We start from the raw sequence: 56053 nt of genomic DNA, 5'->3' as shown, positions 1-56053 counted from the left end.
CAGGCCCGCGCCACGCTGGAGCTGACCCTGGCTCAACTGCGGATAGCCGAACTGGATCTGAAGCGCTACAAGACCTTGATAGGCGAGAACGCGATCCCGCGCCAGACACTCGACCGGCAAGTAGCCTTGGTGGAACAGCTACGCGCGACCGCGCAAGGCAACCGCGCCGCGATCGCCGCCGAGGAAGTGCGGCTGTCTTATACGCGGATACGCTCGCCCATTTCTGGGCGGGTCGGTCTGCGCAATGTCGACGAAGGCAATCTGGTCCGTATGAATGACACCGAGGGGCTGTTTACAGTGACGCAGATCGCACCGATAACGGTGGAGTTCGCCATGCCGCAGTCGGCGCTGCCAGTATTACAGAGCCTGATTCGCGCCGGCACGCCGGCCGCTGTGCAAGCGATATCTCGCGAGGCTGGAACGTCCGTGGCGCAGGGACGACTGCTGGTGATCGACAGCCGCGTGGGTACAAGCAATGGCGCGGTACGTGTCAAGGCGGAGTTCGATAACAGTGCTGGTCAGCTCTGGCCCGGCCAGTTTGTCACTGTGCGTCTACAGACAGGGCTGCTGCACGACGCGCTGGTTTCCACGCCTGCGGTGCTCCGCTATGGCGAGCAGGACAAACCCTATGTGTTCCGCCTGAAGCCGGACAGCACAGTGGAAATCATACCGGTCAACGTCCTCTACCAGGACAGGCAGCAAGTCGTGATCGATGGCGTGACCGCCGGCGACCAGCTGATATCCGACGGACAGTCGCGCCTGCGCCCTGGCGTACGCGTGACCGTTCCGCCTGCCACCACGAAGGCGAGAATCTGACGTGACAGAACGAGCCCCCCTCTATCGCTGGTTCGTCGATCACCCGATCGGCACCGTCCTGCTCGCCATGGCGTTGGTCCTGCTGGGCGTAGTCAGCTACTTCCAGTTGCCCGTCGCACCGCTTCCTGAGGCCGAAGTGCCAACCATCCAGGTCAACGCGCTACTGCCTGGAGCAAGTCCCGACACCATAGCGTCGTCAGTCGCCACACCGCTTGAGGTCCAGTTTAGTGCGATCCCGGGCATTGCGGAGATGACGTCAACCAGCGCATTGGGCTCAGCTAGCATCGTCCTCCAGTTCACGCTGGATACACGGCTCGACAGCGCCGTGCAGGAGGTACAGGCGGCGATCAACCGGGCCAGCAGCAGGTTGCCGCCTGACATGCCGTCCATGCCGACCTGGCGCAAGGTCAACCCAGCCGACAGCCCAGTCGCGATCATTGGCGTGCATTCCGATTCGCTCTCGCTGACCGAGGTCAGCGACTATGCAGAGCGTGTTCTGGTGCGCGAGATCGGCCAATTGCCCGGCGTGGGCCTGATCACTACCACCGGCCTGCGCAGACCGGCCATTCGCGTGCAGGCGTCGCCCGTGGCGCTCGCGGGCGTGGGCCTGACGCTGGCGGACATCCGCACCGCCATTCGCGCCGCCAGCCGCAATGCGCCGAAAGGCGCGCTATATGGCGACACGCGCGTGAGCACGCTCGACACCAACGGCCAGTTGCTCGAGCCAGGCGCCTACGGCGACCTCGTGGTTGCCTGGCGGGGGGGCAGCCCGGTATTCCTGAAGGATGTGGCACAGGTCGCGCTGGGCCCAGAGGATGCCTATGTGAACGCATTTCCTAACGGCCGGCCAGGTGTCGCCCTGTCGATCATGCGCCAGCCCGGCGCCAACATCGTCGGGACATATGACCGCATCGCACGCGCGCTTCCTGCCCTGCGCGAAGCGCTGCCCGCAGCCATTCAGGTAGAGATCACCAACGACCGCACCCGCACGATTCGCGCCTCCCTGCACGAGGTCGAGTTGACGCTAGTGATAACCATCGCGTTGGTGATCGGCGTGATGGCGCTGTTCCTACGCCAGTGGTCTGCCACACTGGTCGTCGCGGCGGTGCTAGTAGTGTCCCTGGCGGCCACCTTCGCGGCCATGTACCTGATGGGTTTCAGCCTGAACAACCTGACGCTCGTCGCTGTGGTGGTGGCGGTTGGCTTCATCGTCGATGACGCCATCGTCGTGATCGAGAACATTCATCGCTATCAGGAAACCGGGCTGAGCATGCGACAAGCTGCGCTGCGCGGCGTGGAAGAGGTCGGTTCGACCGTTTTATCAATCGGCCTGTCGCTGGTGGCCGTGTTCATCCCGCTCCTATTCATGTCTGGCGTGGTCGGCAGGCTGTTCCGCGAGTTCGCGCTGACCTCTGCCGTGGCCATCCTGATCTCGGTGGTCATTTCTCTGACGCTGGCGCCATCGCTCGCTGCCGTGGCCATGCGCCGGGGTGCGCATGGCGTTGATCTCAAGCAATCCCGGCTGTCCGCATGGCTCGTGCAGCAATACGCCGCTGGACTGCGCTGGTGCCTGCGCCGACAGGGCCTTATGCTAAGCGTGTTCGGCATCACTGTATGCCTCAGTGCAGCCGGCTTCATGCTGATGCCAAAGGGCTTCTTTCCTCTGCAGGACACAGCTTTTATCGTAGGCACCTCCCAGGCGGCCGCCGATGTCCCATACACGGCCATGCTCGAGAAGCACCGGGCGCTGACTGACATCATCCGCGCCGATCCTGCCGTGCTCACGATCACCCAGTCAGTTGGTATGACCGGTGGCAGTCAGACACTGGCCAACGGGCGCTTCTGGATAGTGCTCAAGGACCGCTCTGAGCGCGACGTTTCAGCCAGTGCCCTAATCGACCGGCTGCGCCCCAAGCTGGCGGCAATACCCGGCATCCAGCTTTATCTGCGCGCGGCGCAGGACATCAACATCGGCGCGGGCCAGCCGCGCGCCCAATATCAATATGTGCTGAAGGCGAACGACACGGGCAATCTGTACACTTGGTCGCAGCGCCTGGCCGCTGAACTACAAAAGGAGCCGCTCTACCGTGACTTGTCCAGCGATCTGCAGCTCGGCGCCAACGTCATTCGCCTGCAAATTGACCGCGCAGCTGCCGCCCGTCTGGGTCTCACCGCAGGCGATGTAGACGACGCGCTATATAACGCCTTCGGCCAGCGCCAGATCAATGAATTCCAGACCGATACCAACCAGTACAAGGTGGTGCTGGAAGTGGACGGCGACGGTCGAGGCAGTATCGAGACGCTTCAATCGCTCCGGCTGCGCTCGCCGATTTCCGGTGACATGGTGCCGCTCTCGGCCATCGTCACCATCGCTGCGCCAGGTGCCGGGCCGGTTTCGATCCTGCACCACGGCTTGTTGCCCGCCGTCAACATATCGTTCAACCTGGCTGCGCGCGCGCCGCTCGGCGACGCCGTGGCGCGGATCGATGAGATACGCCGACGCATCGGCATGCCCGCCTCCATCCAAGGCACATTCCTCGGCTCGGCCCAGGCATTCCAGGAGGCGCTGGCTGGTCAGCCGAGCCTGATCCTGGCTGCGCTGCTCGCTGTATACATCATCCTCGGTGTGCTGTACGAGAGCCTGGTCCATCCGCTCACCATCCTGTCCACGTTGCCGTCGGCCGCCATTGGCGCTCTCGCCTTCCTGTGGCTCGGCGGCTTTGACTTCTCGATCATGGCGCTGATCGGCGTAATCCTGCTGATCGGCATCGTCAAGAAGAACGGCATCCTATTAATTGATTTCGCGCTCGAGGCGCGGCGCGCGCGCGACATCAGTCCTGGACAGGCCATCTATGAGGCCGCGCTCACGCGCTTCCGTCCTATCATGATGACCACGCTGGCAGCTCTGCTAGGCGCCGTACCGCTGATGCTCGGCTTCGGTACCGGCGCGGAGCTACGGCAGCCCCTCGGCGTGGCCGTGGTCGGCGGCTTGCTGTTGAGCCAGATGCTCACGCTCTTCACCACTCCAGTGGTCTACCTGGGACTTGACAGGCTCTCGCGTTACCGCAGGAGACCCGTGCAATTGCAGCAGCCGGCGGCTGCCGCGGAATAGGGTGACGCCATGCAGACCCGACGACCCCGCCGAACTGCGGCAGCGCCCACCGCACGTCCGAGCCCTGAAATGATCCCGAGACTGGCCGCGCTGCTGGCCGGCTTCCTTATAACCGGCTGCACGCTCGCGCCCCCCTATGAACGCCCTGCATCGCCAGTGGCCCCCACCTACCCTGACGCGCCTGAAGGCTTTGCCAAGCCAGCCCCGGCCACATCGCGCAGCGCCGGCGACATCGGCTGGCGCGAATTCTTCCGCGACCTGCGCTTACAAGGCGTGATTGCCGCCGCGCTGGAGAACAATCGCGATCTCCGCGTGGCCGCGCTCCGGATTGACGAAGCGCGCGCCCTCTATCGCGTGCAGCGCGCCGACTTGCTGCCGCGGCTCGATGCGACGGCGGGTTTCACGCGCCAGCGGACATCCACCGCGCAATCGCTCAATAGTCAAGGCGAGATCCGACAGTCCTACCAAGCCGGTGGTGCTGTCATCGCTTACGAACTGGATTTCTTCGGCCGTGTGCGAAACCTATCCGATGCGGCACTCGCGCAGTACCTTTCCACCGAAGAAGCACGTCGCGCCGCGCAGCTTTCTCTTGTGGCGGAAGTAGCCAAGGCCTATCTCGCGGAGCGCTCGTACGCCGAGCAGTATGCCATCGCACGCTCCACGCTCGACGCGCGCAACCGCGCCTATGCGCTCACCCGGCAGCGATACGACGCCGGCATGGCTGCGGCGCTGGACCTGCAGGATAACGAATCCCTGGTCGCCCAGGCCCGTGTGGCCGTGGCCGAGCTGGGCCGCCTTCGCGCGCAGGCGCAGAATGCGCTGGAAGTGCTGATCGGAACCCCGTTGGCCGCACTGGGAGGGCTACCCGCGCCGCTCGCGCTGTCGGAAAGCAGCGTGATCGCCGACATTCCGGCCGGATTGCCATCGGACCTGCTGGTTCGGCGACCCGACATCCGCCAGGCCGAACAACAGTTGCAGTCCGCCAATGCCGTTATAGGGGCGGCGCGCGCGGCATTTTTCCCGCGCATCACGCTGACCACGACGGCGGGCAGCATCAGCCCTACCCTCGCCAGCCTCTTCGGGTCCGACACCGCTACCTGGTCATTCGCGCCGCAACTCGTGCTGCCGGTCTTCGATTTAGGCCGCAACCGTGCGAATCTCAATCTGGCCGAGGTTCGCCTGCGCATTCAGGCCACCAACTATGAGCGCACCATCCAAGTGGCGTTCCGCGAAGTGGCCGATGCGCTATCGGCGCTCGCCACCTTGCAGGAGACGGTGGCGGGCCAGGTGCAGGTGCGTGACGCCGAGGCTGCGCGGTACCGGCTTGTCAGCCAGCGATGGCGCAATGGCGTGGGCGGTCAAATGGAATCGCTGGATGCGCAGCGCCAGCTCCTTGCCGCGGAGCAGGCGCTAATACAGGCGCGCCAGCTTCGCCTAGCCAATGCCATCGACCTGTATCGCGCCCTAGGAGGAGGGCTCAGGGAGAGTGGTCCGGTGGCAAGTGCGACACTGCCATGACACCGGCTTCCGGGCCGGTACTGCACGATCCTGCCAACGCGCACCCGTTACCGCGCGGACTGGTATGCAGGGAAGGCGACCTCGCCTTGCAGGACAATGCTTGCGACAACTGACAGACAGGGACGCCATCGCGTTCGCATCGCCAAGCTGCATGGGTCGCGTATCTCCACTGCTGCCGCCGCGCGCACATCAGGGCCCGTTTGATAATTCGCCGTAGACCTGTACACAGGTTCGGATATGGAACAGGATAGCCGATCCGTGAAAGCGCCATTGACGAAAGAGTGCGACCCGGAAGCGGGAAAGATGCTGGTCTAGCGCAGGTGGCATATTGCCGCGGGCAGGAATGGCCGGCTGCTAATGGTGAACCTGACTCCTGCGGACATCGCCGACAGGTCGGGGGCGTTGGCGATTCTGAAGGCCCTCGAACATACTGCCTTGAATTCTCATACCGAAGGTGTTTATGCCTTCGCTACTGCTAGCGAAAACGGTGCCACCATGCATGCGTGCTATGGCCTTCACGATCGCCAGGCCGAGGCCGTGGCTGTCCGAGCCTCGCGCGCGTGATGAATCAATGCGATAGAAACGGTCGAACAAACGATTCAGGTGTTCCAATGCAATTTGGGCGCCAACATTTGACACCGCAACTTCAGCGCCTTCGTGGCACACCCGCATTGTTACGCGCACATTCGAACTAGGGGACGAGTACTGTATGGCATTGTGCAGCAAGTTGGTTATCGCTCGCCGGAACAACGCCCGGTCCACAAGTGTTTCTGCGTCTCCCTCTGTTTGGACCGTCAGAGCCCTTTCGTCAATCAATGGCGCCAGGAATTCAACCGTTTTCTTCACTTCGTCGGAGAGCCTGGTCTGCCTCAATGTTTGTGCAGCCTCTCCCTGGTCGGCTCGGGCCAAAAATAGCATGTCATTGACGATGGCTCCGAGACGTTCGAGCTCCTCGAGATTTGACTGCAATACATTGCGCAGATCCGCCGCGCTGCGTTCGCGAGTGAGCATCACCTGCGTGGCTCCAAGCATATTTCCTATCGGCGTTCGCAGTTCATGCGCTACGTCGGCGCTGAAGCCTTCTAGCTGCGCATAGGCAGATTCAAGCCGGTCTAGCGCGCCATTGAACGATGATACCAAAGGGGTCAGCTCACTAACTGCCGGAACAAGGTGCAGACGTTGAGCCCGATTGCTCGGGCTGAGTGACTGCGCGCAAGCGGATAGTTGCGCTACCGGATGCAGTCCAACGCGTGCCACCCAGTAGCCGAGTCCGCTGACGAGTACGATGCCACACAAGCAGATTATGGTCAGTCCGACTGCGAAAGCTCGCATCGTTTCCGCGATCTGCGTTGTGCTTACTCCTACAACAAGATGGATCTCCGGATGGTCCGCCAGAGGTTTTAGCATTTTCCCTAGGGTTCTCAGCGGGTGCTGCGGATCATCGAGCACCAATTGCTTGATGCGGCTGTCCCCTGGCGGATGAAGCGCGGACGGAAAATTCTTTCCGTAATTCAGGGAGGGATCCATACAGGAGATCCAGAAGCGAGTGTTTCCGTCCGTGGTGGTCAACATGGTCAATGCGTCGCGTAACTCACCCCACCGCTCGACCGACGGCACCTTCTCCACGAGGTTCTGGACCACCTCCAGTTTCGCGCGCAGGTCGTTGTCCAATTGCTGATCGAGCGTATGACGGAGTCCTTGATATAGTGCGATGCCTGAAAGCGCGAACACTAAAAGGCCGACCAGCCCGAATAGTAACGAGAGCCGGAATGCAATCGAGCGTATCATTGCGTCACATCATTGATCCGGGACTCTAGAACGTAGCCCATACCACGAATGGTGTGTAGCAGCTTGTTATCATACGGCCCATCGATCTTGTCCCGCAGCCGCTTGATCGCAACTTCGACCACGTTGGTGTTGCTGTCGAAGTTCATATCCCACACGAGTTCCGCCAGCTCCGTCTTTGACAGTATTTTTCCCTTACGCCTCGCCAGCGTGGTCAACAGATTGAACTCCTTGGCGGTCAGCTCCAGCCTCACATTGCCGCGATAAGCCTTGCGTGCCAACATATCCACGTGGAGGTCGGCAATTTGAAGATGCACCATTTCCTGCGGCTTTCCGCGTCGGATCAACACATGCAATCGTGCCTGCAGTTCGAGGAATGAGAAGGGTTTGATTAAGTAGTCATCAGCGCCCGCCTGCAGACCTTTCACGCGGTCTTCGATCCTGTCACGGGCGGTCAGCATGATCACAGGTGTCTGTCGGCTGGCCCTGAGCGCTTCCAGTACGGCAAATCCATCGATACCGGGCAGCATGACATCAAGCACAATCGCGTCGTAGTCGTTCTGTACAGCCAGATGTCTCCCATCGATGCCATTGCTTGCCACATCGACCACACATCCGCTCTCGGTCAAACCTATGCGCAAGTAGTCTGCTGTCTTGGCCTCGTCTTCGACGATCAGAATTTTCATTTGATGTCCCTTGAGCAGGAAACCCAGTTCCGGACGTCATTTTTAACCGAAATCATATGCATGCTGAATGACAATTCCGTAAGGCTGGCGACAGCGTGGCGTTGAGTCCAGTGATCTATGGTTCTCGATACACCGCACCATTTCTGCTCAAGTAGCGATTCCACTGGAGTTCCTCATGTCGAAGATCGCCGCCCTGGCTTTCGCATTTCCCCTTCGGCTATATCTCCTCTTCCCGGTTTGGGCTGATCCACTCAATCCCCCAGGAGGAGCTGCTTCCAGCGAATCGGCTGACCGCTTCGTCCGCCTGGATGCCAACCCTCCCTGTATCATTGTCGCACTCGGCGAAACCGTCACTCTGGTCAGCAGCGAGCAGTCATTCACCTGGCTTTTTGACACCTCCGGGGTAGATGGTTTCCCTCTGTCGCGGATCGCAGGTGCCGGATTCGCTGGAGGGGCCGTCAAAGAACGCCAGCCGGGAGTTGGCCCGGACAGCAGCATGAGCCGAGCATCAATAGCAGGTGCGCGACCGTACGGCAATCGCTCGTTGGAAGACTGCACGGGCTGCCTACACAACGCCGTCATTGCGCCGCGCTTGCGTTGATCGCCAAGTGGGGACGCCTCGCCATCAGCAACAGCATCAGCGCGGAGATCACGGCCGGCACAGCCACAGCGAGGAATAGGTCGGCATTAGACCAGTTCAGCCGGATCAGTTCGCCTCCGACCACCGGCCCCACAATGGAGCCAACTCGTCCCACTCCCAGGCTCCAGCCCACGCCAGTGGAACGCAACGAGGTCGGATAGTAAGTGGCAGCCAGGGCATTTACCGCAGGCTGACCGCCAATGATGCAGATCCCAGTGATGCCGACAACGAGAAACAGCAATGCCGGCGGTAGACCAGACTGACCGATAGTTGCAATTGTGACCGCTGCCAACAGGAAGGCCGGCACGAGTACTTTGAAGAAGCCGATGCGGTCAATCGCCGGCCCCATCGCTAGCGTTCCGACCACCCCACCTATCTGCAGCGTCGTGCCTACCAGCACCGCCGTCGAAGTCGGGAGCCCGGCGCTCTTGACGATCGTGGGTAGCCAGTTGGAGAGAAAGTATAGATTGAGCAGGTTCATGAAATTGACTGCCCAAAGGAGCAAGGTCGTCCTGGCGCGGCCGCCGCGAAACAGCTCCAGCACGGGTACGCCACCCTGGCGAGCGTCGTGCACGACCAAGCGCGTATCCGGCGTGACCGCCAGGGACGGGTCGATGCGGCGCAGGCACGCCGCTACCCGATCGAGCCGCACGCTGCGCACCACCAAGAACTGCATGGACTCAGGCATCTGCAGAAACATCAAGATCGCAAGCACCATCGGCACCATGCCACCCACGATGAAAACGGACTGCCAGCCCCAGGCCGGAATGAGCACGGCCGAGATCAGACCACCCAGCACCGCACCGACAGTGAAACCGCAAGACACCAGCATCATCAGCGTCACGCGCTTGCGCTTGGGGCTGAACTCGCTCGCCAGCGCCATGGCGTTGGGCATGATGGCGCCCAGGCCCACGCCCGTAGCAAACCTCAGCCCCAGCAGTTGCGTAATGGTGGTCGCCTGAGAAGTGGCGAGCATGCACAGCGCAAAGGCAAGCGTAGCCCAGATCAAGACCGGGCGGCGCCCCACCTTGTCGGCAACGACACTGAAGGCCAGCGAACCCAGAAGCATGCCCAGCAAGCCGGCGCCGAATACCGGGCCGAGCGCAGCCTTGTCCACACCCCAGGCCTGGATGATGGCGGGCGCGACGAAGCCCATGGATTGCACGTCGAACCCATCGATGATGACTGTCAGGCCAGTCAGCACCAGGATCCAGATCTGAAAGGTGCTGAGGCGGCTTGTGTCCACGACCGCTGAAACGTCTATAGTGGGCTGCGGTTTAAACATCGCAGGTGCCTCCTGTTGGGGCATTGTTGGATATTGATGGCAACCCGACTCAGATCCTGACCGAAGGTTCGCCACGGACTCTCGACTTTGCCTAGTCGGCAGCCCGGCTGAGGCGTGGGATTGCATCGGTGCATGCGAGCATCAGCAATGCGCCGAACAGGGCGCTATTCTTGAGGAAATGATTCAGCTGGTTACTGTAGTTGGCAGAGTCAGCGAGCCAGAAGCTATGGAAGGTAAGCGTGGCCGGAACCACAAACAGCGCCAGTACCGCAGCGGCCAACCGCGTTTTCCAACCTAGCGCCAATGCCAGCCCTACACCAACTTCGACGATGATGACAAGGACGGTGACGCACTGCACGAATGGCAGCCCTAAGGTTGTGAGCATTGCCGAAACGCTGGCAAAATGTCCGATTTTCAACAAGCCAGATACGACAAACAGCGCGCCCAGCAGTGCGCGCCCTACGATTACGCCCAAGTGCAGTCTCGGTGACGCAGGAAAAAATTGGATTCTGTTCATCCCTAGACTCCATATAGTTACGATCCTGATGACTTCATACTCTACGAGTAGTCCCTACTAACAAGAAGTCATCTGGCGGCATTTCATTTGTGCCACGGCGGCACAAATTCTTGAACATGCAGCATTGCGAGTCGGCCATATCACGTTGGCCAAGCTCCGCGCGGCAAGGGATGATGCCGCGATACTTCCTTTCGGGGACACACGTCATGAAAGATCTGGGCACAAGCAGACTGAATACAGTGGAACTGTTCTGCGCCGCGGCGAAAGCGCAGAGTTTCACCGCGGCGGCGGCCTCCCTGGGGACCACACCGTCCGCGATTAGTAAGGCTGTGCGGCGCTTGGAGAACAGGTTGGGGCTCAAGCTGTTTCAGCGCACAACCCGCGCCATCCGCCTGACGGACGACGGACTTGCTTACTACAAGACCTGCCACCAGGCGCTGGAAAGCATCCAAGAGGTAGAGCAGGCGCTTACCTGCCATAGCAGGCCTCGCGGAGTGCTGCGCATAAGCCTGCCTTACAGTTACGGCATCAAGCGCGTCATCCCACTGATCCCGCGGTACGTCGAGCGCTACATGGGGCAAGTGAGGATCGAAGTCTCTCTTAGCAATTCGTTGGCTAATTTTGTGAAACAGGACTTTGATATGGCTATCCGGCTGGGGCAGATAGCAGACTCACGGCTAGTTGTGCGCCGCTTGCATGAGGCACAGTTTCGTGTCGTTGCCACGCCAGCGTACCTGCGCCAGCATGATGTCCCCCGCAGCCCCGATGATTTGCGCCAGCATAATTGCCTGGGGTTGCTTATGCCCGATAGCGGACGCGTCCTGCCTTGGACTTTTTCTGCAGAGGGGAATTCCAAAAGCGAAGTCGCCATTCGCTCGAGCATGACCTTTGATCACCCGCTGGGCACGCTGGCTGCCGTACTCAGCGATGCCGGTATCGCGCAATTGCTCGATTTCACGGTTGATGATGATCTTCGTAGTGGTCGCCTGGTCGAGGTACTGGCGGACGTACGTCCACCGTCCCAGGCAGTTTCGGCCGTCTATCCCAGCAGCCGAAATCTGTCGGCAAAGGTGCGCACGTTCCTGGATTTCTTGCTTGAGGCAGTTGATGAGCGGAATCGTGGCTAGGGATCTCACCACCCTCGTGAGGGCTGAGGCACGTTGCCTTGAACTGATAGTACATCGCGCCGAGCCGGAAGTCTTCCGGATGGCATCCCCACAATAGGGAAGACGTGTGGCGACAGCAATTGCCGCAAGGTCGCCTAGGGGCCGGGTGATTTGGAGGGTCGTCCTGGACGCTACCGGTTGGAAGTGGCGACTTTGGCCGATGAGCGAACGATCTATTCACCGGGCAGATTAGCACCGCACCAGCGGCTCGCGATCGGTCCTCGTGGTCACTGCGGCTAGCGCCGGCGCGATCGCCAACACGCCCAGGAACCAGCGCCTCAGCCCCTAAACGTGCCGTGGTCGACGCGGCCTTACCACTCTCCCCGACGGTGATTCGATACCCAGCGATACATGCCCATGATGTTCATGGTCCGCATCGTGTCGAAAGCGATCCACCGTTTTACCTCCTCGGTGAAACGGACATTTCGATAGAGTTGATCCCAAATCCGAGGCAACAATGCCCGGCGGCCCTTGCCGCGGAGGCGCATCCAAAGCCGCCAGTTTCCTAGCCGTTCTCCCGCGCTCCGTTGTTCTCCAGCGCAGGGCGCACATCGACATATCCTTGACCTGGGCGCAAGAATCATTTGCCCGCGGCGGGGTTTTTTCGGAACCCGGGTTCTCCCGATAATCGCCACATCTTGCCGGCAACGCGGCCGGAGCAACCCCAAGGGTCTTCATGCTGGCCGGCTCCTCGTGGCGGCTTTCAACCTAACCCTTCCTACGTGCGAGAGAACCATGCTTTTCACTCCCTACCGCCTCGGCAACATCGAGATGCCCAACCGCATCGTCATGCCTCCTATGACCCGCTCGCGGGCTGGCGTCGGCGACATCGCCACCGACCTCATGGCCGAGTACTACAGCCAGCGCGCTAGCGCAGGCTTGATCATTTCCGAAGGCACGCAGATCAGCAGGCAAGGCCAGGGCTATGCCTGGACCCCCGGCATCTACAGCACGGAGCAGGTGCGCGGCTGGCGCAAGGTCACCGACACGGTGCATGCCGCCGGCGGCAGAATGTTCGCGCAGCTCTGGCATGTGGGCCGGGTTTCGCACACGTCACTGCAGCCGGACAATGCCGCGCCGGTTTCGTCATCGGCGCTGGTCGCGGATGGCGTCAAGGTATTCGTCGATCCAGAGGGACGCGGCCCGCAAGCCGGCGTCGGCGAGATGATCCAGCATTCCACGCCGCGTGCGCTTGCCGTCGACGAAATCCGGGGCATCGTCGCGGACTATGCCAGCGCCGCGCGAAACGCGCTGGAGGCTGGCTTCGACGGCGTTGAACTACATGGCGCCAATGGTTACCTGATCAACCAGTTTATCGATTCGCAAGCCAATGCCCGTGATGACGAATATGGCGGTTCGCTGTCCAATCGGCTGCGCTTCCTCAAGGAAGTGGCCCAGGCCGTGACCGACGTGGTTGGAAAGGAACGCATCGGTGTGCGGCTGGCGCCGTTGACCACCCTGCAAGGCGCGGTCGACGACACGCCGGAAGCCACCTACCTTGCCGCTGCGCATGCGCTCGGGCAGATCGGTGTTGGCTATATTCATATCGCCGAGGCGGACTGGGAAGATGCCCCGGTGATGCCGGCGGCGTTCAAGGAAGCGTTGCGCGCCATCTATCCGGGCACGCTGATCTATTCCGGCAACTACACCCTGGCGCGTGCCGAGCAAGCGCTGACCAATGGCTGGGCGGACCTGATCGGCTTCGGCCGCGCGTTTGTTGCCAACCCGGATCTGCCCTACCGCCTGCAGCACAAGCTGCCGCTCAGTGTGGGCGACCGCTCCAAGTATTTCGGGGGTGCTGCTGCCGGCTATACAGACTACCCCCGCTACACCGCCGCCTCGCTCGAAACCAAGGCCGCCGCATAGACCGGCACACAAGGAATCGCCATGCCATCCGCATTGGAAAAACTGACCGCCGGAGGCTTCAGCGTCGGCGTCGAATTGCCGCTGGACAATGACTGGTCGCCTGCCGGCGACATTGCGCGCCGCCAGGCCGGCCGCCTGCCCGGAGAGCCGGACCTGGCCCGGCACGGCGAGTTGGCCAGGTTGGCAGATCAACTCGGTTTTCGCGCGCTGTGGGTGCGGGACGTACCGCTCTATGACCCGCAGTTCGGGGACGCCGCGCAGGTCTTCGAAACCTTCAGCTACCTGGGCTACCTGGCGGGCGTGACCGAGCGCATCCTGCTCGGCACGGCCGCGGTGGTGCTGCCGCTGCGCGAACCGGTGCTGACACTGAAATCCTCCGCCACAGTAAATCATCTCAGCAACGGCAGGCTACTGCTCGGGGTGGCCAGCGGCGATCGCCCCATCGAATACCCGGTCTTCGGCCGCGACTTCGAACACCGCGGCGAGGCCTTCCGCAACCAGGTAGCACTGTTGCGCGACGTGGGCGCGGCCGAGTTGCCCGCTGGCGTCAAGGTATTGCCGCTCCTTCATAAGCCATTGCCCCTGTTGGTAGCAGGACTGGCCCAGCAGACCCCCTCTTGGGTAGGTGAGCATATGGACGGGTGGCTTGCCTATCCCGGCACGCCGGAAGACCACACGCGCCGCAGCGTGCTCTGGCGCAGCGTGGCCGGCGCGAAGCCTTACATCAGCTTTCTCCATCTTGACTTGCTGGACCATGCGAACGCGCCGCTGCAACGCCAGCGCTTTGGCGCGGCAGTTGGCCGCAACGGCCTGATTGCCGAGCTCCATGCCATGCGCGAAGCCGGCGCCGGACATATCGGCCTGCACTTCCGCCGCAGCCACCGGCCGGTGCAGGAAGTCATGGAGGAAATCGCGGCGCACGTACTGCCGCACTTTCACGACGACGCGCGCATCGCCAATGCTCAGCCAGAAACCGCCTGAGGAACCCCAGATGCATCAACCTACCGACGATCGCCAGTCCTCCCCGCGCGAATACCTTGCCTGGACCTGGTCCGAGACAGGCGAGCCCTCGGCCTTGAAGCTGCAGCGCAAGGCGATGCAGTTGCCCGGGGCTGGCGAAGTACTGCTGGCAAACCGCATCATCGCCCTGAATCCGGTGGACTGGAAGATGATCGAATGGGGCCACGCAGCGTGGCGCCCAGGCCACGTACCCGGCGTCGACGGCCTCGGCAGCATCGCAGCGCTGGGAGACGGCGTGCGGCTGCCTGTCGGAGCCCGCTTTGCCTACCACCAGGACCTGGCGCGCGACGGCAGCTTTGCCGAATACACCTGCCTGCGCGCCGAATGCCTGTTGCCGGTGCCCGAAAACGTGAGCGACGAACTCGCCGCTAGCCTGCCCTGTCCTGGGCTGACCGCCTGGCAAGCGCTGCAAAAAGTGCCCGACGCGCCGGCGCGCGACGTGCTGGTGAGCGGCGCGGGCGGCAGCGTTGGCTTGATCCTCGTCCAGTTGGCGCTCGCGCGCGGCTGGCGGGTCTGGGCCGCTGCCTCGACGAGGCATCACGCCCGGCTCATTGCCCTTGGCGTGGCCGGCGCCTTTGACTACCGCGAGCTGGGCTGGCTCGACCGGCTACAGGCCGTGCTCGGCACGCGCAGGCTGTACGCCGCATTCGATACGGTCAGCGGCGACCATGCCCGCTCGCTGGCCGCTCGACTCGGCTACAACGGGCATCTGGTCTGCATCCAGGACCGCCAGGAGCAGGCGCCACTGCCCGCCTTCACTAGTGCGATCTCGCTTCATGAGGTAGCGCTCAACAGCGCCCATGCCTTCGCAGCCGCACAGGACTGGCAAGAGTGGCGGGGCGCCGGCCTCAGGCTGTTCGAGCAGCTTCGCGGCGGCAATCTGCAGTTGCCGGAGACCACCATGTACGATTTCGCTGCGCTGCCCGCGGCACTGGCTGCCCTCAAGGCAGGGGATGCCCAAGGCAAGCAGCTGATCCGGCTCTGACCGCCGCTCCGTAGCGTCGCCGAGGCCGTGCCCACCCCCGAGGTGGGCACGGCTGCGGTGTGTTGGAGTCTCGTTGCCACCAGTAAGCCACTCGGCCTGGAACCGGCAATTGCCTTCCTGGCCAGCCGGCCGTATGGGATAGATTCCGGGATGACGTGTAGATGGGCATTGCGTATGACATATGATGTGTCCTTAAACATCCCCTATCGAGGCAAGACGTCACGAGAGAACTAGCGCGCGTGGAGAAGAGCAATCTGTCTTCACGCGTCTATGACCAGATCCGCTCCGCACTGATGAGTGGCAAGTACGTTCCGGGCGAACGATTGCGCGTGGCGGAACTGGCCCAATCGCTGGGAACGAGCAGCACGCCAGTGCGTGAGGCAATCTTCCGGCTCGTCAGCGAACAAGCCCTGACGATGACAGCGGCAATATCAATCACGGTGCCCGAACTCGATGCGGATACGGTGTCCGAGATCCAGTTGATGCGCACCCTCCTCGAAGGCGCTGCCGCGGAAGCGGCCGCACTTCGGGTGACGCCGCAGGAAATCGCCCGGCTACGCAAGACGCATGAAGCGTTCATCAAGGCGGTGGCAACCAGCCCGCGCGAAGCAGCAAGCCAGAACCGCAAATTCCATTTCGAACTGCTGGCGGCCTCGCATCTGCCGAACCTGTTTTCGGTCGTCGAGAGCATGTGGGTACGCATGGGCCCCCTGCTACACGTCTTTCACACTGAACTGCAAGCCAGCCGGGAAAGCCTGGACGAGCATCCGCACTACCGTGTGCTAGAAGGACTGACGAAGCACGACGCGAAGATGGCATCGGGCGCTATACGCGACGACATTCAGTGGGGCAGGACCGTTTTGCTGAATTGGATGGCCGCACGGGAAGAAGAAGAAACTGCCTGACCGCCGTAAAACGCGACGCCTAACGGGCCTCGCGTCGAGAGCCGGGCGTCACGCGAGTACGCCCGGAATTGCCTCTTCCGCAGATGTCGAGACTCCACGGATTACCGCGTCAAGCTCCGTTTATGACTTTGGTTTCCAGGAAGTCCTCGAATCCAGGCCGGCTTATACCGACGCACCGCCATCTCGGCTGGCAGGGCTTTGACGCGGTCTGGATCGGCGTGGTGGCGCCGCGGGACTTGCCCACGCCCATTGTCAACCGGCTGAACAAGGAACTGGCCGCGGTCATGGAGTCCGCCGACATTCGCAGCAGCTACGAGCAGGTAGGTAAGGAGATCGAGCCTGGCACCCCGGAAGCGATGACTGCGGCGATCCGCCAGGAGGTCCCACGCTGGCGCGAGGTGGTCCGACAGGCCGGGATCGCTTCGAACTGAGACGACGCGGGGTGGCACAAGTGGTACGGCCCTGACTCTTGCCTGACCACGCGCCGCTCTGTGGGTATCGGGTGCGTTTCCCGCGCCGTGTGTTGCCGCAGTCCCGCATGCCGAACGGGCCAGACCACTAGCCGAACGACTAAGGCAGTCGCAATGGCTGCCTGAGCATTCACCGACTCACCCCGATCGCTTCTGGACCTGTTCTACCGCGCCGAGCCGAAAATAAAGAGCCGCAATGGCGGCTGCACTTCGGAAGCGGTCTTCGCGATGAACCAGACCCGAACGACCGGTTGAATCCTCACTCTGATAGCCGCCACTCCTGCTGCCGGAGGCTGGACGGTTCTTCGGGGTCGATTAGAGCCATCTGGCTCGACAGCGACCTAGCCTGCTAAATGTCCACGGGGCCGCTGCAGATCCCACGCAGCATCCCCGGTATTCGGTACCGAGCCAAGTAAGTAAGATCGACTGATGAGCACATCGTCCCCCATCTTTCCAACCGGCGAAATGGACAGGGTTTCGGAGCTATGAGCCACGCCCGATAGGGGATTCGGATGTATCCGTCGTTCCGAACCTCTCCGTATCGAAACCTTGGCCATCGTCCAGCATCACGCCGAGCAGCGACTCTCCGAGCTTTCTGCTGGCCCGTTGCGAGACGATCTGGCAGTGCCGGCAATGACCACGTAACCCGACCGGCGGCGCTCCGCTAAGGCTGGCCAACCCTACCGCGTCAGCGGTTTAGTTCAAGAATAGTTATCGGCATGAATGGGGGCGCAAAAGAACCCTCACCAAGGACGGGTTTCGCTCACTCAACGGAATCTTTGCTCGCTTAACTCTGAACTCCAGCTGCCATGGTGGCCCGTGCCTGGTCAAGTGGCATGGCGCGGTTGCACTTCTTGTTGGCGGCTGTCTGTACCGCAACCGAACCCCGACCTCGCGCGGTGCGGTCCGAGGTGCGTGTTCATGCGGAATGCCGTCGGCTGGCCGTCCAATCGCGTGGTGCAAACACTCGCCCTTCAGTGCACTTGTCGTACGCCGGGTGTCCGCCTTTAGTGGAAATGCTGTGATGCAGCATTTACTAGATCTAGCTACGCGAGATCGCAATTGGGACGAAATCCCATAATCGCACGAACTTTTGTAATGATCTCTACATCATTGAAACCTGTGCGATGTCTCCCTATGCTGCCTTCCATGACCACACCCCAAGACTCCTGGATCCTGCTGATTGTCAGCCTTCCCACATCGGGCGCGACTGCACGCATGCGGATTTGGCGCACCCTCAAGGCGTTAGGCGGAGCCGCCTTGCGCGACGGAGCCTATCTGCTGCCTGCCCGCGCCGAACAGGTGGAACAGTTCCGCGAGCTGGCCGACGAGACGCAGCAGCAGGACGGCCAAGCCTGGCTGTTGACGGTGCATCCCCATCAGGATGACGACGCTGCCGCATATCGCGCACTGTTCGACCGAGCGAGCGAATACGCCGAACTCCTTGCATCTGTCTCGGAAGCCCGCCAGACCCTTTCCGGACTAAGTGAGGCCGAACTCAACCGCTTGTTGCGACGGCTTGGACGCATTTTTGAAGCGATCCGCAAGGTCGACTTCTTTCCCAACGAGGCGTCCTTGCGTGCTGAAGCGCAGTGGCGAGATTTCACGGGCGCCGTTGAAACGATCCTGTCGCCGGGAGAACCGCATCCCGCTTCCGGGGCAATCGCCCGGCGCGACCCCGCGCAGTATCAGGGACGGCTATGGGCCACCCGCCGCCATCTTTGGGTCGACCGGGTGACTTGCGCCTGGCTGATCCAGCGCTTTATTGACCCCCACGCCCGATTCCTGTGGCTCGAAAGCCCCAGCGATTGCCCCGCAGACGCGTTGGGCTTTGACTACGACGGGGCGACCTTCACCCACGTCGGCGAGAAGGTGTCCTTCGAAGTGCTGCTAGCGAGCTTTGGCCTTGACGCGAACCCTGGATTGCAGCGTCTGGCGGGAATGGTCCACGCGTTGGATGTCGGCGGCCCGACCGTCCCCGAAGCGAGCGGGTTCGAGGCGATTCTGGCCGGCGCCCGCGAGCGGCTAGCCGACGACGATGCGCTGCTGGCCGAAATCGGCTTGGTGCTGGATTCCCTGCATGCCCACTTTTTGAATAACCGGAAACGCTAGCCGTCACCGAACCCATCTCAAGGAGGATCAATGAGCAACCTGCAGCAAACCGAAATTCCGCAGGCCCCGGCGGCCGAACGGCCGAGCTATACGCTCTGGCAACTTGTGCTCTATATGTTGCGCCTGGGTACGCTGGGCTTCGGCGGCCCCGTGGCCCTCGCAGGTTACATGCACCGGGACCTGGTGGATACGCGCAAGTGGATCAACGATGCCGACTACAAGGAAGGCCTAGCGCTGGCGCAGTTGGCTCCCGGTCCGCTGGCCGCGCAGCTCGCCATCTATTTCGGCTATGTGCACTATCGCCTCGTCGGAGCGACCTTGGTCGGCATTGCGTTCGTCATCCCGTCGTTCCTGATGGTGGTGGCGCTGGGTTGGGCCTACGTGCGATTTGGCGGGCTAACCTGGATGCAGTCGGTGTTCTATGGGGTCGGTGCCGCGGTCATCGGGATCATTGCCATCAGCGCCTACAAGCTCACGAACAAGAGCGTGGGCAAGGACAAGCTGCTGTGGGTGATCTACCTGGTGTTGGCAACAGTGACCGTGGTGACCGAATCCGAGATCGCCTGGCTGTTCCTGGCGGCCGGCATCGTGGTGTGGTTTTGGCGCGCGCCACCGAAGTGGCTGCGACAAGGCGGCCTCAATGCCTTCGCGGCGACGCAAATGCCCTCGGTGGGCGGGATCGTCAGCACCGTGGACTGGCCGCTGCTGACGCAAATCGGCGTGTTCTTCGCCAAGGCCGGCGCCTTCGTCTTCGGGTCCGGACTTGCCATCGTGCCGTTCCTGTACGGCGGCGTAGTGACCGAGCACCATTGGTTGAACGACAAGCAGTTCGTCGACGCAGTGGCAGTGGCCATGATCACGCCGGGCCCCGTGGTGATCACGGTCGGGTTCATCGGCTATCTGGTTGCCGGCCTGCCAGGGGCGTCCGTGGCCGCGCTGGGCACCTTCCTGCCTTGCTACCTGTTCACCGTGATCCCGGCACCCTACTTCAAGAAGTACGGGAAGCGCCCCGGCATCATCGCCTTCGTCGATGGCGTGACGGCGGCAGCTGTTGGGGCCATCACGGGCGCCGTGATCGTCCTGGCCAAACGCTCAATTATCGATCTGCCCACGGTCTTGCTTGCGCTTGTTACCGTCGCGTTGCTTTGGAAATTCAAGAAGCTGCCTGAACCAGTCATCGTCGTCGGCGCTGCACTAATCGGCCTGGTCGCCTACCCACTCCTCCACGCATGAGCCGCACGAACAAGGAATCCATCATGATTCACCGCAATGGGCAAAGCGCTAGGCGGCGGCTCGGGATGGGTGCTGCTGAACTACTCGCCGCGCGACAAGCGGCTCGTCAACCAGTGGGCGCCAGATCACGCACATACCCTCGCCGGGGCTACCCCGATCCTGGCGCTTGACATGTATGAGCATTCTTACCACAGGGACTTCGGCGCAAAAGCTGCGGCTTATGCGGATGCCTTCGTGCAGAACATCCATTGGGCCCAGGCAGCCGAGCGCTTCGCCGTGGCCCAAAAATAATTCGAATACCAGATCATGCCCACAGCCATTTCTCCCCGCGAACTTGCCGAAGCTATCCAAGGTCCTGCCCCACCTCAGATTGTCGACGTCAGACGCAAGCCGGCCTTTGATGCCAGCGCGCAAATGATCGCAGGCGCCTCCTGGCGCGATCCCGACAACATTGACGGCTGGATCTCCGCGCTCGACACCGGCCGACCGGTGATCGTCTATTGCGTACACGGTCATCAAGTCAGCCAGGACAGTGCCGCCCGGCTAGAAGACACAGGCTTCCAAGCAGCGTATCTCACCGGCGGCATCGAGGAGTGGGCCGCCGGCAATCACCCCACGATCGGCAAACCGTAAGGAGTCAGCCATGAAATGGATTACCCGCGAACGTCCGAAGATTGACCGGATTGCCTGTCCTTGGCTGATCGCCCGCTTTATCGACAAGGGACCAGAATTTTTGTACGCGCCCACCGGCGACGTCGTGAAAGTCGCTGGCGAGACGGGTGCCGTTCCCTACGACATCCCCGGCGTCGAGCTATCGCATGTCGGCGAACTGTGCAGCTTCGACGCGTTCCTGGATAAGTACCATCTGAACGATCCTGCCTTGCAACAACTCGCTGGCATTGTGCGGGGCGCGGACACGTCAAAGCTGGACCTGACCCCGCAATCCGCAGGGCTCTACGCTATCTCGCTGGGTCTCTCGCAAGTATTCGTCGACGATCACGAGATGCTCCGGCACGGCATGGTGATGTATGACGCCTTGTATGCCTGGTGCCAGCATTGCCAGGCGGAAACGCATCAATGGCCGCCGAAGATGCCGGCGTAAATCGTTCCGTTACCGCATCGCCCAGGAGGTGCTCCGTGAAACCGATCCTGCTCATGGTATCGATGCTTCTGACAGCCATGCCGGCAACTGGAGAGACGCTTATGTTCAACCAGGACCAACAAGGTGCATTGCCGGCGGGATGGGTGGCGGGTGTCACCGGCCGCGGCAAGCCCAAATGGACCGTCGAGACAGACCCGACCGCGCAGGACGGCGCCAACGTGCTCAAGCAATCGGGCTCCGGAGATTTCCCCTGGTGCGTGAAGCAAGACGTCTCTATCGCCGATGGCTTCGTGGAGGCGAAGTTCAAGCCCGTTTCAGGCCGCGAAGATCAAGCTGGCGGCGTTGTCTGGCGTTGGAAGGACGGCGATAACTACTATGTCGCGCGGGCAAACGCACTGGAAAACAACGTCTCGCTGTACTACACGACGGGGGGCCGCCGACACACGATCCAGTACCAGGAAGCCCCTGTCGCCGCCCGGGTCTGGCATACGCTGCACGTGGACTTCGTGGGCAACCGCATCCAGGTGGCGCTGGACGGCAAGCGCTATATCGATGTCGCGGACGATCACATCGGCGGCGCCGGCCGGGTCGGCGTATGGACCAAGGCGGATAGCGTGACCTTGTTCGACACCGTCTCATTCGGAAACGCCAGCACGAAGTGACAACAAGGAAGAGCTATTCGGTGAGCGCAGTCACCAGCCCATTGATATTGCGCAAGTACCTGCTCCGGTCAAAGCGGCAATCGAGAAGCAAGCGCAGGGCCGTACGGTCGGCGAGATCGAGAAGCAGACAGCAAACGGCAAGATCCGCTATGAGATTACGCTCGGCACCGGCAGCGAGAATCAAACCGTTCTCATTGGCGAAGACGGCAAACAGTTCGCCGCCCGTGCCGACGATGATAATGACGAAGATAATTGACGCGAGTTGGCCACAGGAGAACGGCTCAAGCTGCCGATCGGGAGACCCTCATGCAATTTATTGCTCGAGAACCCACCTGAATTGACCGGATCCACTTCAGTACGGCCGGCTATGACACATCACACAGACGGCACCTTCGCGATGCATACCCTTAAAGACCCAGTTGCACCCAACAGTCGAGGCTGGCTTGCACGCCAGGTGTTGCCGGCAGGCGTTCACGCAGGCGCGTTGCCGCTTCTCGTCGGCCGCGCGTTACGCGGCTTCTGTGACGGGTTCATCGCCGTCCTGCTGCCAGCATACCTGCTGGGGCTCGGTTTCGCGCAACTGGCGGTGGGGTTGATCAGCAGTGCGACCCTGATCGGCTCAGCACTGGCGACGATACTGGTAGGCGTCCTCGGCCATCGCTACCCACAGCGCCGCCTGCTGGTGTTGGCGGCTGCATTGATGGTCGCAACCGGCATCGGCTTCGCCGGACTGTCCTCCCTATGGCCACTGTTGCTCGTCGCATTCGTCGGCACGCTCAACCCGAGTTCCGGTGACGTTAGTGTTTTCCTGCCGCTGGAGCAGGCTCGTCTCGCCGACTCGTCGACCTCTGATGCTCGCACTGCGCTATTCGCCCGCTATAGCCTGACTGGCGCCTTCTCCGCCGCCATCGGCGCGCTGGCGGCAGCGCTGCCGGGCTGGCTTGCCCCGCAGTTGGGGATATCGTTCCTCAGCGCCATGCGCGTGATGTTCATGATCTATGCATTGACGGGTGTCGCACTCTGGTTCCTCTATGCGCGCATCCCCGAGCCACACCCGCACGCGACATCGGTGCGAGTACCGCTTGGCCCGTCTCGCCGGATCATTACCCGCCTTGCACTGCTCTTTAGCGTCGACGCCTTTGCCGGCGGGCTGGTGGTGAACTCGCTGCTGGCACTGTGGTTGATGCAGCGCTTCGGTCTTTCCCTTGGCGCCGCTGGCCAGTTCTTTTTCTGGGCGGGGATGCTCACGGCCGGCTCCCAACTCGTTGCCGTGCCGCTGTCCCGCAAGTTCGGCTTGCTGAACACGATGGTGTTTACCCATATTCCATCCAGCCTCTGCCTGATCGCGGCCGCCTTCTCCCCCTCCCTGGTGGCGGCCCTGGCCTTGTTGCTCGTGCGCAGCGCGCTGTCCCAGATGGACGTACCGACCCGGACTGCCTATGTGATGGCGGTGGTCACGCCGCCGGAGCGACCGGCGGCCGCAAGCCTGACCGCGGTCCCCAGAAGCCTGGCTTCCGCACTCGGCCCGACCCTAGCAGGCGCGCTGTTGGCCTTGGGCTGGGTCGGTGCACCGCTGGTCGCCTGCGGCCTGCTCAAAATCACCTATGACCTGGCGCTCCTGGGCGCCTTTCGACGTATCAAACCGGTCGATTGACCGTAAGTCGACTTTGATCCGTGCATGGCTTGCGTGTAGCTCTGCCAGACCCGCCTCGGATACGCGCTCTCCGAAGGCACTATTGGCAGACATGGGCCGGATTCACCCGCATGCCTTCCGGCATGCATTCGGCTCACACGGTCTCGCCGCCGGCATGGCCCTCAACGTCATGCAAGGCTACCTGGGACACACCTCCATCGCGACAACAACGCTATATAGCACGGCAGATCGCGACGGGCGCTTACAGGACGTCGAGAAGTTCTTTCGTGGGTCCTGAGGCGGGAACGGGCATCCGCCTCCCGGACGCGGCATAGCTAGCGGACCCACGTTTATGACGGATCTCCGCCAGCTGATACGCGCCTGGAGTCTCACCAGGGAGATGTTGGACTATCTGGCCGTCGCGTTGACCAGTTGAAGCCATAGCCATGAGCGGTTATTGAAGCACCTTCTGTGGCGAAGGCTAGAATACGTATATCCACCGACGAACGAGCGACTGATGAACGCCTCCTCGAAGCTTGATATTGCTGAGATTCTCTACGACTCGGGACGCGTGCGCTATCGCTACGCGCGCGTGATCGCGCCGGATGGAAGCAAATGGCTTCGCAATGGACTTTTTGTTCACTATGGAGAGAATGGCTCGATTCTCTCTGAGGGTACGTATGTCAAAGGGAAAGAAGAAGGGCTCTGGCGAGATTTTCATCCGAACGGTGTACCGGCGGCCGAGGGCTACTTCGTTGGCGGCAACGAGACGGGAACATGGCGATTTTGGTCCGACACTGGCAAGGAAGAGCCTTCCCAGAGTTTCCCTGCTGTGACTGGCTGACAGAGCGAATGGCGCGACATGACCGTCTCGGTCCACAAGTGCTCGTTTGAAGTTACTAGACACCTCATGGAATTCGTCTTAGCCCATGCATCACTGAACCACAGGTTAAACTTCCGAGTGCCGGCAAATGACTGAGACTTGCTATGATTGACCCGCTGCGCGAAGATGAGCTACCGCCCTGGTTTTGTTTTCCAAGTGAATTCCTCCCACTATGAGGGCACCACCCGGGGCAAAGCGTCTTCGCTTATCTCGGTTACGTTACCTCAAGGAAGATCGTCAATCTCTTTGTGGAAACGCCACTCTCATATGCGCCTGGCCTACGCGGCATGTTCCATGAGGTCACTGGTGGTTTTTGAAGTCCTCCTGCCCTAGCGTACGTCCTGTTCGGTTTCTTTCGGGAGTTTGAAAGGATGTTCGGCTGGTTCAAGCGAAAAGGTTTGCCGGCCAGCGGTCCGGACTATCGGCACATTGACTCGCGAGAGAAGGCACGATGCGCTCTACAGGCGTGGCAAGTTGTAGAAGCTGTTCCTGTTACCTGCTGAATTCGGTGGCGAGGATGTTCCCCCAAACATTGTCTACATCCCGCCATTTTCGGCCCAGCTGAAACAACGGCTGGATCACGATACGATCATGCCGATGGCAAGGAACGGGAACGTGCGCCAATACAGCGCGAGTCCCGAGTACGAAGAAAAGAGCGTCATTCCGTCGCGAATATGCATTGCGGCAACGGATCCTGGCCACTTCGAAGGGACCATTGCGATCTGGGGCAAGGCGGCGCGGCAGGCACCCATTCCGGGCGTACATTTGCAGTCCGAGGAAGTTCCCGCTTTTCATCTGGATGCATCTGCGGTTGTAAAAGCTGAACCGACAGAAATGATCCGCGCTTTCATCTCGGATTACGAGACCTGGAATCAGTATGCCACTGCGACGGATGAGCGTGATGCTGCTCTTGGCATGGCCGCAGCGGAATCAGCGAACAAGGTACTGATGAGAAAGTATTGTCCGCCCGGCTGTAATCACCAGCCCATCTCATTTGGGAGCAGGTCCGCGCACAGCAGTACGCAAGAGGAAATCGTCAGCGCCGATTCCGCAGGTGAGGCGTCCTTGGTGAGGACCCGTCACACAAGGGTCACAGGCTCACTAACGATGACGGATGACTACGAGTATCACCTGAAAAGGATTGATGGGCGGTGGTACGTGGTCAGCGTCCTATATGTTGATGCCGAGGGCAAGTACGAATGTCTGTAGCCGCCTTGCAGTGCCACGCACCGGCGTTGGCCTGCCGCAGCAAAGAGAACCTCGACAGTCTGCTTCGCGTCGGTCAGAGACGGCCGCGGCTTGGCGATGGGTAGCCGACCGAGACCGGCTGAGTTTCAGTCAATGGAGATCCCACGCCGGTTTGTATGCATACTCGATACAGGCGCACTACAATGCGCATCTGCTGAAGGCGTCTATAAACAACTATCAAGAAATTCAAATGTTTGGTCTGCCTAGAAAGCGAAAAACACAGGCGACAACGAACACCGGCACGGAGACGTCGGCGGGAGTCTCAGCAGCAGCAGGTGGCCTGGACCTTAGCCTGCTAGTCCCTATCCTCAAGGTGATGGAACCGGCCGACCCTTCTGCCGTAGTCTTGACCCTCGCTCGCGACGAATCGCCTGTCATGCGACCGTTTGCCGCAGACTTGATTGTCATGTACGCAATCGACTTGCCAACTCACTTTCGTTTCGTTACCTATCGAGAACTTAGGGATGCCTCGATTTCAGAGGAAGAGTTGCATTCACTCGCTCTTCGCAATTTGCCTATGCGGTTACCCGAGATTGAGTTTCATGGCGAGGCGCCTCGCTACATGGTTACCGCCGGAGGGAATTTTGAGGCGACCTTGCTGCTCTTGGAATCATTATGGGAGCAGGTCGAGGAACAGATGCCTGGCGAAATTCTCGCTGTAGTCCCCGCGCGCGATTTGTTGTTCGTGTCGGCTTCCGGATGGGAAGGCGCGCTGTCATTCATGCAGGAGATGGCCAGCAGAGACCTTCCTGAGAAAAGGTACGCACTGACGACATGCGTGTTCGCCCGTCGTGACGGAGAGTGGGTCCCTCACGCTCCTTCCGCTTAAGTTGCCGGCGGCGGCGCGATTGAGCGGACTGCTGCTGCCGGCCACGAACCGTCATTCGCTCCCATCAACTATTCGACATCCGGCAGGCAGCCCGGCCTCTGAAAGCAGACGCTCAAGGCGCTGTTGGACGACCGCGTTATATTTGATGCGTGAAGCCTACGCGCCTTGACGCAGCGCTTGAGCAACGACAACGAACGCAGGAGTCGGTTGCCGGCGGCTCGGATAGTACAGGTGAAAGCCGGAAAACGACGGACACCAGTCGGACAGCACGCGCAGCAGCTCCCCGCTCGCGAGTTGCGACTGCACCCGTTGTTCGGGAACGAAGGCGAGGCCGACGCCAGCAAGTGCGGCCTTGACGGCCATCGTCGCCGTATTGAACACGAGTTGCCCTTCGACGCGCACGTTCAGTTCGCGTCCTCCCTTCCTGAACTCCCACGCGTAAATGCCACCGGCCGTTGGCAGCCGGATGTTGATGCAGTTATGTGCCGTCAGGTCCTGCGGCGTCTTCGGCTTCGAGTGCCTCGCGAAATACTCCGGCGTGCCGACCACGGCCATGCTCACATCGGGGCCGATGCGAACGGCGACCATATCCTTGGCGACCTGCTCGCCAAGCCGCACACCTGCATCGAGCCGTTGTTCAACGATGTCCGTGAGTCCGTTGTCGACAACGATTTCGATCGTGATGTCCGGATAGTCAGGCAGAAGCCGTTCGATTACCGGCCACAGCAGCAGTTCTGCCGCGTGTTCTCCAGCGGCGATGCGCACCGTGCCCGCCGGCGTGTCACGCAGAGCGGTAAGCGCACTCAGCTCGGCCTCGATCTCATCCAGGCGGGGGCCGACCGACTGGATCAGCCGTTCGCCGGCTTGCGTCGGCGAAATATTGCGGGTGGTTCTAGTCAGAAGCCGCAGCCCGAGCCGGGCTTCCAGATTGCGCACAGTCTGACTTAGCGCAGACTGCGAAACGCCGAGCTTCGCGGCCGCCTTTGTGAAGCTGCCATCACGTGCGACGGCCAAAAACGCGGTGATATCGGAGAGGTCGGAACGCGCCATTTATAAGCCTGCCTTCTAGCATCATGCGGATTCTAGCTCTTTATCGCGGGAAGACGCGTTGCTAAATTGAAGGTCGAGATACCAAACCAAGGAGCGTCCATGGAAATCACAAGAAGCGGCTCGCAGCCTTCGGCGAAAGGGCCCGCGGAGTACTTCACGGGAACAGTGCGAGTCGATGCACCATTCGCAGGCGAGCAGCCGGCCCGGATTGGCGGCGCGACGGTGACGTTCGAACCGGGCGCGCGGACTGCCTGGCATACACATCCGCTCGGTCAGACGCTGATCGTGACCGCAGGCCTCGGTTTGGTGCAGCACGAGGACGGCGCAGTTCAGGAGATCCGGCCTGGCGACATCGTCTGGATCGCACCCGGCGAAAAGCACTGGCACGGCGCGACTGCTATCACGGCGATGACGCACATCGCTATCGCTGAAAAGCTTAACGGCAGCCCGGTCGACTGGATGGAAAAGGTCACAGACGAGCAGTACCTGGCCGGCGTGACCGTAAGCGATCAAGGAGTTGGGTCATGAAGAAGCGTATTCTCGGAAAGAACGGGCTGGAAGTCTCTGCTATCGGCCTCGGGTGCATGGGCCTGAGCTTCGGACTCGGGCCCGCAACGGAGCGCAGTGAAGCGCTGCAGGTCATCCGCTCGGCCGTAGATCGCGGTGTCACGCTGTTCGACACAGCCGAAGGCTATGGCCCCTTCATCAACGAAGATCTGGTCGGAGAGGCGTTGCAGCCGGTCCGGGACCAGGTACTGGTGTGCACGAAGTTCGGCTTCGCGATCAATGAGAAAGGCGAATTGACCGGACTCGACAGCCGGCCCTCGCATATTCGCGCGGTGGTCGATGCTTCCCTTAAACGCCTGCGCACCGATCATATCGACCTCCTTTATCAGCACCGCGTTGACCCGAACGTGCCGATGGAGGACGTTGCTGGTGCTGTCAAAGATCTCATCGCCGAAGGAAAGGTCCTGCACTTCGGCTTGTCGGAGGCAAGCGCGGCAAACATCCGCCTGGCACACGCGGTGCAGCCGGTGACGGCCATTCAGGACCATTACTCACTCTGGATGCGCGAGCCTGAGCAGACGAAGTTCTCTCTCTGCGAGGAGCTGGGCATTGGCCTCGTTGCATGGGGCCCGCTCGGCCAGGGTTTCCTGACCGGCAAGATCACGCGAGGCATGAAGTTTGACGATGCCAACGACCTGCGCAAGGATTTCCCGCGCTTCACGCCCGAAGCCATGGAGGCCAACTTCAAGGTCGTCGACTTTCTGAAGGACCTGGCCGCCCGCAAAAACAGCACGCCGGCTCAGGTTGCGCTGGCGTGGCTGCTCGCGCAGAAGCCTTGGATGGTGCCGATCCCCGGCGGTACAAGGATCGAGCACCTCGATGACAACCTGCCGGCCGCCGACCTTGTGCTGACGCCGGACGACCTGCGCGAGATCGACAACGCCTTCGAGACGATCGACATCAAGGGCGCGCCGCTGTCGGCTTCCCTGGATGCGGCGATCGACCGCTAAACCATACGGGCACGAAACGATGCACAAACGTATCCTTGGTAAGGACGGATTGGAAGTCTCCGCGCTTGGCCTCGGCTGCATGGGCATGAGCACGAATTGCGGTCCTGCGCCCGACAAGCAGGAGATGATCGAATCCCAAGGCGGGCTTTGATAAATCCGACGTCCGGTCCTGGTTTCCGCGCTTCACCCCTGAGGCGATGCAGGCCAATTGGGCGTTCGTCGACCTGCTAAACGAGATCGCGAGCAAAAAAGAGGTGACTGCCGCACAGATCGCGCTGGCATGGCTCCTTGCAAAAGAGCCCTGGATTGCGCCGATCCCCGGAACCCGAAAGCTGCATCGGCTTGACGAGAACCTGGCTTCGGCGAGCGTCATGCTGACAGCGGACGACATGCGGGAGATTGAAACGGCAGCGGCAAAAATCGAGGTACATGGCGCCCCGGGGAACCGGCCACGAACAGCACGCCTGACCTGTGCCTCACCATCACATGCAAGGAAATAAACATGCAAAAACGAATTCTCGGTAAAAGCGGCCTCGAAGTCTCTGCCCCCGGTCTTGGCTGCATGGGACTCAGCTATGGCTACGGTCCCGCCGCCGACAAGACCGACGCGCTCAAGCTGATCCGCACCGCGTTCGAACGCGGCGTGACATTTTTCGATACGGCCGAAGCCTATGCGCAAGGCGCCAACGAAGAGTTGTTGGGCGAGGCGCTGCAGCCATTTCGGGACCAGGTCGTTATCGCGACGAAGTTCGGTTTCCAAGATGGCGACGCCAGCAAGGGCCAGGATAGCCGACCGGAGCGCATCCGCGAAGTGGCGAACGCTGCGCTGAAGCGGCTGCGGACCGATCGCATCGACCTCTTCTATCAGCACCGCGTCGATGCGAACGTTCCAATGGAAGACGTCGCGGGCACCGTCAAAGAGTTGATCCAGCAAGGCAAGGTCAAGCATTTCGGCATGTCGGAAGCAGGCGTGCAGTCGATCCGTCGCGCTCATGCCGTGCAGCCGGTCGCTGTGTTGCAAAGCGAATATTCTCTGTGGTGGCGCGAGCCCGAGAAGGAGATTCTGCCGCTACTCGAAGAGCTGGGCATTGGTTTTGTGCCGTTCAGCCCGCTTGGCAAGGGCTTCCTGACGGGCGCGATCAATGAGAGCACCAGCTTTGACAAGTCCGACTTCCGCAATGTGGTGCCGCGTTTTTCGGAAGAAAACCGCAAAGCCAACCAGGGCCTGGTTGACGTGTTGAAACAGATCGCGACCGGACTGAATGCGACGCCCGCGCAAATCGCGCTTGCGTGGCTTCTGGCGCAAAGGCCCTGGATCGTGCCGATCCCCGGCACGACGAAGCTGCATCGACTGGAAGAAAACATCGGCGCGGCCGCCGTCGAGTTATCCGCCGACAACCTGCGCGATATCGATTCGGCGCTCTCGACCATTGCTGTCCAGGGCGACCGTTACCCGGCGCATCTGCAAGCGCGCGTCGGAAAGTAGCCCTCTCCATTAATCGCGCGATTTGCGCAGAAAGGACGACCATGTCAGAGAACATCGCAGGCAAGGTTATTGTCATCACCGGCGCAAGCAGCGGCCTTGGTGAAGCAGCCGTTCGCCGCCTGGCGGCAGACGGCGCAAAGCTGGTGCTCGGCGCTCGTCGCGTCGATCGCCTGAAGGCGTTGGCCGCCGAACTCGAGCTCCCCGAAGACGCGGCAGTCGAGACGGATGTCACTGATGCCCAACAGGTCAAGGCGCTCGTCGATTGGGCGGTGAAGACCCACGGCCGCATTGACGTCATCATCAACAATGCCGGTCTGATGCCGCACTCGCCTCTGGAGCGCGGAAAGATCGAGGATTGGGAGAGGATGATCGACGTCAATATCAAGGGCGTGCTGTATGGCATCGCCGCGGCGCTCCCGCATATGACGCGCCAGAAAAGCGGTCACATCATCAACGTGTCGTCGGTCGCGGGCCATAAGGTCGGCAAGAACAACGCTGTTTACTGCGCCACGAAGACAGCGGTTCGGGTGCTCTCCGAAGGCCTGCGTCAGGAGGTGAAGCCCCACAACATCCGCACGACGATCATTTCGCCGGGCGCGGTGCAGTCGGAACTGCCCCAGAGCGTCACCGAAGCCGATGTAGCGGCAGGCATCGCCGACTTTTACGAGAAGTTCGCCATTCCGGCAGACAGCTTTGCAAGGATGGTCGCTTTCGCGATACAACAGCCCGAAGACGTGGACGTGAACGAAATCCTGTTCCGCCCCACGGCTCAGGAACTGTGAAGTCGACTGGGGATTGCCTGAATGACAAGAATTCTGATCCTTGGAGCCAATGGCGGCCTGGCGCGGAATACGACGCGCGTTCTGCTTGAACGCGCGGACGTCTCGCTGACGCTTTTTTTACGCGCGGCTAGGCGGCTTGAAAACCCTGACCCGGTCCGCGTGACCATCATCGAAGGGGATGTTCTCGACACGGCCGCATTGGGCTGCGCAATGCAGGACCAGGATGTCGTCTACGCGAACCTGTCGGGGGACATGGCCCGGCAGGCGCGAAGCATTGTCGACGCGATGCACGCGGTCGGTTTGAAGCGGCTGATCTTCATCAGCTCGATGGGGATTTACAGCGAAGTGCCGGGCGAGAAATATCGCAGCATTCTTGACCCTTACCGGGACTCGGCCGCGCTGATCGAGGCGTCCGATCTCGACTATACGATCCTGCGGCCGGGTTGGTTCACGCACGATCCTGGAGGGCGATACACCATCACGCAGAAGGGCGAACCGTTCCAGGGTCACGATCTCTCTCTCGATAGCCTGTCAGGGCTGATCGCCAAGATTGCGACCACGCCCGGGCTCTACGTTGGCAGCAGCATCGGCGTCAGCGATCGCTGAATCAAATAGAAGGACACAACACCATGCAGAAAGTCATCGTTGTCATCGGGCCTGGATCAATCGGGCAGGCCATCGCGCGCCGGGTCGGCGCCGGCAAGCATCTCCTGCTCGCTGACCTGCGGCAAGAAAATGCCGATGTGGCCGCGAAGACGCTGAGCGAAGCCGGATTCGACGTGACGACAACAACCGTCGATATTTCATCGCGCGCGTCCATCCAAGCCTTGGTCGCAAAAGCTACATCGCTGGGAGAGGTTCACGGTCTCATCCAGGCGGCGGGCGTCTCGCCGTCGCAAGCCTCGCCGGAGACGATCCTGAAAGTCGATCTCTACGGCACGGCGGTCATTCTTGAAGAGTTCGGCAGGGTGATCGCGGAAGGCGGTTCCGGAATTGTCATCGCGTCGCAGTCAGGACACCGGCTGCCGCCGCTAACAATCGACGAAAACAAGGCGCTCGCGTCAACACCTGTCGAGGATTTGCTGAAGCTGCCCTTGCTTCAGCCCAACCAGGTGAAGGATTCCCTGCACGCCTATCAGCTCTCGAAGCGTGGCAATGCGCTGCGTGTGATGTTCGAGGCCGTTCGTTGGGGCAAGCGCGGTGCGCGGGTCAACACGATCAGCCCCGGCATCATCATCACGCCGCTCGCGAAGGACGAATTGTCCGGTCCGCGTGGCGAAGGATACCGCCGCATGATCGCCGGCTGCCCGGCGAAGCGAGCTGGCACGCCCGATGAGGTCGCGAATGTCGCGGCGCTGCTCATGGGGCCTGACGGCGGTTTCCTTACCGGCAGCGACTTCTTGATGGATGGCGGCGTTACCGCTTCCTATTGGTTTGGCCCCTTGGCTCCGCAGTAGTGATTGCCTGGCGTTTTATGCCTCGAAAGCGGCCATTGCCGGCTCGCTACGCTCTATGGCCGAGATGGGTCGGGTACGGCCTGCCGCCCCTCAATCACAGCCGTCGCCTGCCGGCCATGAAGCGTAGTTGGTCCACGCGATCACTCGGCCAATCGAACGTCTGCTCCAGCCAAGCCAACGGACTTTCGCTGGCCAGCGATGCAAGTCGCTCCATCGGCGGAAGCGGAAGGCTCTGGTCATCTCAGAGACTTATCACGAGAACGAATTCTATTTCTAGATAATCCAGATACCAGTTGAGTAGGGTCTGTTCAAGTCCGGTCGGCCCCGGCGCGAATGCCCGCTGCGATGAAGGTCACCAGGTACTCGGACTTGCGCCGCGCGTCGCCGGCCTTGACCTTGCCGCCGGAGATGCGCTCGATACGGCTGTCGAACACGCTCATTACCAGCGCCCCCACGGCAAACAGATAGGCCCAATGCGCATAGCCGGCGCTGTTGCCTGACAGGGCCTTGCGGATCGCCTTGACGAATTCCATGGCAAAGGGGTCGAAGTAGTCCGCAACAATGCCTCGCTCAGCTTCTCTTGGATCCGATGCCTCGCGTGCGACGAGTTTGGCGTAGGCGATGCCGGCCTCCGTGTCCTGGATCCGCATTACTGGCTGCACGAACGCACGCACGATGTGCTCCACCGGATCCTCGCCGGCAATGAGGGGTTCGTGTAGCGCCGCCAGCCGGGCCTCGAACAGCGTCTTACGCCGTTCAAAGAGCGCGCGGTACAGATTTCGTTTGGTCTCGAAGTGGTAAACGATCAGCGGCAAGCCAACGTCCGCGGCCGCCGCGATATCACGCATCGACACGCCGTCAAAGCCGCCTTCGGCAAAAAGCCGCTCCGCTGCATCGAGCACGCGTTCGCGCTTGCTCGCTTCCGGGATCGGCAGCCCCTGCGCTTCTTCCCGCGCCCCGACCACCGACTTCCGCGCTTCCCTGCCTTCCATGCTGCCTCCATATAGACGCGCCATTGTAGCGAACCTCACTTCGCCACATTCGCACCCGCGTTTACCCCAGTGTAGCGTTTGACTGCACGAGTGTACAGTCCGTTCTGCGCGATACTGAACGATCGTACAGTCAGTACAAAACTGGTGCGTCACCTGCTTCGGCCAGGGGCGCCAAATCAGGAGACCCATCATGCCCCCCAATCCTGCCTCGCTGAAGTGGCGCGTGCTTATCGGCTGCTTCCTGAGCTATATGTTCGACGCGGTGGACATCATCATCCTTGCCATCGCCATGCCGGCTATTACCGCATCCCTTCACATCACACAGGCGCAGGCCGGCTTGCTTGTCACAGCCACGCTGCTCGGCATCGGGCTGAGCAGCGTGGTGATGGGGAGGCTGGCGGATACCATGGGCCGCCGCAAGGCGCTGCTACTGTCGCTGGTGACTTTCGGCGCGCTCACGATGGCAATTTCCGGCGCCACCGACTGGCGCCAGATCCTCTTCCTGCGCTTCCTCTCAGGCCTCGGCCTGGGCGGGGTCTGGAGCACGGCCGCGGCTCATGTCAACGAGACCTGGCCGGCGCACCAGCGCGGACGGGCCACTGCCTTCGTGCTCAGTTCCTTCTCTTCGGGCGCAACCGTGGCCGCCCTGGCAGCGGCCTACCTGCTGCCGGCGCATGGCTGGCGCGTGTTGTTCTTTCTCTGCGGCGCGGCCGTGGCCATCGCCATCGGCTACGTCTGGCTGCGCGTGCCGGAATCTGAGGTCTGGCGCGCGCAACGGTCCAGTGGGCAGTCCACCAGAGCAAGCGCCGGCCGTGCCAGCCTTGCTGCGTTGTTCGCGCCCGGCCTGCTGCGCATTACCCTGCTCGGCACCGCGACCTCGGCCTTGGCGCTGTCCGCGTACTGGGGCGCTTCGACCTGGCTACCGACCTTCCTGGTCAAGGAACGGGGGCTCGATGTCACCACCATGGCCAGCTTCGTGGCCGTGCTGAATGTCGGCATGTTCCTTGGCTATAACGCCTTCGGCCTGCTCGCAGACCGCATCGGGAAACAGCGTGCCGTGATCGCGTCGCTGGTCGGCTCCGGACTGACGCTACCGGCCTATGCTTTCGCCACGGACCATGCGACCCTGCTCGTCCTCGGCCCGGTATTCGCCTTCTTCATGGCCTTCGCCGGCCTCGTGGGCTCCTACTTCGCCGAACTGTTCCCGACGCACATCCGCGCAACCGGCGCCGGATTCTGCTTCAACGTCGGCCGTGGCATCTCCGCCTTTGCTCCGCTGGCGCTGGGCTGGGCGGCGACTGGGTTCGGCTTTGCGCCCGGTATCGCGCTGTGCGGCGGCTTGTTCCTGCTATCCGCGATCGTGGTTGCCCTGCTGCCACGTGAAATCGCCGCGCAGGACACCGGCGCCCACGTGCGCAAGGTGCCGGGCGCCGATCCGTCCCTCGATGCCCGTTGAGCTCGCCCCCCATTTCACGTATCTCCACAAAGGACTTGTCACCATGACACGCCGCTTCGTCGATCTCTCGATCTACCTGGAAAACGATGTCGTCTCCGACCCGCCCGGCTATGGCCCCCAGATCGAGTACCTGTCGCATCGTTCCACCGCCGAGCAGGTCACGGCCTTTTTTCCGGGGCTGATGCCGTCAGACCTGCCGGACAGCGAAGGCTGGGCGATCGAGCACGTCCGGCTCAATACGCACAATGGCACTCACCTTGACGCTCCCTATCACTTCCACAGCACCATGAACGAGTCATTGGGGCAGCGCGAGCGCGCCATCACCGTTGACGAGGTGCCACTGGAGTGGTGCTTCCAGCCGGGCGTGAAGCTAGACTTCACCGGCCTGGATGACGGCTATGTGGTCACCGCCGGCGACGTCGAGGCGGAACTCGCCCGTATCGGGCACGCGCTCAAGCCGCTGGAGATCGTGGTGGTCAACACGCGAGCGGGCAGGCGCTACGGCCAGCCTGACTACGTCGCCTGCGGCTGCGGCATGGGACTCGACGCCACCATGTACTTGCTTGAGCGTGGCGTACGCCTGACCGGCACCGACGCGTGGAGCTGGGATGCGCCGTTCGTGCATACGGCCAGAAAGTATGCAGAGACACACGATGCCTCATTGATCTGGGAAGGCCACAAGGCGGGCCGCAACATCGGCTATTGCCACCTGGAGAAGCTGCACAACCTCGAGGCCCTGCCGCCGGATGGCTTCTACATCTCTTGCTTCCCGCACAAGATCCGAGGTGCCTCCGCTGGCTGGACGCGTGCTGTGGCCATCTTCGACGACGCGCTCAACGCCGCGTGACAACGCCATGGAACTGAACCACACACATGATGCCGCTCGCCGCAGTTGGCTGACACAGGCCAATGCGCCCGGTTCCGACTTCCCGTTGCAGAACCTCCCGCTCTGCATATTCCGTCGGCAAGGCAGCGCCGAGGCCTGGCGTGGCGGCGTAGCAATAGGCGACCAGATCGTCGACCTGGCCGCGTTGCATGGCAGGGCCTGCCTGCCAAACCCGGCCGCCGAGGCCATGCAGGCCGCCGTAGCGCCGACGCTAAATGCGCTGCTGGAATTGGGTCCGAGCGCCTGGCGCGCATTGCGCCACGGAATCTTTGCGCTGCTGGAGGCTGGCAGTGCGCATGAGAGCCGAGTACGGGAAACGCTGGTGCCGCAGGCGGCGGCCGAGTTTGCGATACCGGTACGCATCGGCGACTACACGGATTTCTATACTTCGCTCGATCACGCCGTGAACTGCTGTCGCCAGTTCGGGCTGGAGGTGAACCCCAACTTTGACTGGCTGCCGATCGCGTATCACGGCCGGGTGTCTTCCATCGGCGTCAGTGGCCAACAGGTCTACCGGCCGATGGGGCAGTACCGCGCCGATCCGGGCAGCGCACCTGTGTATGGACCTTGCCAGCGTCTGGACTACGAACTGGAAGTGGGCGCGGTGATTGGCATCGGAAATGCACGTGGTACGCCCATCCCTCTGGCAAAGGCGCAGCAGCACATCTTCGGCCTGTGCCTGCTCAACGATTGGTCCGCGCGCGACATTCAGACTTGGGAGATGCAACCGTTAGGGCCTTTTCTGGCCAAGAACTTCGCCACCACGTTGTCGCCCTGGATCGTCACGCTGGAAGCCCTGCTGCCTTACCGCACAGGCTGGACGCGCGCCCCAGGGCGCCCGCAACCGCTCGACTACCTTCGCTCGGCGGACAATGCCGCGGCCGGCGCCTTCGACATCCAACTGGAGGTCTCGATACTCAGCGCGCACCAGCTAACACAGGGCCGGCAACCGCGCACGCTGACCCATACCAGCTTCCGACACCAGTACTGGACGCTGAGCCAGATGATTGCGCACCACACCATGGGCGGTTGCAACCTACAGAGCGGCGACCTGCTGGGCAGCGGCACGATCTCGGGCCCCGCCCCAGGCGAAGCGGGTGCGCTGATCGAACTCACAGTATCCGGGACGCAACCGGTAGATATCGGAGACGGCGAACAACGCGGCTTCCTTGAGGATGGCGATACCGTCGTGTTTCGTGGCTGGTGCGAGCGCGACGACTATGCGCGGATCGGTTTCGGCGTCAACTATGGGACCGTGCTGCCAGCCCCTGCGTCCGCCTGACCGTCTCCAACCCACTACTGCCGCGCGCGCCACTCCCCGCCGATTATGGGCTGCGATGCTGTGGTGAGTGGGGCCTCGCGCTCAGCTCCCTCGGGCGAATATCGGCATTCGCAATGCCGCAGAAAAAGACGACCGCCCCCGTCAGTGAGGCTGTTCATGCGCCAAGACCACGCTGTTCTTTTGAGGTGATCGAAGTCAATAAAACGGAGGAGATCAATTTTGTACAAGGAACGACAAGCAAGCTGTGCCGTCTATGGTAAGGCTGGTAGCGAGCCGGGTGGCTCACGGAGGGCGCAACCGATAGTAAGGTTGTATGCGCTGGCACTCTTTGCGCTGCCTTGCGCGTCCTACGCGACCAACGCACAGCTATATGGACTCGCGGACGCATATGTCGGCGTTACCCATCTCAGTGGACAACGTTCTGCAACTGGCGTGGAAAGTGGAGGTCTGCAGACGTCCTTCTGGGGCATGACAGGAAGCGAAGATTTGGGAGCCGGTCTTAAGGCGAACTACCGCCTCGAGGGATTCTTCCAAATGGACACGGGTGCCAATGGGCGTGCTCCCACGGATGGCCTCTTTTCCCGAAATGCCTACGTTGGCCTGGAGGGCGGTTTTGGCGAAGTGCGTCTCGGGCGACTAGCAAATCCGACGTTTCTGGCGACCGCGCTCTTCGATGCGTTTTCCGGCTCGACGAAGTTTTCGCCGCTCCAGAACGTCCTGTGGACGCCCCAGCAGGGCCGATACATTGCCGGCGATACCGCGTGGAATAACGCGATTGGCTACTACTCACCGGAATTCGCGGGAATTTCGTTCCGGGGCTTGTATAGCCTTGGCGAGCAGCCGGGCACGAGTTCGCAGAACAATGCTGTCGGTATGCTGCTCTATGATCGCGGGCCATTATCGGCGAGTTTTGCCATCCAGAGAACCCGGCTTGGTCCCGGACTTCCTGCGGGAAGCTGGGCGCAGACAGCGATGGCCGGGGGATTGTCCTATGACTTCAAGGTCATCAAGCTGCTGACCGAGTATGTCCACACAAGTACCAGCGGTGCATCAACGACGACCGACGCGCTGCAGGTGGGTGCCCAGATTCCGGTCGGCAGCGGGAAGATCCTGGCCTCTGCAGTGTCTTCACGCGTACGTAGCGATGTCATGGCGGACTATCGGCGTCACGGACTTGCCGGTGGTTATGACTATGCTCTGTCGAAACGCACGGACGTATACGCTGTGACGATGTTCGACAAGGTTACCGAAAAAGGCAGTGGCACCAGCTTTGCGCTGGGCATGCGCCACAAGTTTTAGCCGCTTACAAGATAAACCGATCAGGAGCCAGACATGCAAATCGATTGGGACGTTGAAATCCCCATGGACGATGGTTTGGTGGTTCGGGCCGACGTCTTTCGCCCGAAAGAGGAAGGACGCTACCCCGTGTTGATGTCCTACGGACCATACGCCAAAGGCCTGCCATTCCAGGTGGGATTCCCCGCACAATGGCAATCGCTCACTACTAAGCACCCGGAAATTCTGAAGGGCAGCAGCGGCAAGTACGCGAACTGGGAAACCGCGGATCCGGAAAGATGGGTGCCGTTGGGTTACATCTGCATTCGCGTGGACTCGCGCGGCGCTGGCCGATCGCCGGGCGTCATCGATTGCTTCTCCCCGCGCGAGGCGCAGGACTTCTACGATTGCATTGAATGGGCAGCGAAACAACCGTGGAGCAACGGGAAGATCGGCCTGGCCGGCGTTTCCTACTACGGCGCCACCCAATGGCTGGCGGCGGCGAAACGTCCTCCGCATCTGGCCGCGATCTGCCCGTTCGAAGGGTTCTCCGACTACTATCGCGACGCCTGCCGGCACGGCGGCATCCTCAACACGTTCATGGTGGCCTGGTATCCGAAGCAGGTGGAAAACGTGCAGCACGGCCTGGGGCGGCGCGGGCGTGTGAACCCTAACAACGGGTTGCCGATCTCCGGGCCGGCAGAACTCAGCGACGGAGAACTGCTCGCCAATCGCGTCGACATCAACGCGACGCAGTTGAGCGCCGAGCTTATCACTGATAGCTACTTTGACGGCCGCCGTGCGGACCTGGGTGCGATCGAGGTACCGGTGCTTTCCTGCGGCAACTGGGGTGGCCATGGCCTGCACCTGCGCGGCAATGTCCAAGGCTACTTGGGTGCCGGCTCGAAGCATAAGTGGCTCGAATTGCACGGGCTCGAGCATTGGACGGAGTTCTATACGGACTACGGCGTGGCGCTCCAGAAGCGGTTTTTTGACTGCTTCCTCAAGGGCGAGGACAACGGCTGGGATCGGCAGCCGCCGATCAAGATGCAGGTGCGCCACGTGGATCGTTTTGTGGAGCGCGACGAGCATGAATGGCCCTTGGCGCGCACCGCATGGACGCCCATGTATCTGGACGCCGGCGCACCGAGCCTGCGATCGGAGCCGAGCGTGACAGCTTCGCGCGTCTCGTTTGACGGCATGGCAGGCAAGGTAAGCTTCAGCACTGCACCCTTCGAGCGCGAAACCGAGGTGACCGGCCCGCTGTCTGCCACGCTCTGGATCTCCACGACGGCCCGCGATGCGGATCTGTTCCTGACGCTGCGGGCTTTCGCTCCGGACGGCAAGGAGCACCTGATCTTGGGGGCAGTCGAACCCAATGCCCCCCTCGCGCAAGGCTGGCTTAGAGCGTCGCACCGAAAGCTGGATCCTCAAGCCTCCAGGCCGTATCAGCCCGTGCACACGCACCAGGAGATCCAACTTCTCGAACCGAACGAGATCTACGAGCTGCAGGTCGAGATCTGGCCCATGTGCTTCGTCTTCCCGAAGGGCTACCGGCTGGTGCTGACTGTGGGCAGCTCGGACTTCGAGCACGACCTGCCCGGACCCTATCCGCAGATTTATGGCAAGTCGATGCGCGGCTCGTCGGTGCTGCTGCACGATCACCCCGACGACCGCAGGTCTGACCGCTTCGCCGGTCAGACCACCGTTCACACGGGCGAGAAGTACGCGTCGTTCCTGCTTCTCCCCGTCATTCCCGCAACATGCTGAACGGAGGCGCCATGAGCACGACGGGTCGGAAATTCCTCGCGCGCACCGCTGGTGCATTTGCGGCCGCCGGCCTCCTGCTGCGGCACGCCGCCAACGCACAACAGGCATGGCCGGCCAGAGCGGAGATTCCACCAAGATGACACTGAAAGAGCGGCTTGCCCCGCCGCTGCGTTTCAGGCCTGATATGGCGTCGCTCAACAGGGCTCGATGAACTTCTCGATCCATCCAGAGGCCCGGGCGATGCTTCTTCGGGCGGGAATTTGCAGCAGCTTGCGTTGCATGCCCCCCATTCGGACGGGCGCGTCTCACAGGGAAAGGGACGCGCTGACGATAGCAGCTCTACGCGTTGACCGTAGTTCGGCCCGAAGCGGCCATCTGTCGGCGTGATTGCGAATGGCAGAGAAGGGTCGATTAGAGCCATCTGGCTTGACAGCGATCTCGCCTGCTAAATGCCCACGTGGCCGCTGCAGATCCCACGCAGCATCCCCGGTATTCGGTACCGAGTCAAGTAAGACCGACCGATGAGCACATCGTCCTCCATCTTTCCAACCGGTGGGACAGGGTTTCGGAGCTATGAGCCGCGCCCGATAGGGGATTCCGATCTATCTATCGTTCCGAACCTCTCCGTATCGGAACCTTGGCCATCTTCCCGCATCACGCCGTGCAACGACTCTCCGAACTTTCTGCTGGCCCGTTAAGAGGCGATCAGGCAGTACCGGCAATGACCACGCAACCCGGCTGGCGGCGCTACGCTACGGCTGGCCAACCGAACCTAGCCTTAACGCAAGCCGTTTATTTCGCTGGAATTCGGTCTGACCCGATCCTGAACCGCCCAGTTTTTCTCTCGGATTCCTCATGCTGGTAAGAATGGTTATCGGCATGATGGCGAATGACAAAAAAGCCGCCCGGAGGCGGCTATCCTTACTCGGTTTCTGCATAGACACGCAGCTTCCAGCAGATCTCGCCTTGGTTCGTACTGTGCTGCTTGTGGTTCTGCGTCGTGAACGGGTCGCCCGCATTCAATGCGCGCTCTTGGCCGCATCCCGTGCAGACATGGATGCCCGAATGCGACACTGTCTTTCCGGGCGCGTGCTCCGTTTCAAAAACTTGGTTCGGCTTGGCTTTTTTCACTGCCTTTTCATCAAGGTACAACGCCATCATTTTCTCCTCTAGCCCTCCATGGGCCTGCCGGCGCACTTGAGGGCAGACATATGTGATTCAAGAGGCGTTTTCCCACTCATCCTCGGACGGCCGGATCGCGTCGACCAAGGCTTGAAGCCGCGCCGCGTCGCCGGGGGCCTGGTCGCTATACGTCAGCCGGCCCCACACCACGACGGCGCCGTGCGCGAACTGCTGGAACTGCCCTTTCGCAGTGAAATCGGTCTCTCTGTCGGCCATTTCCTTCCAGAGCCCAATCGACGCCCCGACCACGGCTGTCAAGTCAGCGTAGGAATAGCGCGGCTCGCGCCGGGCCGCGTCGGCGCGCTCGGCGTCGATTTCGCCTGCGCGCGCATGGCGCTGCGCACTTCGCGACGAAAACCACTCATGCGTTCTCCCTTGCCCCCGCGGGCGTTCCCTACCGATGCGGCTCGAACGGATTCAACAGGTCGACCCCAAAGTCCGCGAAATCACTGACATTGCGCGTCACGACGGTTAGATGGTGCTGCTTGGCCGTTGCCGCGATCATGGCATCCTCGTACAGCGTCTCGGAACGCCGGTGCATCAACCGCGCCCACAGGCGGAAGGTGCCTGCATCCATAGGCAGCACGTTGTAGACGGCGGAAACCAGATCCACCCATCGCTCGATTTCGCCAGCCTTGGCGACGTCCTGGTCGCGCGTGAGTTCGATGCCGGCCTGAATCTCCCCCAGGGTCACGGCCGACAGGAAGAGCTTGTCGTCGGTCACCGATTGGAGCCACTCAACGACCGCACCATGAGGGCGAGGCCGCCGGAGTTCAGAGATGACGTTGGTGTCGAGCAGGTACATGCGATGCATTCAGTGAGCTGGGACGACACGTCGGCGACGTGCGGCGCCACGCGGCGGCACGAGACATTCCGTGCGGGCCGTGTCGGAGAGCAAGAGGTCCTTAAGGGACGGCTTGGCTGCCGCATGCAATCGCCGCCATTCTGCCACCGGCACCAGGACGGCCGCTTCGGTACCACGCTTGGTCACCATCTGTGGGCCGCTGGAGAGGCAGGCGTCGAGAAATTCACTGAAACGCGCTTTGGCGTCCTGAACAGGCCATGCTTTCATGATTGCCCCATATAACTAGTTACCTGACTAGTCTATCACTTCCTTTGGCCTCTTGCAGAGGGTTGTCCGCTATTCGCAAATATACGAGAGGATTACGGCCAACCCTTCATCTGCCTTGCTCGCAACTCCAGTGATCGGCAAGGAGACGAGTGACAAAAAAGCCGCCCCGGGGCGGTGCCACTGCGCTCAATCCTCGCTCCATCGGTGACATCTCCAACACCATGCATATCGAAGGCGAGGGAAATCGTCACCCTGGGCAGGGAAGCGATTTCCCCGCTGGGATCAACAGAAAGACGACGCTCAGCAGTCGTCGAGCGTACTCACCAACTTCGCCAGCTTGCGAATGTCATCGGCGGCCAGCTCCACAGTGAACGTGTCGGAGACCGGGTCATCGAGGTCCTGGTGGCGCTCGCACTCCTCCAGCACCTGCCGAGCGAAGGTCAAGAGCGTCAACGATGCGTCATAGCACCGCATCATCGAAACCGATGAATCCGCCTCCGGCAAGTCGTCCACCTCGTGCACGGACATGCCCTGGATGAGTCGTTCCGCCTTGGCAGGCTCGAACCCGTGCTGCAGGATCGGCATGCTTTCGGTGTCTTTCCAGAGCGTGCCGGCGCCTAGCGCGCGACGCACGATGGATGTCGCCCCATCTTCATGTGGCGCGGAGACACCGACCGTTAGACGCTGCACATAGCCAAGCTCCAGCGTCACCAGGAACTTCGGATAGTTCCGGCTCATCCCTTGCCAGAACGGCACGTGACCGTTTTGGGTGGGCGGGCGACGGAAGCCGGCGGATAGATGCGCAAGAATTGCATTTCAAGACTCCTTGAAAATGCGGTTTCCGGCATGACCCCGATCGGGGATGCGGTCCCCGCGGGATGGTTAAAACGATCACACTCCAGATCCCGAAGGATCCACAGCCATTACAGGAGCCAAGCTGTGTTTGATACCTGCTTCACCAGCGGATCCACAGGCGCACCAGGTTGTCCCCGGAGACACTTGTGTTTCCCTTGCGTTTTGCGGCTAGCCGCAGATAGCGCTCCAGCACTTCCAGTTCATGATCGGAAGCTTGCGAGAGCCAGTCGTTCCAGTGCTGCCAGAACGATTTGCGATTTCCCTCCATATCGATTCTCCGAACAGCGGGAATCGATCCCAGGGGACGGATTCCCCAGGCGGCTGGAAACATCACGGCGTCAGCAACACCTCACTGATCGCCCTCTTCCTCGAGTTCGCCGAACAAATCCCACACAAAGCGAGCGGGTCGAAAGCTAATGCCGTCGACCTTGAATCCCTCCCCGTAGTGCGGAAGTTCGCTTCGATGAATGTCGTGACTTCCAACATCGTCTTGAAATATGTCACGTCGCATTTGCTGTGCTTATGAAACTCCACACAGTATTCGGCGTTGACCTAGATCTTCTTACCCTCAGCCGGGACGGCTGCCACTGTCACCAGCAGCGGGTCGCGCCGTCGAAGGCATAACCAAGCTCAATGAGCCGGCCTTGTTGCGCGTAGCGCTGGAACCGTGACAGACCTTCTTCCAGCACAACACACAAGCCAGCTTCGAGGCGTTCGTAAAAAATACTGTGCGGGCGCGCTGTCGATCCGATGCAGTGTGAATGCTGGCTTGCTCATCTTCCGCCCCTGGCTGTTGGCTGCTGCCGCCGGCAACGCGCTGCATTCATTCTATGGAGCGCGTTGCCAATGGTTCAGCGGGCGCTGTCCTACAACGCAGGTTGCACTTGCAGAGTGTCCTCTGGAGTACGCGTCTCTACACCGGCCGTACAATCCGCGCGCGGTGCGCCGCGCATGTTGCGCCCCCGCAGGCACCAACCTCAGGGGCGAACCAGCGGCCCCTCAAAAGGGCCCTCCCCGCAATCCGGCGAACACCCTCTCCTTCATGCAGCAGAACCACGAGCGCAAGAAAGTCGGCGGACACTCCACCGACTTTCACCCTCACTCTCCCCTGTTCACTGCTTCTCGCTCCCCGGGTGTCAGCCCCTCGGGTCGTAATGCTCGGATTCCCAGTACGGCGATATGCCGTAGTACTCATGGATGCTGGTGGCCCACCGCGAGTCCGCCATGCTCGGCCAATGGTCCTTGTCAAAGCCAGGTGCGGCCTTTACGCGGTCTTTCTCGACCCCGAGCACGAAGCACTTGCGCCGAGTGTCCAGCGTGAGAGCGGACCACGGCAGCGCGAACAGCTTTTCGCCGATGCCGAGAAAGCCGCTCACGGCCATCACGGCATAGGCTACGCGCCCGGCTGGCACGTCGATCATGATATGGTCGATGGTGCCGATGTTTTCACCAGCGGGGTCCACCACCTTGTTGCCTTCCAGCGTGTCGGCCGCCATCACGAACGGGCCCGGGCCCGGAGAATTCTGGTCAACGCCGCCAACAATGGAGGCGCCTGGCTCGCGGCCAGGACTGCGTGGTTCGACTGACGTCATGGATAACTCCTTGCTTGTAGAAAGTCCTGGACCAGATGGTTGATATGCAGCGATGCTGCTCACGTGCGTCGACTCCGATCGCGATCTGCCCGCTCCACGTCCTCCGTCCTTTCAGGTTAGCGGTGGCGGTCACTTGCGAGTGGTGCCCTTACGGTGGCCGGCGGGCTTTGCGCCGACAGGCTGGTGTTCGCTACCGCGCTTGAGCTTCCAGTCCACATTGTCGCGCGCGGTCTGCGTCCTCTTCTCAGCATGCATGGCTGCACTAGGCGAGATCGGATCGCTGGCCGGGAAGCTCATTTCCAGCGCGTCGTCGACGGCGGCCTGGTAGGTCTTCGCGCGATTCTCCTCGCCGGCGGCAGGGCGCGTGGCGGGCGTTGCGTGTGACTTGTCGGCCTGCGCCGGCTTGTGAGCCGCCGGCGCGGCCTTGGATGATTTGCGGGCGTCTTGCATGGCGGGGTCCTCCCGGATGGGCTTGCCACAACCTGTGCAATTGGCGGGCCAGTCCGCATGTGTGAGCCGTGCAGCGGTGCGGACCGCACAATCACGGCTGCGCGGGCGCCGCGACGTCCGCAAAGCTTGCCCGCTGCGCCGGGAGCGGCGCGCACTTCGTACGCGAATCGGTAAAAACTACAGGACGGCGTAGCGGAAATGCGGGGGAATGCTGCTGGCGGACACGAACCGGCCGCGACACGCTTATGCCGGGACGGCGTGGCGGGGGAAACCTCACGGAGATGCAGACGATGACTTTGTCGCTCTCGCCGGCAGGGCTTTCGGCGCTGGGGATCGCGCCAAGCAGTTCCAACATGCGGCGCGTCAGCAACAGCGCGGAGCTCTGCCGTGACGTCTGCGAACCCTGCCCCGGCACACGCGCCCGAAGAAATCGGACAAGGTGGTCTGCCGCGTGGCGCTGCGGTCGCGATCGAGCGGCGGGCTCTCGATAATACGCAGCTTGACGTAATCCGGCTCGTTGCCCAGATGCACCCCCACCGAGCCGCCGGACTGCGCACACCGGATGCAGTGCATTAGGAGATGGCACAGCAGGGGCATCAGGCCAAGAATGAAGCCTCTTACTGAGTCACCAACTCAAGCCCAGCTTGCGACTCGTCATCGCCGCGGGCGACCAGCACCTTGATCTTGTTCGGTATTGTTGCACCGATGCCGTCGACCGGGATTGTGGTGATCAGCCAGTCTGCGTTGTTGGCCAGCGTCAGCGTGCCCGAGTCAAAGATCACTGTCTTCGTGCCGGCCGTGGTGATGCGCAGGCGATAGGTGCCGCCATTCACGTCGATCGAATCGCTGCCCGATGCCGGTACCGCCGACTTGTAGGCGATTGCTGCAAACGTAGGCGTTGCTGCTGCCAGGTCAGCTGCCGGGACGGTCAGGTAAATGTCGACATTCTGTGCATTGAACGATGCGTTCAGGCTGCGGATGCGAGCCTTGTCGGAGAACAGGCCCTTCTCAAATGGGTCGTCGATCTGCAGCACGTCCGCCGCGGTAGCGCCGGGTAGGGCTACCACCGTGTATTTGTGGCCAGTGTGCGTGCTCACTGTGGTCCGCCCGAGTTCAGTTGCCGTGTTGGCAACATTGAACGAGAACGTCTGGTTGCCCTCGTCCACGTTGAAGTACTTCGAAACAAACTTGTAGGGCTCATTCAGCAGGTTGGTCTTGGTGCCGTTCTGCAGCACATCCAGGTTAGGGCCACCGGTAAGAGCATGGATCACCCGGACAGTCGGCTCGCTGACGCAGATGCGGGCGCCGATGCTGTCATCCCCGCCGCCGCACGCCGAGAGGACTGCCGTTGCGGCTAGTGCTAGGCCAAGGATAAGACGGGTCTTGGATCTGAACATGTGTCACCTCCATTCGTTGGAACTTGGGCGCGCTGCCGCGCACGGTGCGGCATGCTAAAGGTCAGAGTGCAAATGTGGCGGCGCATGCTTGCAAGTGCGGTAAATGTGTATCGCCCTGAAGCAACGATAGATAGTGACCACGGGCGCAAGCAGGTCCCCGGCTCCGAATTCAATGTCGGACGATTCCGACAGAACTCACGAGTGGGAAGCAGGTCTACGCGCCGCCACCAGCACCGAGTGGGTGAGCGAGGCGTGAGCGCGAGCCGGTAAGAGTCCGCTCAGAGAGATTGGTCGGATCTTGCCGGATCCACATTCGGGCGCAGTCTCGAAAGCGCCATCCGTGTCAAACCTCAGTCTCCTTATTGAATACACGCCATAGTGGAGTCCCAATGGCGTTGGTGTGGGCGCACGTGCTGAGCTTCGTATTCATCGCGCGCCCTTTAGGTCGGCCGCCTCGGGGTGGTCGCGTCGCGAAACGCCCGTGGGGCAGACGAGGCAGTCCATTCGCTCCGGCAATCCAGTCAGTGTATTTACCGTCGTTCCGGGCGCACCACCGCAGCGTAGCGGCGCTTTGAAAAAGCCGAAGGGATTTTGTAGTCTTAACACAAGGTAAGCGTGGCATCCTGAAGCAGGAAGACTATCCGAATGCCCTTTTCTCCGGGCACCGAGGCTCGATGGAGCTAGTGACGAATGGCGGATAACAGCAATCCATCTCCAACAGCAGAGCCGACGGGTACTGCGGCTTGGTGGCCGGCCGCCCTGTTGGTAGGCCTGGCGGCTGCCACTTTGAGCGCTCGCGCGCAGACACCGTCGCCGCTAGCCGAGTGGCAATATTCGGCGGGAGTCCCGTTGATGAAACTATACGAGGCCAAGGTGCCCGACTGGCAGGTCCAGGTTGGGGCCGCTGCCAGCCTGCGACCGTATTACGAAGGTACCCAGCGCTATCACGTGCTCGCGGGCCCCAGCTTCGATATCCGCTACCGCGACCTGTTCTTTGTTTCCACCGGTGAGGGCATCGGCGTGAACCTGCTGCGGGCGGACCATTGGCGCGCGGGGGTGGCGATAGGCTACAACCTGGGCCGGCGGATGGCTGACGATCCTGGCCGTCTCAACGGACTCGGCAACATCAATTTCGCGGTGGAAACCAAGCTTTTTGGCGAGTACGTGGTGTCGGCGTCACTCCCCTTGGTGGTGCGCATCGATGTGCGGCGCAGCCTGGGCGGCACCGACGGCTGGATCGGCGATATCGGCGCCTACCTGCCGCTGCCCGGTAGCTCGGAGCGCTTCTTCTGGTTTGCCGGCCCTACCGTCACCTTCGGTGATGCGCGCTACATGAGCCGTTGGTTCGGCGTCACCTCGGCTCAAGCGGCGCGCTCGGGCTATCCGCAGTACAAGGCCGATGCGGGCCTCAAGTCATACGGCGCAGGCATCTCCGCGATCTGGTTCTTTCGCGAGCATTGGTTTGTCACCGGCGACGTTGCGGTTGGCCAACTCGTGGGCTCGGCGGCGCACAGTCCGATCACGCAAAGGGCGACCAATACGGTCGTCGATCTTTCGCTGCACTACCAATACTGAAGTGCCATGGGCACCCTCGCTGCACCACTACACTACCGCGGCGAGCCGCCAGCCAGCATCGTGAGCCACGCCGGCACCGACGCGAGGGAGCGTCCCCAGGCCATCAACCCGACTTCCGGGGCCGCCAGCGCGTCCCGCTGACCAACAAATTCACGCACTTCGTCAGGCACCTGCGCCAACGGCTTGCGGATCTTGGCCAGCGCCCGGGCATCTTCCACCAGCTCCTCCAGCGTCATCGGCTTGAGCAGGACGCATCGAAGCCTGCCTCCGCGCCCCGCCGGCAGGCTCGCCGGCCTGTGACTGGCCCGTGCAAGCGCGACGTAGCTCGCAGAGTTCTCCGCAATAACAGTGGCTTTATGCCGAGTACCTCGCGAAGTTTAGTGTTTTGCGTGGGCGTTCGTTGAGTCTTCTGGCTATGGCGTTGAGCTTGGCTTGCGAGTAGCCCGAGAGATCGTTGCTCCTGGAAGGTGGGGCGCCCAGCAGCGATCAATCTTGCATTGGCCCGATCCCATGGTCTCGCGCATCTGTCGGGCCAAAATCGGTCTGCCGACGGTACTACGGCAGGCCGCAGCGCTTAGCGGCCTGCTCACACCGTTCCCCCGCGCGCTACTGAGGGGCTGAACGGTATAGGTGAGCGACTCCTCGTCCACGCAGGTCTTTGCCTCTATTGAGGCGCGCGGGGTTGTGGCATGAAGGCCGCGCTAACGCTGCAGCTTCCGATACTCATTGAAATGTCGGATCGCCCGCATCCCATTGCCGAGCGTCTCGTAGATACGAGCCGCGTTGAAGTGCGCGTCGGCAAAGTCCGGCGCTAACTGTATGCAGCGCTCATAGCTGGTGAGTGCCTCCCGGGGGCGTTCCTGATCCTCCAACGCTACGGCCAAGTTGAAGTGGAGCAACGGCTCGCTCGGCAGCTGTGAGATGCCAGAGCGGTACAGTTCGGCCGCGTCGCCAAACCGGCGCGCGTCGCACATCATGCAGCCCAGGTTGAGATACGGATCCAGAAACGTTGGTTCTGCCGCCAAGGCTCGCCGGTATGCGGCCTCGGCTTCGATAGGCTTCTCCGTTTCCAGTTCGGAACCGATGAGAAACCAATCCTGCGCATCGGCAGCTGGTGGCCGCGCGTCGTGTAGTGATTGCACAATCGCGGCGCCCAGGTCGCCGGGCTCAAAATCCATCAGCATCTGGCCAGACACGGCCTGCCATCCTTCTCTGCTCTCATCCCTTGTCGCCACCTCGTTGCCCATCGCACGAATCCGCACACCGGTCAGCGGCTGGCCAGTGCCACGAGAGGCCTTCACCCTCGCCAGCGCGCGGATAATCAGCCGCGTTGGGATCTTGGCGCCATGCAGTGAATTGGCTGTCCGGAGAAGCACCATGTCCTGAAACGTGAACAGAAATTGGCGGCGCGGCCCGCGTGTGGGCGTGATGATTCCCTCGGAGACCAACCTAGTGGCCACCGAGCGCGGGATGCCCAGCATCGTTTCGGCGTCCTTCAGGGTGTACGTCGGCATCGGCCTGTCACTTTTTCGCCGATGAGGCTCGCTTGGCCGGAGTTGGCGCCGGTGCCGCAGTGGCACGCTTCCCAGTCTTTTTGCTCTTGCCCTGCGCTGCAGCTGCTGTGGTCGCGGCCTTCGTTCCGCCCTGTTTCCCCCGGGCCATGCTTGCGCGCAGGGCCTCCATCAGGTCGATCACTTCGGCGCCCTCCCGTGGTTCCCGCCGCTCTTCGCTCACGGTGATCTTTTTGCCCGCGATCTTCTTGTCGATCGCTGCCAAGATGCGGTCTTTCTCCTCATCCTTGTAGGCCGTGGGGTCGTACCCGTCCACCGAGTTTTGTTCGATCAGCTGTTTAGCCAAAGCCAGCTCGGCTGGCTGAATCTCGGCTTTCTCCACGTGCAGATCCAGCATCGATCGGACCTCGTCAGCGTAGAGCAGTTGCTGGAGCACCAAGCCCTCGTCGACCGCCCGCACCTGCACCATGTACTGCTTGCCTTTCCAGACCCACTGCGCGAGCGCGCAGGTCCCCGTCTTTCGCATGGCTTCGGCCAGCAAGTTGTATGGCTTACCACCGCGCTTGTCCGGCCCCAGGTAGTAGGCTTTGTCGAAATAGATGGGGTCCACGGCTCCGGCCGGCATGAACGACACGATATCGATCGTGTGCTTCGCCTCGTCTTCTAGCGCCTTCAGTTCGTCCGGCTCAAACACAGCGTAGTGGTCAGCTTCGAACTCATAGCCTTTGACCATCTCGGACCGCTCAACCACCACATCTTCGCGGATGCACACATACTGCTGCTTGAGCCTGGAACCGCATCCCTTGTGCAGCAGATTGAAGCCGACCCCCGAGTTGCTTTCCGTGGCACTGAAGATCTTCACGGGGATCGACACGAGGCCGAAGCTGAGAGAGAGGGAAGCAATGGAACGGGCAGCCATGGCGATCTCCGTGCAGGTCGGGAGTACATCGATCTAGCTTAGATCGTGCCCGCCGAATCGGCGGTGTTCCACTGTCACTTTGCGGATAGGCGAGCACTTCCTGGAAAAACATGTGCATGTAATTTCTGTCGGACCTGCATGGCGACCAGTGCCATACCACGTGTCGGACAGCGGCCTATTGCCGCTTCCATGGGACGGGGAAATACTGCGATTACAGAAGACGAGGAAACGGAGACGATCATGGCGAACAAGAATGTGCACGTCGTTCCACACGGCGATCAATGGCATGTCCTGCGCGGGGGCGCCCACGAGCCCTCTTCTGCGCATGACGACCTAGAGGACGCCATCGCGGCCGGCACGGCGGAGCCAAAGCAGGACAAGGTGGAGTTGCTGGTCCATGGGCGAGATGGGCAGATCCGCATGCGCAACAGCTACGGGGAGGATCCCCGCGGCGTGAAAGCGTAAAGCCCGCGCCGCCCGGTCTGTGAACTCAGTCCATGGCTAAGTCAGCCTCTACCAACGCGCGCAGCCTGGAGCGGTACCGCCAAAAGCGTGACTTCGTAGCGACGACGGAGCCGAGCGGCCAGGTGTCCGCCGCGGGCGCCGCCAGCGGCGCTCTGAGCTTTGTCGTGCAGAAGCATGCGGCTCGCCGGCTCCACTACGACTTTCGTCTCGAGCTGGAGGGTACCCTCAAGAGTTGGGCGGTCCCCAAGGGACCCAGCCTGGATCCCGCAGAGAAGCGAATGGCCGTGCACGTCGAGGATCACCCGCTGGATTATGCGAGCTTCGAAGGCGTGATCCCGCCCAAGGAATACGGGGCCGGCACTGTCATCGTTTGGGATCGAGGGACGTGGATGCCGGTCGGTGATCCGGTGGCTGGCTACCAGAGCGGCAAGCTGAAGTTCGAGTTGCAAGGTGAGAAGCTACATGGCCATTGGACCTTGGTCAGGATGCGCGGCCGCGGCGACGAGCGTCAGGATCCGTGGCTCTTGATCAAGGAGCGGGACGCGTTCGCGCGCTCTGCCGCAGAGTACGACGTCACCGAAGCCCTGCCGGACAGCGTACTGGCCCAGGGCAATAGCAAATCGGCTGCCGGCGGTAACGCAAAGACTGCCGTGCCAAAGCAGCGTCGCTCGCGCCCGGGCCAGGGCCGACAGGTACTGCCCGCTGCAGCACGCCTGGCCCCCCTTCCGCTTGCGTTAGCCCCGCAACTGGCAACGCTCGCTTCAACGGTGCCGCGCAACGCCAAACAATGGGCCTATGAGATCAAGTTCGACGGCTATCGGTTGTTGGCAAGGGTCGACGCCGATGACGTCCGTCTCTTCACAAGAAATGGCCATGACTGGACATCGCGCCTCAAATCGCTTGCGGTGGAGATTCGCGCTCTTGGCCTTGGCTCCGCCTGGCTGGATGGGGAGATCGCGATACTCAGCGACAAGGGCACCATGGACGTCCAAGCGCTGCAGAATGCCGTTGATAGATCGAAGGTGGAGGACATCCAGTACTTCGTCTTTGACCTCCCCTTCTTCCAAGGCCACGACCTACGACTGGTTCCGTTGACCGAGCGCAGGGCGCTGCTCAAGGAGGTGATAGCCGTGCCAGCTGCGACACGAGTCAGGTACAGCGAGGCCTTTGAGGGCACGCCTGACGACCTTCTTGCCGCAGCGTGCCAGATGGGCTTGGAAGGTCTGATTGGCAAGCGTGTCGACGCGCCCTATGTCTCCACCCGAGCGCCCAGCTGGATCAAGCTCAGATGCAAACAGCGGCAAGAATTCGTTATCTGCGGATTCACGGCCCCGAAGGGTAGCCGACAAGGCCTCGGCGCGCTCCTGCTTGGCCTACACGATGAAACCGGGAAACTGCACTACGCCGGCAGCGTTGGCAGCGGTCTGGATTCGCGCATGCTGACCAAGTTGCTCGCGATGTTGACCGGACTGGAAGTGCCAGTCTGCCCGTTTGGAAAGCGACCACCGCGCGTAGTCGCCCGATGGGTCAAGCCGAAGCTGGTGGCCGAGATCTCGTTCACCGAGTGGACCAAAGAAGGCCGAATCCGGCATCCCGTCTTCCATGCCTTGCGTGCTGACAAGGCCGCGGCCAACGTGACAAGGGAGCGGCCGGTCGATGTGGAACAGCCCCGGCCTCGGCCAGCGCGCTCGGTCAAGGTATCCAACGCGGAGCGCGTGATTGATCCAGCGACCGGGCTGACGAAAGGCGACCTGGTCGGATTCTACGAAGCCATCGCGCCGCACCTGCTGCCTCATCTCCGCGGGCGCCCTGTGTCCTTGGTGCGCGGGCCAACGGGCATCGACGGCGAGCTATTCTTTCAGAAGCACGCCGAGACTATCAAGATTCCGGGGATCAACGTCCTCGATGCCAGCCTATGGGCCGGGCACCCGTCACTCCTGGAGATCGCCAGCCAGACTGCCATTGTCGCCGCAGCGCAACTGAACGTGATCGAGTTCCACACCTGGAATGCGACCAAGCGTGCCATCGACAAGCCGGATCGCGTCATTTTCGATCTGGACCCCGGTGATGGCGTGCCGTGGCGGCACATGCGTGACGCCGCCATGCTGACGAAGACGTTGCTGGATGAGCTTGGCCTGGTGAGCTTTCTCAAGACCAGTGGCGGCAAAGGCCTGCATGTCGTGGTGCCCATTGCGCCCAAACTGCCGTGGACCACGGTGAAGAAGTTCGCACAAGATGTCGTTCGTCATACCGCCCAGACCATTCCGCAGCGCTTCGTTTCTAAGAGCGGGTCGCGCAATCGCGTGGGTAAGATCTACATCGACTACCTGCGCAACGGCCAAGGTGCGACGACGGTATCCGCATTCTCTGCGCGCGCACGGCCAGGTCTCGGGGTTTCGATGCCGGTATCCTGGCAGGAACTGGAAGAACTGACAGCGGGCGACCATTGGACGGTCCAGACCGCCCTGCAGCGCGTGGAAACTGCCGGCTACGTCGATCCGTGGGCGGAGTACGCCGATACTAGAAAGGTGCAACAAATTGGTGCGGCCATCCGCACGCTGGCTGGCTAGTCGATTGGAGGATTTGTCATGGCAACCCTTGAGACGTTTCCTACCGCGGAGCGCGAAGCTTTTACCAATGCCTGTCGTCGACACGGGTTCATCGCCGCCGACTTTAGCGTCTGCGACATGACCGGGGAACAGGATCGCCTGGTCAGCGTGCTGAGGCCTGAGACAGGCGTATTGATGCATTATGCGGCAGAGTCTCGTGATTCTTGGCCAACCAAATTCGAGCACGACCTGGCCATCCGGGTCTTCGGAGACGCCCCCGAGTAAAACCTTGACGGTGCCCGCTCTATAAGAGGTGTGAGGAACTGGAAAACGTCAGACTGCGTTTTCCGAAAAATCGATGACTTAACAGAGACCTGCTTTAGAATGGGTTGAAGCCACGCACAAGGCCTCGTCTACTGAGATAGTGCCGATTGCGGCGCCAGATGTACAAGCCTCATCATCGCATCTTCACAAATTAGTACAGCACGCGATAGGTCGACTGCACTAGGCCGGACGGAAAGTGCCGGCTTGATTCGAGCGCCAGACTGACGTCGCGCGGCAGGGCGCCGAACAATGGTCTGCCTGCCCCGATCAACACTGGCACGGTGGTGACCACCAAATCAGCGATCAATCCGTCGCGCAGAAACGACTGAACCAACTGACCGCCATCGACGTACACGCGACGCGCGCCTGCAGCTTCCAGTTGCTTCATCGCATCCGTGGGCGTGCTATCCGAGAACCGCACCTTTCCCTGCAGCCTCTCCGGCACGGGCTTGCCAGCCAATTGCCGGGACAGCACCAGAACGGGCTTGTCGTAAGCCCATTCTCCCAGCGTGAGGACTTTTTCGTAGCAGCCTCGGCCCATAATGATCGCGTCCTTGTCGGCGATGAAGGTCGGATAGCCATGGTCTTCTGTCGGCTCATCCCGGTTCAGAAGCCAGTCGATGTCCCCATCGGGTCGGGCGATAAAGCCATCAAGGCTGGTAGCAATAAAGACGTGTCCTGTGATCATTGTCAATCTATTGTTCTGTCGGATCGCGCTCAAGCTTTAGCCGGCGCCTCGGCCCGTGGCGCAGACTCTTCGGTCCCGCCAGACACAATCCATGAGGTTTGCGACGCTCGAATGGCCATTATCGTTGAAGGCAGGCGTTCGCAGTGCATTGCCAGATGGCACCTATTGGGCGCCGAAGGGCGTCTGAGTGAAACTGCGACCGTCTCAGGCCGGCCGACAGCGGTCGTGCCTTGTCCCGGCGCTGAACCCGAACCCTGGAGCAGCCGTACCCCCATCGGGCCGCACGGCAATCAAGCTAATTCCGATTCCCTACAGTGACCCAGTTGTGAACGTGGCGTTCCGCTCCGGTCATGATGATGCCTGTATGGATATACAGTGTCGCGCGTGAGCACAACCGATACAACTTGCGGTAAGGGCGAGCAGCGGTTCAGCGTTAAGCGAACAAAGTTCAGAGTTGAGCGAATCTCGACAAGTGTGCCCCGCCGGCGCTCACTAGTGCAGGTCAGACACCAACCCGGAAATGCTCCACCGTCTGCCCGGCGTTGACCGCCCGCCGCAGCCAGTCCGGCATGGCGCCCTCCCCGTCCCAGCTCTGCCCATCGGCGCTACGGTAGCGCACCACCGTTGGCGCCGATCGTTCGGTTGCGGCAAAACAGCCGGCCGCCAGCAGCTGCTCGGGGGTCACCCCGTGCCTTGCCATTTGGGTGCGGATCCAGAGGATTGCCTCGGCCCGTTCGCGCAGCGCCGCGGCAGGGCTGGCGCCCGAAAGCAGACGGGAGGCGGCGGACTGGCGGGAAGGAATGGCAGTGGGCATGGACGCAGATGATACCTGCGACCTGCGCCAGCGGCCGCGCGATCCTCCTGCCTGTCCGGGGCACCTTCTATATCGAGGGTGGCACAGCGCCAGCCGGTGATTCGCCACCTCACTAGAACAAAGCAATGCCCTTGTGGGGAGGGCCCGTGTCATGTGTGCCGCTGGCTGCCGGATTGTGGCACAGCGAAGGGCCGCCGCCCCGGGTCGTCACTTCCGCCCGGCACACCAGGGCGC

Annotated in this window: 57 protein-coding genes and 1 pseudogene (1 of these 58 cut by a window edge); 37 read left to right on the top strand and 21 right to left on the bottom strand. The window is 61.6% G+C overall.

What is annotated here, in order from left to right; all coding sequences use genetic code 11:
- The 3 genes from AC1RQK_RS27530 to AC1RQK_RS27520 all read left to right on the top strand — a co-directional run.
- A protein-coding gene (locus tag AC1RQK_RS27530; protein WP_492812346.1) for an efflux RND transporter periplasmic adaptor subunit crosses the window boundary here: on the top strand, nt 1-816 show its 3' portion. 375 nt of this gene lie to the left of the window's left edge; only the last 816 of its 1191 coding nucleotides appear in the window; its start codon lies off the left edge, out of view; its stop codon occupies nt 814-816.
- 1 nt (nt 817) lies between these two features.
- Entirely contained in the window at nt 818-3928 is a 3111-nt protein-coding gene (locus AC1RQK_RS27525; protein ID WP_492812344.1) for an efflux RND transporter permease subunit, read from the top strand.
- A gap of 69 nt (nt 3929-3997) precedes the next feature.
- On the top strand, nt 3998-5446 hold the full coding sequence (locus AC1RQK_RS27520) for an efflux transporter outer membrane subunit (RefSeq protein ID WP_492812342.1): 1449 nt from the start codon (nt 3998-4000) through the stop codon (nt 5444-5446).
- A 354-nt stretch (nt 5447-5800) separates the two neighbouring features.
- Here the strand turns inward: AC1RQK_RS27520 and AC1RQK_RS27515 are convergent, their stop codons facing one another.
- A complete protein-coding gene (locus AC1RQK_RS27515; RefSeq protein ID WP_492812340.1) occupies nt 5801-7234 on the bottom strand; it encodes a heavy metal sensor histidine kinase in 1434 nt (477 codons plus the stop codon).
- On the bottom strand, nt 7231-7917 hold the full coding sequence (locus tag AC1RQK_RS27510; RefSeq protein WP_492372290.1) for a heavy metal response regulator transcription factor: 687 nt from the start codon (nt 7915-7917) through the stop codon (nt 7231-7233). Before AC1RQK_RS27510 ends, AC1RQK_RS27515 begins: the two co-directional genes overlap by 4 nt.
- A 175-nt stretch (nt 7918-8092) precedes the next feature.
- Between AC1RQK_RS27510 and AC1RQK_RS27505 the strand changes: the two genes are divergently transcribed.
- Nucleotides 8093-8518: a CzcE family metal-binding protein gene (locus AC1RQK_RS27505; protein WP_492812338.1), complete on the top strand. Its 426-nt coding sequence runs from the start codon at nt 8093-8095 to the stop codon at nt 8516-8518.
- Here AC1RQK_RS27505 and AC1RQK_RS27500 read toward each other — a convergent pair.
- Together AC1RQK_RS27500 and AC1RQK_RS27495 are read right to left on the bottom strand one after the other, a co-directional pair.
- Nucleotides 8496-9842, bottom strand: a complete 1347-nt coding sequence (locus tag AC1RQK_RS27500; RefSeq protein ID WP_492812336.1) for an MFS transporter — start codon at nt 9840-9842, stop codon at nt 8496-8498. The genes AC1RQK_RS27505 and AC1RQK_RS27500 overlap by 23 nt on opposite strands.
- 91 nt (nt 9843-9933) lie before the next feature.
- Nucleotides 9934-10359 (bottom strand): DoxX family protein, encoded by a 426-nt coding sequence (locus AC1RQK_RS27495; protein WP_492372293.1) that lies wholly within the window; start codon nt 10357-10359, stop codon nt 9934-9936.
- A 206-nt stretch (nt 10360-10565) separates the two neighbouring features.
- On the opposite strand from AC1RQK_RS27495, the gene AC1RQK_RS27490 reads away from it, so the two are divergent.
- From AC1RQK_RS27490 to AC1RQK_RS27435, 12 genes and pseudogenes are all read left to right on the top strand, one after another.
- Complete coding sequence (locus AC1RQK_RS27490) at nt 10566-11486, top strand: LysR family transcriptional regulator (protein ID WP_492812334.1); 921 nt, start codon at nt 10566-10568, stop codon at nt 11484-11486.
- 774 nt (nt 11487-12260) lie between these two features.
- Nucleotides 12261-13391, top strand: a complete 1131-nt coding sequence (locus tag AC1RQK_RS27485; RefSeq protein ID WP_492812332.1) for an alkene reductase — start codon at nt 12261-12263, stop codon at nt 13389-13391.
- 21 nt (nt 13392-13412) lie between these two features.
- The gene (locus tag AC1RQK_RS27480) at nt 13413-14372 is read left to right on the top strand and encodes a TIGR03571 family LLM class oxidoreductase (RefSeq protein ID WP_492812330.1); all 960 of its coding nucleotides are present in this window, start codon (nt 13413-13415) and stop codon (nt 14370-14372) included.
- Nucleotides 14373-14382: 10 nt separating this feature from the next.
- Complete coding sequence (locus tag AC1RQK_RS27475; protein ID WP_492812328.1) at nt 14383-15396, top strand: zinc-binding dehydrogenase; 1014 nt, start codon at nt 14383-14385, stop codon at nt 15394-15396.
- A 239-nt stretch (nt 15397-15635) separates the two neighbouring features.
- Nucleotides 15636-16301, top strand: a complete 666-nt coding sequence (locus AC1RQK_RS27470; RefSeq protein WP_492812326.1) for a GntR family transcriptional regulator — start codon at nt 15636-15638, stop codon at nt 16299-16301.
- A 122-nt stretch (nt 16302-16423) separates the two neighbouring features.
- On the top strand, nt 16424-16732 hold the full coding sequence (locus AC1RQK_RS27465; RefSeq protein ID WP_492372299.1) for a hypothetical protein: 309 nt from the start codon (nt 16424-16426) through the stop codon (nt 16730-16732).
- Nucleotides 16733-17920: 1188 nt separating this feature from the next.
- Nucleotides 17921-18883 carry a chromate resistance protein ChrB domain-containing protein gene (locus AC1RQK_RS27460; protein WP_492812324.1) on the top strand — a complete coding sequence of 321 codons (963 nt, stop codon included), beginning with the start codon at nt 17921-17923 and terminating at the stop codon, nt 18881-18883.
- A gap of 30 nt (nt 18884-18913) precedes the next feature.
- Nucleotides 18914-20116 (top strand): chromate transporter, encoded by a 1203-nt coding sequence (locus AC1RQK_RS27455; protein ID WP_492372301.1) that lies wholly within the window; start codon nt 18914-18916, stop codon nt 20114-20116.
- A gap of 27 nt (nt 20117-20143) precedes the next feature.
- A pseudogene (locus tag AC1RQK_RS27450) lies at nt 20144-20407 on the top strand (Fe-Mn family superoxide dismutase); the annotation flags it as partial.
- A gap of 15 nt (nt 20408-20422) precedes the next feature.
- A complete protein-coding gene (gene chrE / locus AC1RQK_RS27445; protein ID WP_492372302.1) occupies nt 20423-20749 on the top strand; it encodes a rhodanese family chromate resistance protein ChrE in 327 nt (108 codons plus the stop codon).
- 10 nt (nt 20750-20759) lie between these two features.
- Entirely contained in the window at nt 20760-21218 is a 459-nt protein-coding gene (locus AC1RQK_RS27440) for a chromate resistance protein ChrB domain-containing protein (protein WP_492812321.1), read from the top strand.
- Nucleotides 21219-21253: 35 nt separating this feature from the next.
- Entirely contained in the window at nt 21254-21880 is a 627-nt protein-coding gene (locus AC1RQK_RS27435; RefSeq protein ID WP_492812319.1) for a 3-keto-alpha-glucoside-1,2-lyase-like domain-containing protein, read from the top strand.
- A 13-nt stretch (nt 21881-21893) separates the two neighbouring features.
- Here the strand turns inward: AC1RQK_RS27435 and AC1RQK_RS27430 are convergent, their stop codons facing one another.
- Nucleotides 21894-22064, bottom strand: coding sequence for a hypothetical protein (locus tag AC1RQK_RS27430; RefSeq protein WP_492812317.1), 171 nt, complete (start codon nt 22062-22064; stop codon nt 21894-21896).
- A gap of 213 nt (nt 22065-22277) precedes the next feature.
- Between AC1RQK_RS27430 and AC1RQK_RS27425 the strand changes: the two genes are divergently transcribed.
- The 5 genes from AC1RQK_RS27425 (at nt 22278) to AC1RQK_RS27405 (ending at nt 26473) form a co-directional block, all read left to right on the top strand.
- The gene (locus AC1RQK_RS27425) at nt 22278-23534 is read left to right on the top strand and encodes an MFS transporter (RefSeq protein ID WP_492812315.1); all 1257 of its coding nucleotides are present in this window, start codon (nt 22278-22280) and stop codon (nt 23532-23534) included.
- Complete coding sequence (locus AC1RQK_RS27420; RefSeq protein ID WP_492812313.1) at nt 23485-23811, top strand: tyrosine-type recombinase/integrase; 327 nt, start codon at nt 23485-23487, stop codon at nt 23809-23811. Before AC1RQK_RS27425 ends, AC1RQK_RS27420 begins: the two co-directional genes overlap by 50 nt.
- 219 nt (nt 23812-24030) lie before the next feature.
- The gene (locus AC1RQK_RS27415) at nt 24031-24357 is read left to right on the top strand and encodes a toxin-antitoxin system YwqK family antitoxin (RefSeq protein ID WP_492372307.1); all 327 of its coding nucleotides are present in this window, start codon (nt 24031-24033) and stop codon (nt 24355-24357) included.
- 654 nt (nt 24358-25011) lie between these two features.
- Entirely contained in the window at nt 25012-25605 is a 594-nt protein-coding gene (locus tag AC1RQK_RS27410) for a hypothetical protein (RefSeq protein ID WP_492372308.1), read from the top strand.
- A gap of 151 nt (nt 25606-25756) precedes the next feature.
- Nucleotides 25757-26473, top strand: coding sequence for a DUF1444 family protein (locus AC1RQK_RS27405; RefSeq protein WP_492812311.1), 717 nt, complete (start codon nt 25757-25759; stop codon nt 26471-26473).
- Nucleotides 26474-26629: 156 nt separating this feature from the next.
- Here AC1RQK_RS27405 and AC1RQK_RS27400 read toward each other — a convergent pair whose 3' ends face one another.
- Nucleotides 26630-27523 (bottom strand): LysR family transcriptional regulator, encoded by an 894-nt coding sequence (locus tag AC1RQK_RS27400; RefSeq protein WP_492372310.1) that lies wholly within the window; start codon nt 27521-27523, stop codon nt 26630-26632.
- Nucleotides 27524-27622: 99 nt separating this feature from the next.
- On the opposite strand from AC1RQK_RS27400, the gene AC1RQK_RS27395 reads away from it, so the two are divergent.
- The 7 genes from AC1RQK_RS27395 (at nt 27623) to AC1RQK_RS27365 (ending at nt 32765) form a co-directional block, all read left to right on the top strand.
- Nucleotides 27623-28051 (top strand): (R)-mandelonitrile lyase, encoded by a 429-nt coding sequence (locus AC1RQK_RS27395; protein WP_492372311.1) that lies wholly within the window; start codon nt 27623-27625, stop codon nt 28049-28051.
- Entirely contained in the window at nt 28048-29040 is a 993-nt protein-coding gene (locus tag AC1RQK_RS27390; protein ID WP_492812308.1) for an aldo/keto reductase, read from the top strand. Before AC1RQK_RS27395 ends, AC1RQK_RS27390 begins: the two co-directional genes overlap by 4 nt.
- 197 nt (nt 29041-29237) lie before the next feature.
- On the top strand, nt 29238-29540 hold the full coding sequence (locus AC1RQK_RS27385) for an aldo/keto reductase (protein ID WP_492812306.1): 303 nt from the start codon (nt 29238-29240) through the stop codon (nt 29538-29540).
- A gap of 2 nt (nt 29541-29542) precedes the next feature.
- Nucleotides 29543-30526 carry an aldo/keto reductase gene (locus tag AC1RQK_RS27380; protein ID WP_492812304.1) on the top strand — a complete coding sequence of 328 codons (984 nt, stop codon included), beginning with the start codon at nt 29543-29545 and terminating at the stop codon, nt 30524-30526.
- Between the two features lie 41 nt (nt 30527-30567).
- On the top strand, nt 30568-31308 hold the full coding sequence (locus AC1RQK_RS27375; protein WP_477102794.1) for an SDR family oxidoreductase: 741 nt from the start codon (nt 30568-30570) through the stop codon (nt 31306-31308).
- A gap of 21 nt (nt 31309-31329) precedes the next feature.
- Nucleotides 31330-31914: an NAD(P)H-binding protein gene (locus AC1RQK_RS27370; protein ID WP_492372316.1), complete on the top strand. Its 585-nt coding sequence runs from the start codon at nt 31330-31332 to the stop codon at nt 31912-31914.
- A gap of 23 nt (nt 31915-31937) precedes the next feature.
- On the top strand, nt 31938-32765 hold the full coding sequence (locus AC1RQK_RS27365; protein WP_492812301.1) for an SDR family oxidoreductase: 828 nt from the start codon (nt 31938-31940) through the stop codon (nt 32763-32765).
- Between the two features lie 308 nt (nt 32766-33073).
- Here AC1RQK_RS27365 and AC1RQK_RS27360 read toward each other — a convergent pair whose 3' ends face one another.
- Nucleotides 33074-33757, bottom strand: coding sequence for a TetR/AcrR family transcriptional regulator (locus AC1RQK_RS27360; RefSeq protein WP_492812299.1), 684 nt, complete (start codon nt 33755-33757; stop codon nt 33074-33076).
- Nucleotides 33758-33947: 190 nt separating this feature from the next.
- Between AC1RQK_RS27360 and AC1RQK_RS27355 the strand changes: the two genes are divergently transcribed.
- From AC1RQK_RS27355 to AC1RQK_RS27335, 5 genes are all read left to right on the top strand, one after another.
- A complete protein-coding gene (locus tag AC1RQK_RS27355; RefSeq protein WP_492812297.1) occupies nt 33948-35213 on the top strand; it encodes an MFS transporter in 1266 nt (421 codons plus the stop codon).
- A gap of 43 nt (nt 35214-35256) precedes the next feature.
- Nucleotides 35257-36060 (top strand): cyclase family protein, encoded by an 804-nt coding sequence (locus tag AC1RQK_RS27350; RefSeq protein ID WP_492812295.1) that lies wholly within the window; start codon nt 35257-35259, stop codon nt 36058-36060.
- Nucleotides 36061-36067: 7 nt separating this feature from the next.
- Complete coding sequence (fahA, locus tag AC1RQK_RS27345; protein ID WP_492812293.1) at nt 36068-37381, top strand: fumarylacetoacetase; 1314 nt, start codon at nt 36068-36070, stop codon at nt 37379-37381.
- A 219-nt stretch (nt 37382-37600) separates the two neighbouring features.
- Nucleotides 37601-38680 (top strand): porin, encoded by a 1080-nt coding sequence (locus AC1RQK_RS27340; RefSeq protein WP_492812291.1) that lies wholly within the window; start codon nt 37601-37603, stop codon nt 38678-38680.
- Between the two features lie 33 nt (nt 38681-38713).
- Complete coding sequence (locus AC1RQK_RS27335) at nt 38714-40426, top strand: CocE/NonD family hydrolase (RefSeq protein ID WP_492372323.1); 1713 nt, start codon at nt 38714-38716, stop codon at nt 40424-40426.
- A gap of 921 nt (nt 40427-41347) precedes the next feature.
- Here AC1RQK_RS27335 and AC1RQK_RS27330 read toward each other — a convergent pair.
- The 9 genes from AC1RQK_RS27330 to AC1RQK_RS27290 all read right to left on the bottom strand — a co-directional run bounded on the left by AC1RQK_RS27330 (nt 41348) and on the right by AC1RQK_RS27290 (nt 46974).
- Nucleotides 41348-41587 carry a protein L gene (locus AC1RQK_RS27330; RefSeq protein WP_492372324.1) on the bottom strand — a complete coding sequence of 80 codons (240 nt, stop codon included), beginning with the start codon at nt 41585-41587 and terminating at the stop codon, nt 41348-41350.
- A gap of 57 nt (nt 41588-41644) precedes the next feature.
- Nucleotides 41645-41824, bottom strand: coding sequence for a hypothetical protein (locus AC1RQK_RS27325; RefSeq protein ID WP_492372325.1), 180 nt, complete (start codon nt 41822-41824; stop codon nt 41645-41647).
- 178 nt (nt 41825-42002) lie between these two features.
- Nucleotides 42003-42413: a type II toxin-antitoxin system VapC family toxin gene (locus AC1RQK_RS27320; RefSeq protein ID WP_492372326.1), complete on the bottom strand. Its 411-nt coding sequence runs from the start codon at nt 42411-42413 to the stop codon at nt 42003-42005.
- A gap of 9 nt (nt 42414-42422) precedes the next feature.
- Nucleotides 42423-42680: a type II toxin-antitoxin system Phd/YefM family antitoxin gene (locus AC1RQK_RS27315; protein WP_492372327.1), complete on the bottom strand. Its 258-nt coding sequence runs from the start codon at nt 42678-42680 to the stop codon at nt 42423-42425.
- Nucleotides 42681-42980: 300 nt separating this feature from the next.
- Entirely contained in the window at nt 42981-43418 is a 438-nt protein-coding gene (locus AC1RQK_RS27310) for a hypothetical protein (protein WP_492812287.1), read from the bottom strand.
- Nucleotides 43419-43635: 217 nt separating this feature from the next.
- On the bottom strand, nt 43636-43803 hold the full coding sequence (locus AC1RQK_RS27305; protein WP_492812285.1) for a hypothetical protein: 168 nt from the start codon (nt 43801-43803) through the stop codon (nt 43636-43638).
- Nucleotides 43804-44671: 868 nt separating this feature from the next.
- On the bottom strand, nt 44672-45127 hold the full coding sequence (locus tag AC1RQK_RS27300) for a PRC-barrel domain-containing protein (protein ID WP_492372331.1): 456 nt from the start codon (nt 45125-45127) through the stop codon (nt 44672-44674).
- A 129-nt stretch (nt 45128-45256) separates the two neighbouring features.
- Nucleotides 45257-45577, bottom strand: coding sequence for a hypothetical protein (locus tag AC1RQK_RS27295; protein ID WP_492812283.1), 321 nt, complete (start codon nt 45575-45577; stop codon nt 45257-45259).
- Nucleotides 45578-46194: 617 nt separating this feature from the next.
- Nucleotides 46195-46974: a DUF4397 domain-containing protein gene (locus AC1RQK_RS27290; protein ID WP_492812281.1), complete on the bottom strand. Its 780-nt coding sequence runs from the start codon at nt 46972-46974 to the stop codon at nt 46195-46197.
- A gap of 690 nt (nt 46975-47664) precedes the next feature.
- Between AC1RQK_RS27290 and AC1RQK_RS27285 the strand changes: the two genes are divergently transcribed.
- Entirely contained in the window at nt 47665-48549 is an 885-nt protein-coding gene (locus AC1RQK_RS27285) for a MipA/OmpV family protein (protein ID WP_492812279.1), read from the top strand.
- A 32-nt stretch (nt 48550-48581) separates the two neighbouring features.
- Here the strand turns inward: AC1RQK_RS27285 and AC1RQK_RS27280 are convergent, their stop codons facing one another.
- From AC1RQK_RS27280 to ku, 3 genes are all read right to left on the bottom strand, one after another.
- Nucleotides 48582-48785, bottom strand: a complete 204-nt coding sequence (locus AC1RQK_RS27280; RefSeq protein WP_492812277.1) for a hypothetical protein — start codon at nt 48783-48785, stop codon at nt 48582-48584.
- Between the two features lie 465 nt (nt 48786-49250).
- The gene (locus AC1RQK_RS27275; protein ID WP_492372336.1) at nt 49251-50063 is read right to left on the bottom strand and encodes a tetratricopeptide repeat protein; all 813 of its coding nucleotides are present in this window, start codon (nt 50061-50063) and stop codon (nt 49251-49253) included.
- A 7-nt stretch (nt 50064-50070) separates the two neighbouring features.
- Nucleotides 50071-50979, bottom strand: a complete 909-nt coding sequence (gene ku / locus AC1RQK_RS27270; RefSeq protein ID WP_492812275.1) for a non-homologous end joining protein Ku — start codon at nt 50977-50979, stop codon at nt 50071-50073.
- A gap of 240 nt (nt 50980-51219) precedes the next feature.
- On the opposite strand from ku, the gene AC1RQK_RS27265 reads away from it, so the two are divergent.
- From AC1RQK_RS27265 to AC1RQK_RS27255, 3 genes are read left to right on the top strand one after another with little or no spacing between them, the layout of a single operon-like run.
- Nucleotides 51220-51444: a DUF2188 domain-containing protein gene (locus tag AC1RQK_RS27265; protein ID WP_492372338.1), complete on the top strand. Its 225-nt coding sequence runs from the start codon at nt 51220-51222 to the stop codon at nt 51442-51444.
- 32 nt (nt 51445-51476) lie between these two features.
- Entirely contained in the window at nt 51477-54014 is a 2538-nt protein-coding gene (gene ligD, locus AC1RQK_RS27260; RefSeq protein WP_492812272.1) for a DNA ligase D, read from the top strand.
- An 18-nt stretch (nt 54015-54032) separates the two neighbouring features.
- Nucleotides 54033-54278, top strand: coding sequence for a hypothetical protein (locus AC1RQK_RS27255; RefSeq protein WP_492372340.1), 246 nt, complete (start codon nt 54033-54035; stop codon nt 54276-54278).
- 190 nt (nt 54279-54468) lie between these two features.
- Here AC1RQK_RS27255 and AC1RQK_RS27250 read toward each other — a convergent pair whose 3' ends face one another.
- Nucleotides 54469-55005 (bottom strand): dihydrofolate reductase family protein, encoded by a 537-nt coding sequence (locus AC1RQK_RS27250; protein WP_492372341.1) that lies wholly within the window; start codon nt 55003-55005, stop codon nt 54469-54471.
- Nucleotides 55006-55507: 502 nt separating this feature from the next.
- Nucleotides 55508-55819 carry an H-NS family nucleoid-associated regulatory protein gene (locus AC1RQK_RS27245; protein WP_492372342.1) on the bottom strand — a complete coding sequence of 104 codons (312 nt, stop codon included), beginning with the start codon at nt 55817-55819 and terminating at the stop codon, nt 55508-55510.
- Between the last annotated feature and the right edge of the window lie 234 nt (nt 55820-56053).

Source organism: Cupriavidus sp. GW822-FHT02D05 (assembly GCF_058802485.1).
This window is presented reverse-complemented; position numbering and strand designations above follow the sequence as displayed.

Excerpts from the sequence above, each read along its gene's own strand:
- AC1RQK_RS27520 (WP_492812342.1), top strand. The coding sequence starts at position 3,998 with ATGATCCCGAGACTGGCCGCGCTGCTGGCCGGCTTCCTTATAACCGGC.
- AC1RQK_RS27515 (WP_492812340.1), bottom strand. The coding sequence starts at position 7,234 with ATGATACGCTCGATTGCATTCCGGCTCTCGTTACTATTCGGGCTGGTC.
- AC1RQK_RS27510 (WP_492372290.1), bottom strand. The coding sequence starts at position 7,917 with ATGAAAATTCTGATCGTCGAAGACGAGGCCAAGACAGCAGACTACTTG.
- AC1RQK_RS27505 (WP_492812338.1), top strand. The coding sequence starts at position 8,093 with ATGTCGAAGATCGCCGCCCTGGCTTTCGCATTTCCCCTTCGGCTATAT.
- AC1RQK_RS27500 (WP_492812336.1), bottom strand. The coding sequence starts at position 9,842 with ATGTTTAAACCGCAGCCCACTATAGACGTTTCAGCGGTCGTGGACACA.
- AC1RQK_RS27495 (WP_492372293.1), bottom strand. The coding sequence starts at position 10,359 with ATGAACAGAATCCAATTTTTTCCTGCGTCACCGAGACTGCACTTGGGC.
- AC1RQK_RS27490 (WP_492812334.1), top strand. The coding sequence starts at position 10,566 with ATGAAAGATCTGGGCACAAGCAGACTGAATACAGTGGAACTGTTCTGC.
- AC1RQK_RS27485 (WP_492812332.1), top strand. The coding sequence starts at position 12,261 with ATGCTTTTCACTCCCTACCGCCTCGGCAACATCGAGATGCCCAACCGC.
- AC1RQK_RS27480 (WP_492812330.1), top strand. The coding sequence starts at position 13,413 with ATGCCATCCGCATTGGAAAAACTGACCGCCGGAGGCTTCAGCGTCGGC.
- AC1RQK_RS27475 (WP_492812328.1), top strand. The coding sequence starts at position 14,383 with ATGCATCAACCTACCGACGATCGCCAGTCCTCCCCGCGCGAATACCTT.
- AC1RQK_RS27465 (WP_492372299.1), top strand. The coding sequence starts at position 16,424 with ATGACTTTGGTTTCCAGGAAGTCCTCGAATCCAGGCCGGCTTATACCG.
- AC1RQK_RS27460 (WP_492812324.1), top strand. The coding sequence starts at position 17,921 with ATGACCACACCCCAAGACTCCTGGATCCTGCTGATTGTCAGCCTTCCC.
- AC1RQK_RS27455 (WP_492372301.1), top strand. The coding sequence starts at position 18,914 with ATGAGCAACCTGCAGCAAACCGAAATTCCGCAGGCCCCGGCGGCCGAA.
- chrE (WP_492372302.1), top strand. The coding sequence starts at position 20,423 with ATGCCCACAGCCATTTCTCCCCGCGAACTTGCCGAAGCTATCCAAGGT.
- AC1RQK_RS27440 (WP_492812321.1), top strand. The coding sequence starts at position 20,760 with ATGAAATGGATTACCCGCGAACGTCCGAAGATTGACCGGATTGCCTGT.
- AC1RQK_RS27425 (WP_492812315.1), top strand. The coding sequence starts at position 22,278 with ATGCATACCCTTAAAGACCCAGTTGCACCCAACAGTCGAGGCTGGCTT.
- AC1RQK_RS27420 (WP_492812313.1), top strand. The coding sequence starts at position 23,485 with ATGACCTGGCGCTCCTGGGCGCCTTTCGACGTATCAAACCGGTCGATT.
- AC1RQK_RS27415 (WP_492372307.1), top strand. The coding sequence starts at position 24,031 with ATGAACGCCTCCTCGAAGCTTGATATTGCTGAGATTCTCTACGACTCG.
- AC1RQK_RS27400 (WP_492372310.1), bottom strand. The coding sequence starts at position 27,523 with ATGGCGCGTTCCGACCTCTCCGATATCACCGCGTTTTTGGCCGTCGCA.
- AC1RQK_RS27395 (WP_492372311.1), top strand. The coding sequence starts at position 27,623 with ATGGAAATCACAAGAAGCGGCTCGCAGCCTTCGGCGAAAGGGCCCGCG.
- AC1RQK_RS27390 (WP_492812308.1), top strand. The coding sequence starts at position 28,048 with ATGAAGAAGCGTATTCTCGGAAAGAACGGGCTGGAAGTCTCTGCTATC.
- AC1RQK_RS27385 (WP_492812306.1), top strand. The coding sequence starts at position 29,238 with ATGCAGGCCAATTGGGCGTTCGTCGACCTGCTAAACGAGATCGCGAGC.
- AC1RQK_RS27380 (WP_492812304.1), top strand. The coding sequence starts at position 29,543 with ATGCAAAAACGAATTCTCGGTAAAAGCGGCCTCGAAGTCTCTGCCCCC.
- AC1RQK_RS27375 (WP_477102794.1), top strand. The coding sequence starts at position 30,568 with ATGTCAGAGAACATCGCAGGCAAGGTTATTGTCATCACCGGCGCAAGC.
- AC1RQK_RS27370 (WP_492372316.1), top strand. The coding sequence starts at position 31,330 with ATGACAAGAATTCTGATCCTTGGAGCCAATGGCGGCCTGGCGCGGAAT.
- AC1RQK_RS27365 (WP_492812301.1), top strand. The coding sequence starts at position 31,938 with ATGCAGAAAGTCATCGTTGTCATCGGGCCTGGATCAATCGGGCAGGCC.
- AC1RQK_RS27360 (WP_492812299.1), bottom strand. The coding sequence starts at position 33,757 with ATGGAAGGCAGGGAAGCGCGGAAGTCGGTGGTCGGGGCGCGGGAAGAA.
- AC1RQK_RS27355 (WP_492812297.1), top strand. The coding sequence starts at position 33,948 with ATGCCCCCCAATCCTGCCTCGCTGAAGTGGCGCGTGCTTATCGGCTGC.
- AC1RQK_RS27350 (WP_492812295.1), top strand. The coding sequence starts at position 35,257 with ATGACACGCCGCTTCGTCGATCTCTCGATCTACCTGGAAAACGATGTC.
- fahA (WP_492812293.1), top strand. The coding sequence starts at position 36,068 with ATGGAACTGAACCACACACATGATGCCGCTCGCCGCAGTTGGCTGACA.
- AC1RQK_RS27335 (WP_492372323.1), top strand. The coding sequence starts at position 38,714 with ATGCAAATCGATTGGGACGTTGAAATCCCCATGGACGATGGTTTGGTG.
- AC1RQK_RS27330 (WP_492372324.1), bottom strand. The coding sequence starts at position 41,587 with ATGATGGCGTTGTACCTTGATGAAAAGGCAGTGAAAAAAGCCAAGCCG.
- AC1RQK_RS27325 (WP_492372325.1), bottom strand. The coding sequence starts at position 41,824 with ATGGCCGACAGAGAGACCGATTTCACTGCGAAAGGGCAGTTCCAGCAG.
- AC1RQK_RS27320 (WP_492372326.1), bottom strand. The coding sequence starts at position 42,413 with ATGTACCTGCTCGACACCAACGTCATCTCTGAACTCCGGCGGCCTCGC.
- AC1RQK_RS27315 (WP_492372327.1), bottom strand. The coding sequence starts at position 42,680 with ATGAAAGCATGGCCTGTTCAGGACGCCAAAGCGCGTTTCAGTGAATTT.
- AC1RQK_RS27310 (WP_492812287.1), bottom strand. The coding sequence starts at position 43,418 with ATGAGCCGGAACTATCCGAAGTTCCTGGTGACGCTGGAGCTTGGCTAT.
- AC1RQK_RS27305 (WP_492812285.1), bottom strand. The coding sequence starts at position 43,803 with ATGGAGGGAAATCGCAAATCGTTCTGGCAGCACTGGAACGACTGGCTC.
- AC1RQK_RS27300 (WP_492372331.1), bottom strand. The coding sequence starts at position 45,127 with ATGACGTCAGTCGAACCACGCAGTCCTGGCCGCGAGCCAGGCGCCTCC.
- AC1RQK_RS27295 (WP_492812283.1), bottom strand. The coding sequence starts at position 45,577 with ATGCAAGACGCCCGCAAATCATCCAAGGCCGCGCCGGCGGCTCACAAG.
- AC1RQK_RS27290 (WP_492812281.1), bottom strand. The coding sequence starts at position 46,974 with ATGTTCAGATCCAAGACCCGTCTTATCCTTGGCCTAGCACTAGCCGCA.
- AC1RQK_RS27285 (WP_492812279.1), top strand. The coding sequence starts at position 47,665 with ATGGCGGATAACAGCAATCCATCTCCAACAGCAGAGCCGACGGGTACT.
- AC1RQK_RS27280 (WP_492812277.1), bottom strand. The coding sequence starts at position 48,785 with ATGACGCTGGAGGAGCTGGTGGAAGATGCCCGGGCGCTGGCCAAGATC.
- AC1RQK_RS27275 (WP_492372336.1), bottom strand. The coding sequence starts at position 50,063 with ATGCCGACGTACACCCTGAAGGACGCCGAAACGATGCTGGGCATCCCG.
- ku (WP_492812275.1), bottom strand. The coding sequence starts at position 50,979 with ATGGCTGCCCGTTCCATTGCTTCCCTCTCTCTCAGCTTCGGCCTCGTG.
- AC1RQK_RS27265 (WP_492372338.1), top strand. The coding sequence starts at position 51,220 with ATGGCGAACAAGAATGTGCACGTCGTTCCACACGGCGATCAATGGCAT.
- ligD (WP_492812272.1), top strand. The coding sequence starts at position 51,477 with ATGGCTAAGTCAGCCTCTACCAACGCGCGCAGCCTGGAGCGGTACCGC.
- AC1RQK_RS27255 (WP_492372340.1), top strand. The coding sequence starts at position 54,033 with ATGGCAACCCTTGAGACGTTTCCTACCGCGGAGCGCGAAGCTTTTACC.
- AC1RQK_RS27250 (WP_492372341.1), bottom strand. The coding sequence starts at position 55,005 with ATGATCACAGGACACGTCTTTATTGCTACCAGCCTTGATGGCTTTATC.
- AC1RQK_RS27245 (WP_492372342.1), bottom strand. The coding sequence starts at position 55,819 with ATGCCCACTGCCATTCCTTCCCGCCAGTCCGCCGCCTCCCGTCTGCTT.